Source organism: Furfurilactobacillus rossiae DSM 15814, from assembly GCF_000428925.1.
GTDB classification, from domain to species: Bacteria; Bacillota; Bacilli; order Lactobacillales; family Lactobacillaceae; genus Furfurilactobacillus; species Furfurilactobacillus rossiae.
Genome location: NZ_AUAW01000004.1, coordinates 1 through 57,671, shown reverse-complemented (window position 1 = coordinate 57,671; position 57,671 = coordinate 1). Strand labels below are relative to the sequence as shown.

The following is a 57,671-nucleotide window of genomic DNA, read 5'->3' as shown; positions in this document are numbered from 1 at the left end:
TGTTGTGTTTTTTTAGCCATTTTTAATGCTTCATAAGATTGGTGACATTCCCTTTAAAGTAGAGATGTAAGCGGTTAAAGTTCAAGTCGAGAACGTTTTACTAGCTAAAAATAATTTTTCGTGTTAATACTTACGTACTAAATTGTTTCTTGACTAAATTTATCGTGTATAATACCTGTTATTAGTTCCGAAACTAGCAACATCATGTCGTTTGTACGCATTTTTTATTAATTATGCGTTAGAAAGGTACAGGTACAGATTTCTATGCATCGTCACAACTTTAATCCTCAAGTAACTCATAAAGTTCATTTCAAAATGTTCAAATCAAAGCATGGCTGGTTAGTTGCCGGTGTGACGATGCTATCGTTTGCTACTGCCAACCTTGTCGGCATGAGTCAAGTCAGTGCGGACACCACGTCAACACCAAATAATAACCAGCAAATTACTGAAGTCGTTTCAAACACTGGAAAAAGTACGACTCCCTCTTCAGATATCGCCTCACAAGCAACGTCGGCTACGAGTGAAAATTCACAAAATAGTGCGGCGTCTATTAGTTCACAATCAAACGACTCAAACGTAGTTAATCATTCACTCGCAAACACCAGTACTGAAAACAATCAGTTAAGTAAGACTCAAGAAGTTGATGAAATCACGCTTAATAGTCAGGCTGCTTCTGCAAACACTCAAGCAACTAGCTCAGCGGTGGCTCACAGCACTTCTGCGGATGTCACCACGGCCAAGGCAACAAGCGAATCTGCAGTTAACACGCCCAGTGCTGGAAGTATGCCCTCTTTAACACCAACACAACAGCCATCGTCGGCTGCGAACGCTTCACAAACAACTAGCCGAGCAATGAACTTGGAGTTTGTCAGTGAAGATCCCAAATCCTCGGACGAAACTGCTAACAATGTCACTGTCACTTTTCAAAATGTAGACGGCTCAACGAAACAGGACACCATCACTAAAGGTGGCACCGCTGATGATATGGCGGACCCTATCATGAATGTTCCAAATGATGGTCGTGGCGGTACTGAACAGTTTGACGGCTGGTTCTACAAAACTTCTGATGGCATCAGTGGAACTAAATTCGACTTTTCGCAACCCGTATTTAACAATGCCACGATTGTTCCCAAGTTTACGCGACTATTTAATGTCAAATTCAACTATCCAAGAAATAACGGAACGGATACTGAAGGCACCGATGCAACCGAAACAGCAGCAGAAAACACGACCATTTCAGCGCCGACAAAAGTCCCAGTTGCCAGCAACGGTCAACGTTTTGTCTACTGGTACGATGCAAATACTGATGCAAATAAAACTCATCTGGCAAAAAAAGAAGCACCGGACGCATACGTGTTCGGTGTCGACAAAGTTACCCATGATTTTGAATTAAATGGTTATTTCGCTGATGTTCACACCGTGACTTTTCATACAGACGGTGCCCCCGTTGATCCACAGTTAGTTCCAACCGGATCCTTAGCTAAGCAACCAACTGTCAGCCGTCCCGGCTACAAGTTCATCGGTTGGACAACTAAAAGCACTGGGGTTGACAGTTCAAACTACACTCAACCTGGCAATGCCTTCGACTTTTCAACGATCATCAATAACGATACCGACTTATACGGCGTCTGGGATCCGCAAGAAGTTCATTACAACATTGTGTACTGGATTGAAAAGCTCGACCAAAATGGTCAACCATATGCCACCCCTGATGACAAAACAACGTACGATGTCATTGGCAAAGTGCAAGCTGATGACATGGCACTGACGGACTCAAAGGTCACCTTGACTGACTACGAACGAAACGAACATTTCAATCAATTAAAAGCAAAAAGTGATCCAACGGCCGCCATTAATTTTGCAACTTTTTACCCAGTTAGCTCTGCCAATAAGTTTGCCCATGTTGCCCAAAACGTTCAGATCCTTGGTAACGGTCAAACCAATATCAATGTTTACTATGCCTTGAACTCTTATACGTTTAACTTTGATTTTAAAAGCAATCACTATACTTTAAATAATCAGTCAAACACTCCCATTTATACAGATGATTTATACGTGGTGCAAAACAATAATACAAACACCAAATCATATGTGCTAACAGCAAAATATGGTCAAGACATCTCTGCCGTCTGGCCGATTGTTAACGGGAATGGACAATATTATCCTTATGGCCCAAGATACAGCAATTATAGTTATGATGCTCACTTTGCTGGCTGGACAGGTGGTGCTGCACGTGTTCTGTGGGTCACAAAACGTGTCGCACTAACTCAAGACATGTTAACCAAAGCTACCACTGGCGATGGTTCTGTCATTAATATGACGCCAGAATTTTTAACAGAAGGAAACTATAACCTTTCCGAAACACATTACTATTTACAGTCCATCGTTCAACAACCAACTTCAACAAACATTTTCTACAATAATAAGTACTATGATTTGCTGACAAATTACGAAGATAATTTCATCATGTCTGGAACTCAATTAAGTTCGAAGCAAATCCCGGGAACACCCGTTATCGCACATCAAGCAGCCATCGAGGGAGTTCCTGACGACAATGGCACTGAGATATTTAACTTATACTATGATCGTCAATCCTACACGTTGTCTTTCGATGATCAAACACCTGGCGACAAAATTAGCACACACAGCTTTCTGTTTGGTGCGTCAATCTCCTCTGCCAACTTCCCAACGCCTTCACGTGCTGGCTATGTCTTCGATGGCTGGTATGTTGATGCCAATGGGACACAACCGTTTACCCAAAATGGGCAACCAGAATTTTCAACAATGCCCGCTCGTAATGTCACGTTATTCGCCAAATGGACTGAGTCAACTTATCACATCCACTACTATGCCGATTACAATGACATGATTAACGGTAAAGAGCTAACTAGTTTGGCACAAGTTTACGCCCAAAATGACGAAGCCAAGACGCCAGCGACCTACAACGCAAGCACGATTGATCCTGACCGTGGCCGCTTTTTAAACTGGAACTACATGGTTGGTAGCTCTGCTGTTGCTCTTAAAAATGGTCTTTTAATTACCCGTGATTACAACGTTTTTGGGTCCTATGACGCTGTGCATTTCAATATTGCTTATCAAGTCGGTAGCGATCATAAATCTCCAGTTTCTGACAACAGTAAATATGGTTTAGGGACTACCATCCGTTTGGCAGATGAACCAGCTAATTGGTCCGCAAATTCTGACGAGGTCTTTCTCGGATGGTCATACACGGATCAAGATGGCAAAAAGCACAACTACTTACCTGGCGACTTCGTCAAAATCGACCATAACTTAGTTAATGTAAGTGCCGCCTCTGCCGATCAAACGTTAACCTTCACCGAACGGTACGCAACCAAAGAATCAACCATCAGCGTTACCTTTGTACCTAACGACCCAGACAATCAAAGTATGCCTAACCAAGTTATTTCGGCTGAAAAGAACAGCACCGTTCGTGCCTTAACACAAAGTTCACTCAATGTTTTCAACTTGCCATTACTCGGTTGGAGTACTTCTGAAACAACCACTGCTACGACTATGCCAAGCCTTAATGACATTGCCACTGGAACCAATAACGTCACATTATATGGACATTGGCTCAAAGTTACCCTCAGTGGTTCAAAAGTCTATGACGGTAAAACGACCGATGACAATCAACTTGATACTCAATATACTGTGACCTTAAACGATGTCAGTGGTAATGCAACCACATTGATGAATAGTGGTTCCTTAACATCAGCAGACTTCACCCGCACAGCAGGTAAAGATGTTGGGACTTATGTGTTGTCACTAAATCAGTTAGGCTTGGATGCCCTCAGACAAGCAAACCCAACGTACGACTTTAGCAATGTTAATCTGAGTGAACTTCCAACTGGCAGTTTCACTATTGTGCCAAAAAAGGTGCGCGTTACACCGAAACCGGGTTCAAAGGTTTATGGTCAATCTGACCCTAGTGATATCTTCAACGTGAATACACCCGAAGCACTGAACGGTGATCCTAACATCGGTATCGTAATTGGCGATGACAATATTTATCAGGTCAAACGGACCCTGAGCGCTGACGGCAAAGATGGCGTTGGCACTTACACAATTTCTGTGTCTGCTGCAGAAAATCCTAATCCAAATTACATCTTGGTGCCTGGTGATTCCGCGACATTTACGATCACGCCACGGTCAATTCTGGTCACAGCAAACAACGCCACGAAAGTATTTGGAAATGATGATTCAACATTTTCAGCAACAAGTAGCGCAATTGGCGGCAACCCGGTTTCTGGCCTTGTAAACAATGATCAATTGAATTACACAGTTTCACGTGAAACAGGAGAAAAACCTGGCAACTACAGAATTTCTGTTACCAATGGCCTTAATCCTAATTACACGGTAACAACTGCTGATGGAATGCTGACAATTACGCCAGTCGTGTCAGTATCTTATGTTGACCAGGACGGCAATCAACTGGCGACTGTGCCTGCTAAGACGGTTAATGACCAACAGGTAGGAAATACCATTTCAATTGAACAGCCCACTGTCGTTGGGTACGCACTTGTACCTAGTCAACCAACTAGTTATACGTTAACGGATCAGGGAAACCAGTCGGTAACCGTTAAATACCGTCAAAACACGACTGTCACTGCTAATTATTACGTCAACGGTACAACCACTAAAATTGGTGATTCAATTGTCACGAATGGTGCCGCAGGTTTGAATTATCAAACTTCTGCTGCAAACGTTGATGGCTATACGTTAGTAGCCACACCTGATAATGCCCAAGGCATCTACGCCCCAACGGGAAACACTGTTAATTACTATTACACCGTTAATTACACGGCTTTGCCAGTCGACAGTAAGGGTAATAAAATCGCTAACGGTCTGCTTGGCACCGGCACACCTGGTCAATCAATTCAGTCTAGCGTTAACCTACCGGCAATTCCGGGTTATGCATTACCAGAAACAATGCCCACTGTTCCTGATACCCCTGGAGTCACAGTTAACGTAGTCTACACACCACTGTCAGAATCGGTGAACGTTAACTATTACCTTAAAGGCACGACTAACAAGATTAAAGATTCGACAATTATAAGTGGTGATTTCAATGCTCAATACGTGGCCCCTGCCGCCCAAATTACTGGATACACACTTGATGAAACGCCGGCAAATGCCACTGGAACGTTTGGTACAACAAACAAAGAAGTTGCTTACTTCTACACGGCCGATACTGAATCCGTGGAGTCTCGCTATCTTGTTCAAGGTACAGAGACTGCACTCACAGATCCAACTATAGTAAAAGGTGCCTTCAACACTCAGTACGCGACAGCTTCTAAAGATATCGTCGGTTACAAATTAGTTGGGACGCCAGCAAACGCTACTGGCACATTTGGCATTACTAACGCGCCAGTTATTTATGAGTATGCGCCACTTCCTGAATCAATTAGCGTTAATTACTACCTTAAGGGCACTACGAATAAGGTTGCAGCATCAACGATTGTGAATGGTTTCTTTGATGGCAAGTACTCGGCCGTAGCGGCCAAAGTTGACGGTTATAAATTAGCCATTACGCCTGCAAATGCCAACGGCACGTTTGGTACAAATACTGCTGAAGTTAATTACGAATACGTGCCCCTCCAAGAAACAATTAGTGCTAACTATTACATTTTGGGCACAACCGACAAAATCGCTGCTACAAAGATTATGAGTGGTAATTTTAATAGCCAATACACAACAAGTGCCGCACAAATTGACGGTTACACGCTCAGTGAGATACCAGCAAATGCTACTGGTCTCTTCGCCACGACTAATGATGATGTAAACTACTATTACACCATCGACTATAAAGCAACGCCAACAATCGGATCATCTTCAAGCTCCTATGATGGCGCCTCAATTTCATCCAAGTATGTGCCGACATTGCAGATTCAACCAGTAAGTACGGCATACAACGGCACTGTCCCAAATGTCACATTAGCCGCAGAAGATTACACCTTTACCAATGAATCTGGCCAAAATGTTGACCCAACAGCCGAAAGCAACGTCGGTCAATACGCATGGCAGCTTACTGCCACTGGCATTCAGCATGTACAAAAGCAGCTTGGAACTGCATTTACACAAACTGATTTAACTAACATTTCAGGTCATTATGAAATTACACCAGCTAATCTAATTGTGACCACTACTAACAATACAAAGGTTTTCGGCGAAAAAGACTCACAACTGACTGCTACAATCACTGGAACAATGGGTAGCGACGTGATTACGGTTTCTACCAGTAGAGATGCTGGTGAATCCGTCGGCACTTACAACGTCTCATCGTCAGTAAACGCAGATTCACAAACCTTGCGTAATTACACTATTACCAATACCGACGGAATCTTTACGATTACACCGGCCGTAGCAACTGTATCGATTGTTAAATTTAGCAAAGTTTATGATGGCACTGCCGAATTACCAACAATCCAATTTCAAAGTGAACAAAATCTTCAAATGCCAACAAATTTAAATCGTGACGACTTTGTTATCACAAGTGTTATAAAAGGCAGTTCTGATCTGATTCAGGCTGGGACTTATCAAGTTCAAATTACTGCGTCAGGCCTGAAAAAGATTCAGGATGCCAATAAAGATTACACTATCAGTAGTGTCCATCCAGGTACGTACTTCATTAACAAAAAGAAGCTTTCTCTCAAAGCCACGGATCAACACAAGGTTGTTGGCGATCAAAACTTGGACCTTTCATTCACTACCGCTGGGCTCATTTCATCAGATTCAGTGAAAGCTCATGTTGAAATTGCATCCAACCCAACTCCCATTCGAAACGGTCATTATGAGCTACTGGTTATTGTTGATAATGAAGACGAGTTAACCAACAATTATGATGTGGCAACCGATCCTGGCTCCTTATATGTGTCAGTTAAGCCGGTATCAACTGCAGATATCAAGATTGGCAGCACACAGAAAGTTTATGACGGTCAACCAGCAGTGGTTCCGAATAACCTATTCGCATTAACAATGCCAGCCTTCATGCAACAGGCAGCTTTGACTTCTGATGATTTCGATATCAGCCCAATTACAGGCACTACAGATTTGACTGGAGCAGGCACATATACAATTCAATTGAATAAGATTGGCCTCACTAAATTAAAGGCACAAAATATCGACTATTCATTTGATGGTGTTACATCTGGTCTTTATACAATCCAAAAAGCTAAAGTAAACGCCGCTGAGTTCAAACCAGTCGTTGCCGATAAAACGTATAATGCTCAGCCTGTCCCATCAGTTTATACAATCAATGTTCCAAACCTCATCAAAATGCCAGCTGGCCTAACTGCAACTGATTTTACAATTTTAGCGCCGACTGCAAACAACCAAGACGTTGGTCAATATTCCGTTTCACTATCTGAAAGCGGATTGGCAAAATTCCGGGAAGCTAATTCTAATTTGGATATTATTGGTGGCCCGGCTGTTGCAACATTCAAGGTCACACCGGCTCCGCTAACTGTGACGATGCATCATGCTGAAAAAACGTTTGGTGACCCAGATAGCTATGCCAGCGATGTTGTTGGGTGGTTAGATTCAAACCCTTACGAGCTCGTTTACACGCGTTCTAATATGAACGAAGACAAAGGAACTTACGATGTTAATGTTGCCGTTAAAAACGCTCAAAATTACACGGTAACGACGCTTGGTGCTTCGCTAACCATCAAGTCATACGCTGATCTCAATGTCACTGATATCACGCTGACACAGGGAGATACTTGGAATCCAAGTATGAATTTCGTCAATGCTAAAAACAATCATGGTGTCCCCGTTGACTGGCAAGAATTCATCATGCAAAACGGGATCGTTAAAAACGCAGATAACGTCAACACATTAAAACCTGGCGTTTATACAGTTATTTACATTTTTGGTGATCCTGTCGTGAAAACGGCGACAGTAACCGTTAAGGGACCGGCAACTAATGTCCCCGAATCGGCCAACGAGAGCCAGCTTTCGCAAGCAAGTCAACAGGACAATATTTCCGTGCAGAGTCAGGCTTCCGCAACAAGTCACCAGGAAAACACTTCATCATCGGTTCATGTGTCACAGCTCAGTCAAGCCGTTCAAGAATCGGCAATGGCATCGCGCGTCTCTGAGCAGCAAAACAATAGCAAAACAACACAATCGCTTGTTCAGCAGAAATCTCAGACGCTTAAGTCACGTGCGGCTACAGATGCTGTGACCAGCAATGTGAATAGTCAAAGTATTTCTGTAAAAGATCCATCCGTCTCAGAAAGCTCTGTCACATCGAAACCCACATTCGCTAATAAAGAAAAAACGACCGAACTGCCACACACCGGCGAACATGCCAATACTGTAGCAGCAGAAGTTGGTTTAGGCTTATTAGGAACGTTGCTAGCACTTGCAGGACTTAAACGACGCAAACGTGACGAGGATTCAAATGATTAATTAAAGTTTCCTCAGCCGACTTAAAAAGACATTGCCTTCGCACATGGTATACAACTACCAGTGCACGAGACAGTGTCTTTTTATATGTGTCTTGTTTTAAAAGGGATTATTTCCCGGGTAATACTTTGTTTGGCATTTTCTATCCGACGTCAAATATATGCATCCATCTGTACCGTGAGTCAGAATACTGCGGCAAAGCAAACGTTAAACGGTTATCCTAAATTGATCAGCCTTGGAGAAAAAATCGTAATTTTGCCTAAGCAGTAACGCCCCGTTTGACCAAGGCTGGAATCGTCAACATTACGATAAAACTAAAGATGTATAATCCCGCCAAGCTACCCATGACAATTGGCAAAGTAAAGTGTTCCATAAGTAAGCCAATTGCCACCGAGGAGAACCCCCCGATTGCACGGCCTACATTCACAATCACATTATTGGCCGTTGAGCGAATCGTGACCGGATAAAGTTCACTGATCACGGCACCATAACCACCAAACATGCCGTTTGAAAAGAATCCAATCAGCGCACCGGCTGGCAGAATTGTCGCTGTCGTTTTAGCTAGTGTGAAGATATAAACCGAAATTGCTGCCCCAATGAGGAAAATGCCAAACGCCCATCGAGGTCCAATGTTATCTAGTACATTACCAAAGACAAACATCCCCATGACCATGCCGGCAATGGTTGCTATCATCCACATGGCGGATCCTGATACCGATACATGAGCCTGCTTTTGCATAATTGAGGGCAACCAGTTCATCAACCCAAAATAACCAGCAATTTGAACCACTGACATCAACATGAGTCCAACCGTTTGGTATGCCCTGCGTGGACTATTGAACAACACCAGTAGGTTAACCGACTGTGTGTTGGCACTTCGTTTAGCCTTTAAAAATGCGGGTGTTTCGTGCACATGACGTCGAATAATGACGGTCAAGGTAACTGGAATTAAGCCAAGGAAAAATAATGCGTGCCAGCCCAATGTTGGTAAAATGACGGCTGCAAGAACGGCCGCCAATGCTGCCCCAATTTGACCGCCGATAGCAGCTACCGAAGTCATCCGGCCAATCTTATTGGCGGCAAACCGTTCCGAAATCAGTGCAATACCCACACCGTACTCACCACCAGCGCCAATGCCCGTTAAAAATCGGAATAAATAGATCCAACCAATCGAGTTTGCAAACGCCATAGCCGTGGTCGCAATGGCAAAAATAAAGACCGTGTACGAAAAGATTTTTACCCTTCCGTACCGGTCACCTAATAATCCAAATAGTAAACCACCTGCCAGCATACCCAGGTTAGTCACTGAAGAAATCATTCCTGCCTGACCTGCTGATAGATGTAGTTCTGTGATAATTGAGCTTAATGCAAATGACAAAAACATCACATCCATATTTTCCAACGCAAAACCGGCACTGGTGGATGCAATAGTCCATTTCTGCTGACTGTCTGTATGGATCGCAGAAGCTACTGGTGCTTGATTCATCACAATTACCTCCAAAATGAATGCTCACTGACATTCGTTATTTTTTCTTGTCGCTTATCATGCCACGTCGAAAAATAATTTGCAAGTGGGCGTTTCATATAACCCATATCACCTAAAAATTCCCCCTTGCACGCCGCTGAAAAAAACAGTATCATAGTCTCCAATTAAACAAGCGCCGCTTTAAACCAATCCTGTGAGGTTGGTAAGCTAGCTCAAATTCAATCCGATATTATGGCGAAGTGTATGCCATCCATGGATCGTCTGAACGGTTAGCCGGGCAGATGATCCATTTTTTTGTGCCCAAGTGGTCGAAAGGAAGTTTTCATGAACGCCAGCGCAAATTCGATTATTGTCGCTCTTGATGTAAGTACGACGTCGTCAGTCGATCAATTGCTTGATCAACTATCACAAACGGATGATCGGCCTGCAGTAAAAGTTGGTATGGAACTATTCTACAGTGAAGGAACTGCGATGATTCGCCATATTCAACAATGCGGTTTTGACATCTTCTTAGACTTGAAACTACATGACATTCCAAATACTGTGGAACGGGCTGCTTACCAACTCGGACAACTTGGTATCCAGTACACCACAGTCCATGCGTTAGGTGGTGGAACCATGATTGCTGCAGCCAAACGGGGGCTCCAGCGAGGTGCACAGCAAGCTCACGTGACACCGCCAAAATTATTGGCAGTAACTGAGCTAACATCCATCTCAGAAAAGATGTTAGTTAATGAGCAGCACGTCAGCTTACCAATGACTGATCAGGTTCGCCAACTCGCTCAACTGGCTGACACGTCCGGCGCAGATGGCGTCATCTGTTCCCCACAAGAAGTCACAACGATCAAACCGTTTGTTAACGATGACTTTCTGCTGGTTACTCCCGGCATTCGGCTAACAACAAACCCCGCCGATGATCAGCAACGTATCATGACACCTCGGCAAGCTGCCAAAGCTGGTAGTTCCGCCATTGTTGTTGGCCGCCCGATAACACAATCTTCACAACCCGCAAACGCCTATATGACAATCAAAAAGGAGTGGTTAATCCATGACTAACGTAGATAACACCTCAAACGCAAATAAAACTGACCTAACTGAAACGATCATCACTGAATTACTGGCTATCAAGGCCGTTAAGGTCTCCCCAAACCAGCCATTTCAATATGCTAGCGGGATGATTTCGCCAGTCTACACAGATTTGCGCATGACGATCAGCTATCCCGAATTGCGTCAGCATATCGCAACAGGTCTCACAGCCTTAATCAAACGCCAATATCCAGATGCAACGGTCATCGCTGGGGTCGCTACTGCCGGTATTCCCCATGCTGCATGGGTAGCCGAGGCACTTTCACTGCCATTGATTTACGTACGGTCTCACCCAAAGGATCACGGGACTGGCAAACAAATTGAAGGGGCATTATCATCCAAAGATCACGTTGTACTTATTGATGATCTCATTTCGACCGGTGGCAGTGTGCTTGGCGCGGCAAAAGCGGTCGGCGCTACTGGCGCCCGCGTAGACGGTGTCGTTTCTGTCTTTAGTTACGACCTGCCAGATGCAAAAACTAATTTTAAACAGGCGAAAACATCATTGACGCCACTGTTGGACTATCACCTACTACTTGAGCATCTCACCAACCACCATGAGTTAAGTGAGGTAGACTGCAAATTGGCCAAGGCCTGGCATAATGATCCTTGGCACTGGCAGCCAGTATCCATGTAGCTCAATACTTGTTGACAACACAACTCATTATATTCAGGAGGTTAACATGTCTATTACACTTGCAGGTGTGCGTTTGAAAAATCCAGTCATTGCGGCCAGCGGTACAGTCGGTTACGGTCAGGAACTGGCCCAAAAGACTGATCTCAATGCGCTTGGCGCCCTAGTAATTAAATCGACAACGGCCGAACCCCGAACGGGTAATCCTTGGCCAACGACAACTAACACTACTGCCGGTTGGCTAAACGCCGTTGGGTTAAAAAATCCCGGCATTAAAAATGTCATGGCCGAAAAGCTGCCTTGGCTTGCCACTCATTATCCTGATCTACCAATCGTTGGCAGCGTCGCGGGCGGTAGCATGGACGAGTACGTTGAGGTTGCAAAACAACTAACCACGGCGCCAAACGTTAAATTCATTGAGGTCAACGTTTCCTGCCCTAATGTCGATCATGGCGGCCTCGCATTCGGCACAGATCCGGTAACTGTTCAAACCTTGACCGCCAAAATTGTGGCCGCCGTGGATAAACCAGTGTTTGTTAAACTCACACCGAATGTAACGGATATTGTCCCGATTGCTAAAGCAGCCGAAGCTGGCGGTGCCACAGGTCTCGTCCTCATCAACACTCTACTAGGCATGGAAATTGATCTTGCAACGCAAAAACCGCGTTTAGCACATGGCACTGGTGGCTTATCTGGACAAGCAATTCACCCGCTAGCCGTCTATATGGTGCACCAGGTCCGCCAGGCATCCACACTGCCTATCGTCGGCGTCGGTGGCGTTTCTACCAGTAAAGACGCTGTAGAACTCATGCTAGCTGGTGCAAACGCCGTTCAAGTCGGGGCCGCCACGTTTCATGACCCTGCATCCTGTGCAAACATTGCGGCGAACATTCCGGAAACCCTAGCTGAATACGACTTAACTTGGCCATCAGCAACCTATTGATTTCCTTGACGATACCAGTGTGTGACAACTGTACGCGTAAACATGCCCAATAGAATCAGTACAAGTAACGTTTTAGGAAATATGCCACCAACGACAACGTAACTGACACTAATCCAAAACATCATTTTTGTAGAACGGATCTCTTCTAAATCATGCGTTTTAGGTGTCATATGTGACTCATGTACAACTAATCTAAACAGTAAATACTGTAATAGGTCCACTAACACTAAGACAGTTGCAAAGGTTATGACAACGATACGATTGAAAAGTTCCCGACTTAACCAAGCAGTCACAAAGGGGATTAACGATATAAGTGCCAGATAGTAAAAGTTCATCACAATCACCCTAACTGAAACTTTTTCCAGGGCGCTAAATAATTCCTGATGTAACATCCAGTATTGTGCAACAATGGCAAAACTAATTAAAAAAATAACGATTTGGCGAAAAGCAATACCGATTAAAAGTTTAGTGGGATGCTCTGGCACCACGACGCCCAACACCATAATGGTGAGCACCACCGCAAATACACCATCTGATATCGCAACGAGACGTGATTTTGAATTTTTAAACATCATTTGCTGAACCCCCTTAGGCCTATTACACCACAAAACAGTGCCACCCACTGATCAATTTTCAGGGTGACACTGTTTCTTTGTACCTATAGTTAGAGGTTTAAAATACTAATGTGTTTCATTCTGATTGAGTGACTATGACTAATTTTTACAGTCACAAAAACGCGGTTCATTAGTCCACTCAATGCTAATTAAGACTAAATCCTCTCTTTACACCTGTTTCCGTTTGTCACCACGATGCATGAACACAATGATGGCTGGCAGAATCGTCAGTGCACTAATCAGCGAGAACCCAGTATCGATCACCGTAATTAGTCCAAACGACTTCAGCACAGGGAAACTGGCAAAGATAATCGCGGAGAAGCCACCAATGACTGTCATACCAGACACGAAGATGGCCTGTCCAACGGATGACACAGCACTGATTGTCGCGTCCACAGTCGACTTACCCCGTTTTTGTTCTTCTCGGTACCTCTCCAGAATCAGAATCGTAAATTCAGTCCCAATCCCGAGAACTAGGGAACTTAGAGAAATCGTCAACGGATTGTATGACGTGCCCATCAACCACAATGTGAGCGGAGACAGTCCTAGCACTAACAGAATCGGTAAAATCGGATACATAGCGAATCGTGGATCGCGATAGATTACAAACAGAACGAGGAAGATAATCGCGATTCCGGCAATAATAATCAACCAGTGATTAGCTGTCATATTATGACTTCCCGTCAGCATCATGACCTCAGCTCCGGCCGGCGCAACGTGAATTCCGTGTGGTGCATCAATATCCTTAGTAATTTTGTTCATCAATTTCAGTTGGTCAGCGCTCGACAAATTCTTGTTGATCTTAAATTGCAGCGTCGCATAATGCTGATTATTACTCATCAACACCTGCTTCATAGAACTAGGTAAACTGGCAATACCGCTATTCAAGGTTCCTTGTTTTGTATCGGTTAATTGTTGTCCGCTTAAATTCAAACTAGTTGGCAGGCTCGTAACGTCGGTCACATCATGATATCGTCGTTGTTCTTGCCGGCCAAACTGATCTGTATACTGCATCACCCGCTTGTCACGAACGTCGTCGGCCCTCACCAAATAGGTAATATAAGTGGTTGAGCCAATTTGTTTTTGCAGATATTTCGTGTCCTTAAGCGCAGTCATCTGTTGTGGAATCATCTTGGTCATGTCAGTTTCGGTGTTGATATTATGTTCCACCGCAAAGCCAGCGCCGCCTAGTAATACGCCAATAATCAGCACAATAACACTGTGTTTGGTCACAAATGCCGCGTAACGCGCTAACACCTTTGCCAAACCAGATGGCTGACTCAGTTTGTGAGGTTCGGCAGCTTTTACAGGTTCGGCATGCCGATCAAAGAATGGTAACAAACTAAACATCAAAATTAGTTCCGTCAGATAGGCGCTGACAACGCCAATAGCCAACGTTAGCCCGAATTGTTGCATCATCGGCGCCTTCGACAAGAACATTGTCAGAAAGCTAAACGTCATGACAATCAACGCAATCCCGACAGCTGGTCCCATCTTGCCAATTCCGGTATTCAAGGCGTCTTGACGATTATGTTGTTGTCTAAATGTCTCCTCATAACGATTTTGAAACTGAACACCAAAATCAGTCCCCAAACCGATGATAATAGGTAATGTCGCCATCGTAGCCAATGTCAGCGAGATGCCTGTCCAGCCCATGAAACCAAACGTCCAAATCAAACTAACAGCGACAAACAACAGTGGAAACAATCGACGGCGAACGCGGAAAATCAACGAAAGCACGATCACCATTACAACGACGGCAAGACCAAGCATAATCATCATTGCTCGCGTTACTTGAGTTTGAACCTGACTAGTGATTGCTGGTGAGCCTGCCAAACGCACTTTTACACCATCTTGAAAATGTGTTTGCTTGATGGCACGATTGATATCTCGCGTCATTTTAACGTACGTACTCATGTCTGTTTTATCGGAAGTATTAACCACTACTAACACGTGGCGGCCATCCTTCGGCAATAATTGTTGCATCGCTGAAGGAACCTTGCCGTTGTTCGAAAAAATCAGCGCATTAAGCATTGGTGTCGACATTTTTTCAACACGAGGCACCTGTGCCATTACTTGACCAGTCAATTGTTGGCGCTGCCCTGCTGTCAGCAAAGACATCATGTAGGTTTGAATCTGCTGTTGTTGCTTTAGATTCAACTGACCGGTCATTTGACTGGCTGCGACCGGATTTGCCGCCAACGCTTGCTTTTGAGTAGGTGTCAAAATAGTTAACGTATACTGTTGCACTTGCTGTTGCTGGGCTGGCGTCAAGGACTGAGCGAGCGTTGACTGCAACTGTTGTTTTTGTTTCTTAGATAAACTGTTCATCAGTTTTGTCTGCGTTGATTGGCCAGATCCATTTTGATCCGTGCTCTGTACTGATGAGGCGTTGCCGCTCTTCAACGTTGCGTTTAGTACATTCACAACGTTAGTCGTTCCGCGAACGTTATCAATCTTGTTCAAACGTCCATCTAAACTATGGATTTTCTGCATTGTTTCATGTGAAATAAGTTTATCTTGGTGCCCTGATAACAGAATATATGCAGAATCACCGCCAAAGTTTTTCTGATAGGTCTCTGTATCCTTGTAAACTTGCGATTTCGTGTTCACAAACACATCATTGCCCATATCCATCTGCACCTTAGGCAAACCAAAGCCAAGGAAAACAGTGATGGCTAACATGCCGACAAGCAAGACTACCGTGTGCTTTTGAATGAATTGTCCTAGCTGTTCAAATTTTCTTTCCATACGTCTTGAGGTCCCTTTCTCTCAAAAAAGTGACCTCAGTATAACCAGATAAATTAATTGCGAACAGAAACAAAAAGAACCAAGTATCTCAAAAAAAGACACTTGATTCTTTTTGTTTTAATTACGTTTCTGGAACAATGCAAATTCGGTTTAAACCATCTGTCAGGAAAGTAACAATTTCGTCCTTTGGTGTACTCTGTTCCGTTGTCACCCAACGGATCATTAAATTAACAATGGCACCGGCAATTAAGCTAATCACCAAGTCCGGACGAGGAGAATCCTCAACTTGTTGAATGAGTGGATCGTCAGTTTTTTTCTGTTCCGCCAGCTTTTCTTTGAGCGTTTGCTCTGTAGCCGCAGTCAACACGTAGTACATATTTTCATGCGAATTGGCGGTCGTTAAATTCCGAAATACCCGCTGGTTTTCTTGAGCAAAATCGACAATCTGTTCAACAAATTGTCGACTGGGAATCTGGTTATCGGTATCCATCGTTTCACGAACCATCCGAAACTCATCTTGTAGCAAATCATACTTGTCATGATAATACCGATAAAAAGTGCTGCGGTGGTTATGTGATTGTTCGCAAATATCGTTTACGCTAATTTGCTCAAACGGTTTGTGCACCAACAGAACTTGCATTGCGTCGATTAGCTCTTGGCGCGTCTTTTCCTGACGAAAACTTTCTGGTTTGATAGTCATACGTTTGGACCTCCTTGCATTAGTCAGCTAAAGATTATGTTTCACATGAAACGCCCTTTTTACTAACTTTGCAACCCTCGTGATGAAACTAGGCCCTAAAGTATGTTGCAATCGCGTCGGCAATTCTTTCACTTGCATGCCCATCCCCATAAGGATTTTTGGCGCTAGCCATTGCTTCATATTCGGCTTGATTAGTTAATAAATTAGTCATTGCCGTGTAAACATTTTCTTCGTCTGTGCCTACTAACTTCAGTGTGCCCGCTGTAACTCCTTCTGGCCGTTCCGTTGTTTCGCGCAATACCAAAACAGGCTTGCCTAAGGATGGTGCTTCTTCTTGGACACCGCCAGAATCCGTCATGATAAATAAGGCCTTGGCAGCTAGATTATGAAAATCAGCCACATCTAGTGGTTCAATCAAGTGAATGCGTTCGTCATCGGCAAACACTTCATGTGCAGCTTCTTGAACGTTAGGACTGAGATGAACAGGATAGACCACGTCTAAATCTTGGCGCTCATCTACAACGCGTTTGATTGCTCGGAAGGTTGCGCGCATTGGTTCTCCCTGATTCTCACGCCGGTGCATCGTCAATAATACAAACTTGTGTCCTGCAGGAATTCTGTCCAAAACTTCATGATGATAATTCTGCGTGACTGTTTCGCCAAGCGCATCAATAGCGGTGTTCCCCGTGACAAAAATCTGCCTAGCGGGATGGTTTTCTTTCAATAAGTTGTCGCGACTTGTTGTGGTTGGTGCAAAATAAAGATCACTCAGCACATCAGTCAACTGACGATTCATTTCTTCAGGATACGGAGAATACTTATCCCATGTCCGCAACCCGGCCTCAACGTGTCCAATGGCAACCTGGTGATAGAAGGCGCTCACCGACGCAGCAAACGTAGTTGTGGTATCGCCGTGAACCAAAATCAAGCGCGGTTGCTCCTGCTGAATAATCGTATCCAACTGGCTAATGACGTGAACCGTAATCCCAGTCAAAGTTTGTCCTGCTCGCATAATGTTTAAATCATAATCCGGTTTAATATGAAAAATCGTTAACACCTGATCCAGCATTTCTCGGTGTTGGGCGGTCACGACGACAATTGGCAAAAAACGGTCGTCCTGTTGCAAACGTTGCACTACCGGCGCCATTTTAATTGCTTCTGGCCGAGTTCCAAAAATCAACATTACCTTAATTGGCTGCTGTGCCATATTAAATATCCTCCCAATGACAAACTTTATAGGTTCACCATAACACGTTGGACTTAAAATAAACTTCACGTAATGTTTGATTAGCAGAAAAGTTGAAGGTTGAAGACCTATTTCAAAAATTTCACGATGCAGTCGACCTTTCGTTGTAACGAACTAACGTCAGCGTTTAAGAACCGCTTACCAGAGAGGACAACCACACTACACCTTAGGACGATGCGAACAATCATCACTGACTGAATGTTTGCGCCATGTTAGTCACTTATTTATAAACCGTGTTGACTTTCATGCAATTAAACATATACTGAAATTGTGAAAGAAGTGAGTGGTCGCTCACCAAATTTAAATTATGCATTCTTCTACAATTATTAGCTTACAGAATACGACTATGTTCGCTATTCTTGAGTTCACTTAATAGCTAATGGCCGTTACTATTTCTTAACCAGCGCCTGCCTAATTCGTGAGAGCCATCAACCTATTTAATAGCCACGTTTCATCGTGCTTAATCAATAAACACCAATTGTCAGCATCTATGATAAGATTAACATTACATTAGAAACGAAACCGACTTAAGGGAGGTGAGGCACATTAAACGAGTTCAAACCTACCATGATGTGACTGACGACGTGGTGACGACCAATCACCAAACGAATATTCTGCCTAAAAATTATCGGTGGCATCGTGACCGCTGGTGGGAACGATTATGGTCCCTTGTCTTTCGTGGTGTGGCTAAGACATTTGCTTATGTTTATTGTTACGCTGCCTGGCATTTAACGGTGGTTAACCGGGGTGTCCTGAAACCATTTCGCCATCAAGGCTACTTTATGTATGCAAACCACACCCAACCGGTCAATGATGCGTTTATGCCTTTAATTATCGGTGGTGCTCAACGTTTTCACGCCATTGTCAGCCCCGCAAATTTCACACTTCCAATATTGGGACCTAACCTACCTTATTGTGGTGCCTTGCCAACCGCAACTACGACGAGTCAGACCATTCAGCTCATTAAAGCGGTCAATCAGGTAATGGATCATAATAACTATGTTGTCATTTATCCTGAAGCACACGTTTGGCCCTATTACACAAAGATTCGGCCGTTTCCAGAAACATCATTTAGCTTCCCCGTTAAAACACAGAAACCCGTCTTTTGTATGACGACGACCTATCAAAAACGTAAATTTAGCAAACGACCACGGCTAACTGTTTATATTGACGGTCCGTTTCGACCAACAGCAGGACAGTCAAGAAAAACTCAGCAGCATGAGCTTTGGCAAGATGTGACCCTGACGTTGAAACGGCGAAGTGCCGCCAGCACTTACGAATACATTCACTACAAAAGAGATGATTCATAATGAATATTTTATTCTGTGGCGACCACAGCGTGGAGGATGGCATCCTTATCGCAACATTATCGCTCATCAAACATGTGCGAGAACCCTTGCATATTTATGTGATGACGATGACATTACCATCGTCAAATGAGGCTCAACGTGAGCCTGTTAGTGAGCGATTGCTCACTTGTGTTCGCAACGAGTTACTTCATGCCAACCCACTCAATACCATTGAAGCAATTGATTGCACCACATTATTCAACCAAACACCACCTAGTGCAAACATGACGTCACGGTTCACGCCATATTCCATGCTCCGTTTATATGCCGACCAGATTCCACAACTGCCTAACCGTCTGCTTTACCTCGATGCCGACATTATTTGCCGCCAATCATTTGGGACATTCTATCACCAAGATCTTCACGGCGTTGAGTTTGTAGGCGTGCTTGATCATTACGGAAAATGGTTCTTCCATCATGAACTGAAAGTCTATGATTACGTCAATTCTGGTGTTCTTCTGCTTAACTTGGCCTACATTCGACAAACGCAACTGTTTGCCAAAGCCCGCTACATGTGTGAGACGCAGCAACGCTTCATGCCAGATCAAACTGCATTGAACAAGCTGAGCCGCACCAAACGGATTGCACCAGAACGATTTAACGAACAGCACCGTGTTCAATCCGACACTGTTTTTCAACACTTTACGACGAGTTTCAAGTTCTTCCCGTGGGTGCACACGTTTACGGTGAAACCATGGGAAGTTCAGCGGGTTCACCATGAGTTAGGCCTTCACGATTACGATGATGTCCTCAATAAATACCTTGAACTCAAACAACATCAGTAAGAAAGGAGCGACACACGATGCCTTCAGCAATTATTCCTGTCTTTTACGCCATCAGTGAAGATTTTGCACCCTATGCCGCTGTCTCGATCAAATCATTAACCTCAAATGCTGATTCAAATGATCATTACCAAGTCATTATTTTGCATCAAGGGTTGTCTGATCAAACAAAGGCCAGCCTATCCGCACTTAGTACGCCTAATGTAGCGGTTCGCTTTAAGGCTTTAACACAGTCGTTATCTGCTATTCAAAATCAGCATCAAAATTTTCTCAGAGCCGATTTCTTTACTTTAACCATTTTCTACCGCTTATTTATCGCCGACATGTTTCCGCAGTTTGAAAAAGCTATTTACATTGACAGCGATACGGTCATCCCCGGAAATTTAGCTAATTTATACGAGCTGCCATTGGCTAATAATTTGATTGGGGCCGCCCCAGACCATTCAATTGAACACGTGCCGCCAATGGTCGATTACATCACTAATGCACTTGGTCTACCTGCTAACGAATACATCAACTCCGGTGTATTGCTCCTCAATCTAACAAAATTACGAGAGGAACATTTCAGTCAACGTTTCTTGAAATTTCTGCAAACGTACCAGTTTGACTGCATTGCGCCAGATCAAGATTATCTCAATACAATGTGTCATGGTCGCATCCGGTACTTAGACGAGGTCTGGGACGCCATGCCAAAAGACCCACAGTATGCGCCAGTGAAGAATCCACAATTGATTCATTACAATCTATTTTATAAGCCGTGGTATTTTGACCACATTATGTACGGTCATTATTTCTGGCAATATGCGGATCAGACCTCATACAAAGATATGCTCCATCAACAATTAAACGACTATACAACTGCACAGCGAGACGCCGATCGAGCCAAGCTGACCACCTTAATGACTAAAGCTGGCCAGTTACCTGATACACCCACGACGTTTAAAAAAGTGGCCGCCACCGGTGTGCCCATTCGCGTATGATTGTTGCTGATCATCGCGACCAAGTCATTGATAACATTCGACAGGCCATTGCCGAGGGCCGCTTTAACGATAAGGTAGAGGTGGGTGATCCTATCTTATCAACTGAGGCCAAAACGCAAGCCGTCGATAACTACCTCAAACGTAGTCACACATTTCACTTTAAAATTGCCAACTGGATTGCGCGAACGTTTATGGCCATCGCAACCTGGCTGACTAACCGAACGACCACCGTTTCCGGTTGGGAAAATCTTTCCGGTCTAGCTAAACACCAAGGTGCCATCATCACCACTAATCATTTCAATCCCCTTGAAAACACGGTACCGCGACTACTAGCTCGTCATGAGCACCGGCGCTTATTCATTGTCAGCCAGGACACAAATTTGGCGATGACCGGCGGACTCGGCTATTTAATGAATAACCTAGATATCATTCCCTTGTCCAAACGGTTGGACTATCTCGGTCGCGAACTACCAGCATTGATTCAAAAAACAACTGCCGCTGGTCACTTCGTTTTGATTTATCCCGAACAAGAAATGTGGTTTAATTACCGCAAGCCAAGGCCGCCCAAACGTGGCACGTATTATTACGCCGCCAAAGCAAACGTGCCCATCATTTCCTGCTTTACCGAAATTCGGTCGGAAAAGAAATTAGCAACGCCAGAATTTCATGAAACGAGTTATCATTTACACATTTTGCCGCTCATTTACCCTGATCCTAAACTATCGGCTAACGCAAATGCCACGCGCATGATGAACCAGGATTATGCACAAAAAAAGGCCGCCTATGAGGCAGCCTATCATGAACCATTATCTTATCAGTTTGAACCACAAGACATTGTAGGATGGATTCCGAATCGTGCTCAGCAATAAAGCCATTATTTCACTATCGTTGACGATTGTACGATCCAGACGTAAATGTTAATTAACAATAATACCAAAGAGTGGTCATTACGAAATACTCGCGATGACCACTCTTTTTATAGTTTAAATCGTTACTTCTTCCAAGTATCCGTTAAGACGAATTATCAATTTACTTAACTACTGCGACACCTTAGCGATGCGTCCCTGTTCAATATAGACGGACAAAATCGCAATATCAGCAGGGTTAACACCAGAAATTCGGCTCGCCTGAGCCAGCGTTTCCGGTTGAATTTTAGCGAGTTTTTGACGTCCCTCTGTCGCTAAGCCTTCAATGGCCTCATAGTCAATATTTGCCGGAATAGCCTTTGCTTCCATCCGCTTCAGCTTGGCAATCTTCTCTTCAGCCTTTTGAATATAACCAGCATACTTTAGCTCAATTTCAACCTGTTCTACCACACGGTGATCGAGTGGCTCAGCCGGTCCATCAATAAATTGCATCAAATCAGCATAGGTCACTTCTGGACGCCTCAGGAAATCGGCCGCCAGCACACCATCCTTCAATGGCGCATCATTATGTGCTACCAACCACTCGTTAACTTGTGCATTGGGCTTAACGCGCACAGACTTCAAACGATTTAACTCAGCGGTAATAGCCGCTTTTTTGCTTTCAAACTTAGCGAATTTTTCATCATTAATCAGACCAAGATCGTGACCCATGGCCGTCAAACGCAGATCCGCATTATCGTGCCGCAAAATCAGCCGATATTCAGCACGGCTCGTTAACAAACGGTACGGTTCTTTCGTGCCCTTGGTCACTAAGTCATCAATCATGACGCCAATGTATGCGTCAGACCTCTTTAATGTGAAATCATCCTCGCCTAAAGCACGACGACCTGCATTAATGCCCGCAATCAGACCCTGGCCAGCAGCCTCTTCATAACCAGACGTGCCGTTCATTTGACCAGCAGTATACAGGTTTTTAATCAGCTTTGTTTCTAGTGTGTTACGCAACTGGTAAGGTGACACAACATCATACTCAATTGCATAGCCAGGCCGCATCATTTCTGCATCTTCTAAGCCCTTGATGGAATGTAAAATATGCTGCTGAATTTCTTCTGGCATTGATGTTGACAGCCCTTGTACATACCATTCATCAGTCCGTCGACCTTCAGGTTCTAAGAACAACTGGTGCCGGCTCTTATCAGCGAAACGTACGATCTTGTCTTCGATGGAAGGACAGTAACGCGGTCCGACCCCTTCGATCACACCTGAAAACATTGGTGCTCGATCCAAGTTTTCACGAATAATTTCATGCGTATGTTCATTGGTATAAGTTAACCAGCAACTAAGTTGATTTTTAACGTCAATGTACTGACTGTCTGGCGTATCAAAGCTGAAATGGTTAGGTTCCTTATCACCAGGTTGCTCTTCCGTTTCATCATAATGAATTGTTCCACCATCTACACGTGGCGGTGTCCCAGTCTTAAACCGTTCCAGGTCAAAACCGAGTTTCTCTAAATCTTCTGACAATTCAATGGACGGTTGTGAGTTGTTGGGGCCAGATGAATACATCAGTTCCCCAATGATAATCTTCCCACGTGAAGCAGTACCAGCGGTTAATACCACAGACTTCGCTTCATAGTGTGCCCCAGTTGCTGTCACAACACCGTGACAAACACCATCGTCGACCAATAAGGAAGTAACGACACCCTGACGCAACGTTAAATTAGGTTCCCGTTCCATCGTGTGCTTCATTTCCTCATGATAGGCATGTTTGTCGGCCTGAGCCCGTAAAGCACGGACAGCAGGACCTTTCCCGGTATTTAGCATCCGCATTTGAACGTATGTCTTATCAATGTTGTGGCCCATTTCACCACCGAGAGCATCAATTTCACGGACCACAATTCCTTTAGCCGGACCACCAACAGACGGATTACATGGCATAAAGGCCACCATTTCCAACGAAATGGTCATTAATAGTGTTTTGTTACCCATTCTGGCCGCAGCTAGCGCAGCCTCAGAGCCAGCATGACCAGCGCCGACCACGATTACGTCATACGCTTTTGCCTGGTATGGCTTTCCCTCTGAAATCATTTCATTTTCCTTTCAAGTGCCAACTTATTTATAACTGTAGTTCTGGCAGTATGTTTCACATGAAACATGTTTGGGCAACTATTTGCCCAAACAAAATTGAGAAAATAATTGTGTCAACAGTTCATCCTGCACAGAATCACCGGTTATTTCGCCCAGCAGATCCCATGCACGTGTCATATCGATTTGAACTAAATCAACCGGCATCCCCGCTGCGATACCACTCATAACGTCATCCAAGGCTTGTGATGCCTGGTTTAATAAACCAATATGCCGAGCATTAGTCACCATTACCGTCGTCTGACTGTTTTCAATACCGCCAAAGAACAGATTAGCAATCTTATCCTCTAACTGATCCATCCCAGCATTCGTCAGTACCGATGTCGCAATCACTGCGTCATCGCCAACTAACTTTTGCAAATCGGCCAAGTCGACTTGTTGCGGCAAATCAGTTTTGTTCAAAATGACGATTCGTTTGCTATCCGCCGTTGTTTCAATTAACGTGCGGTCCTCATCCGTTAATGGTTCACTGCCATTAATGACCAACAAAACTAAATCAGCAGCAGCCAACGCCTGTTTGGATCGTTCAACACCGATTTTTTCAACTTTATCCGTCGTGTCATGAATCCCGGCCGTATCAACCAGCTTTAACGGCACACCCTTCACGTTCACATATTCTTCAATGACATCGCGGGTCGTACCGGCGACATCCGTCACGATTGCCTTGTCCTCGTGAAGAAGGTGATTCAAGAGACTTGATTTACCGACATTAGGCCGCCCAACAATGGCTGTTGCCAAACCTTCACGCAGTACTTTACCCTGTTGAGCGGTACTGAGAAGATCTGCAATTCTAGCCTTTACATCCTTGGCCTTTTCCAACAATAACCGTGTCGTCATGGTTTCCACATCATCATACTCAGGGTAATCAATATTCACTTCGACTTGAGCTAAAACATCCAAGATGTCCTGACGTAAATTGCGAATCAAGTGAGCTAAATCACCGTCCAATTGATTTAACGCAACCTTCATTGATTTGTCAGTTTTGGCACGAATTAAATCCATTACGGCTTCAGCCTGTGACAAGTCAATTCGACCATTAAGAAAAGCACGTTTGGTAAACTCACCGGGTTCAGCTAACCGAGCACCATGGCTTAACAGCAACTGTAAAATTCGGTTGGTAGCAACAATCCCACCATGACAGTTAATTTCAATAACATCTTCACGCGTAAACGTCTTTGGCGCTAACATCACAGAAACCATCACTTCGTCAACTTCTTCGTTAGTATCAGGATCAATAATGTGCCCGTAATTAATGGTGTGACTAGCTACTTTACTTAAATCGCGGCCCTTAAAGACCCTTTCAGCAGTTGCTAGTGCCTCTTCACCACTCAACCGCACAATTGAAATTGCACCCTCACCAGGTGGCGTTGAAATAGCAGCGATGGTATCAAACTCGGTAATCGTTTGTGACATATAAACTCCCTTCTCCGCTGATTAATAAATTGCATAAAAAAAGTGCCACCCCACGCGTAAAAAACACGTGGGCAAAGCACCTTGACTACTTTAACCAGTAATATCCATATCAAATGTTTAATTAATGTACCCAATATTAAAAGCGTCGGCTCTTTTTGTCAAGCGTCAGCGTGGGGCAACAACAACACCGCGTCGTGGTTCCCTGCCTTGTGAGAAGGTCGTTACATGCGCATTTTTAGCCAGCTGTGTGTGAATAACCTTCCGCTCATAAGCAGGCATGGGATCAAGCAACTCTGGTTCACCGCCCGCAATTACATCACGCGCAGTATTATCGGCCAACCGTCGTAACGTGCTGGCGCGCCGTTCACGATAGCCAGCCACATCAAGCATTAATTCAAAATGTTGCATGCCCTGCCGCAACATGAATGTGTTGCCCAGTACTTGTAGTGCGTTCAACGTGCGACCATGCCGACCAATCAATAATCCTTCTTGTTCGGTCATAAAGGTTATTGTTGCACCATGATGGTATGTATCGGCCTCGGCGTCAGCGCTAATACCAAGTTGTTCCAGCGCATCAAGTAAGTAATTAGCAACTGCTTCCAAATTATCATCCAAGCGTGCTTGATTAGCTTGTTGGCGAGCCTTCAACTCTGCCGGTGTCAATTGAGTGGACGCTGACACTGATGTGACCGAGTCATTCAAGTTGGCAGCCTGCGATTGAGTGCTCGCACCGCTCATCGCGGCAGTTGTTGAAACAGTCGAAGTGGTCTCCACAGATGCAACAACACTGTCGACAACCTCAGACGAGGTTAATGAACTTTTAGCGCGGGGATGGTCTCCCTCACGGCGTCGAACATCAGCAGTGGCATCAACATTTCGTTCAATATCCTCATCACGCTTAGCAGCCACTCGTTGACCACTTGGATGATCAAACGTCGGACTAGTTTTAGCATTTTTAAGTGGTTTACTTTGCGTTGTCCGTGATGAAGTTGCTCCCGTGGGCGCACCAGCCGATACCTTAGCCGATTGCGGCGTTTTTGTAACGGAAACTGGCTTAATCGTAATATCGACGATAGCCTCTTTTTTTAAGCGTCCAAACCAGCCATGTACCGGTTCAGATACAACTGTAATCGCTACTTTGTCACGATCAATTTGAATTTTTTTGAGTCCGTTTTGAATTGCTTCATCCACGGTCTTCCCCTGATATTGCGTCACAGCTATTCCTCCAAATGAATCACGTATCTATATTTTAGCATGGATTGACTAACTTTTTATTGAACATTCACATTCTGGTTACCGACCATTTGTCGCCAAAATGTTAGCAGCTAAAATCATTTCCCGGGTAATAACGTTACAACCCTATCAATAAGTTTTGCCGCAAGCTCAGACTTAGCCATGATTGGTAATTTTTCGGGCTCCTGATTGGGACGCAGGATAACTACTTGGTTGTTGTCAGCATTGAAGCCAATATCTTTTCGGCTCACATCGTTAGCAACCAGCATATCTAATTTCTTATCAGTCAATTTGTGTTGTGCGTTGGCCAATAGATGTTGGGTCTCTGCAGCAAACCCGACCATGATTTGTTTAGTTTTCTGCGTTGCCAATGTTTTTAAGATATCAGGGTTCTTTGTAAGTTTGATTATCATCGTATCGTTATCGGCTGTCTTTTTAATTTTCTGGGCAGCTTCTTCAACTGGCCGAAAATCGGCAACAGCCGCCGCCATGATAACAGCATCCTGTTGATCCAAACGTTGTTGCATCTGGTTTAACATTTCTTTAGCACCAGCAACATGGACAATTTCAACACCAGCTGGTGCAGTCAAAGCAGTTGTGCTACTAACTAAAGTGACATCAGCCCCTTCATTAGCAGCCGCGGTTGCAATGGCGTACCCCATTTTTCCTGAGGAATCATTACTGATAAAACGAACTGGATCAATGCGTTCACGTGTTCCACCAGCAGTTACAAGTACATGGCGATGGCGCAAACGTCCCGTTTGTTGGGCCCATTTTTGCTTTACAAAATCTACAATCGTTGCCGGTTCAGGCAATCGGCCACGCCCTGCATACCCTTCCGCTAACATCCCTGTATCTGGTTGCATCACCATCGCGCCATCGGCGGTTAGTGTTTCCACATTACGAACGGTCGCTGGTGCTTCCCACATGTGATTATTCATTGCCGGTACAACGATTTTTAATGATGTTGTGGCTAATAGCGTTGTTGAGACAGCATCATCAGCCATCCCCATCGCCATTTTAGCTATAATATTCGCCGTTGCTGGAACAACAACGGCAATATCCGTCCAATCAGCCATCTCGATGTGTGGTACATAGTGACCGGCACCACCATTGTCGTCAAACAAATCCGTCAATACTGGTTGTTTAGTCAGTGCACCAAACGTCAGCGGCGTCACAAACTTTGTTGCGTCTGTTGTCATTGCTACACGAACAATCGCTCCCTGCTTCATCAAACCGCGAACGACTTCAGCCGCCTTGTAAATTGCAATGCCACCGGTGACAAAAACGGCAATGTGCTTATTCTCGAGTCCCATGCTTTTCCTCCCGTTTCTCCACGTAATGATGGTCTTGACGTTGTGCATCATGCCAAGCCCGAATGACGTTAAAACCTGCCAAGAATATCGTAACAAGTAAGCCGCTGATTGGCACAAAGTAGACCAGCACAACGGCCACAATGAGACCACCATACAATGCAGTCGCGTTATACCCATTTAGTTTGCCAACAAACCGAATATGCTCGCCATTAGCTGGATTGGTCCGTTGTAAGTCGCGCGCCATTTTTGTATAAGATAGTGACCATAGCAATTGGACCACCACATATAGCCACTCTGCCAACCGTCTTTCTGGAAATTCCCCGACAAAGGCTGTCACATATGGGAAAAAGCTCAAAAAAAGCAGCCATACAACGTTGTCCCAGTAAACGATAGTCGTTATCCTACCAGAACCGTTAAATAAATCATGATGGTTATACCACACAATCATAATGAACAAGAAACTAATCACATAGGTCGCAAACTTAACACCTTGAGTCAATAAATCATGGACGTGAATACCGGCGGGCACCGCCAACTGTAAAACCAACAATGTCACGATAATAGCGATAATACCATCCGTAAAGGCAATTAATCGCGATTTATTAATATCCTGATGACGATTATTATTTCTCAGTGTTAACACAGCAGATGCCACACCTAACAGAATCTGGCCTATGATGCCGGCAATCGGCCACCATGGTAAAACCAGTAGCACGGCAATAACGATGCCAAAACGCCATAATAAGTTTTCACGAGAATTCCCCAATGCATAAAACTCATGAAGTTGATCTGGATTGGCAACACCTAAGCTATATACTAACAACGAATAAGCGCCCATCCATACCAATGTTACTAAAATGAATAGACATTCAGGCCAAAAAGCTAACGGATATCGACCAACCCAAGCGGTAGCTAGAGGAAATAATGACATCACAAAAATCCATAGAGTATTGGCCAAATACACGGGAAATGTCACTCGGTGCGCAACATTAATAATATTATGATGAAAGTACCATGTCGCCATAATTAATAGAAAACTTGCGGTAAAGGCTGCAAATGAACCAGCTTGCTTTAGGACTGCCGCCTGCGTTGCCTGCTCAGGTGGTTCGATCTCAAGAATCAGAATCGTAACTTCAATCGCAATAATCGCGTCAGAAAATCCAGTGAACCGCTCTTTATTCATCGTTCTGACCATCTCCAAATAGAAACTATTATCAGTTTAAGGTTCTTTATGCATAGACACCACTATAAAGTGCGGCAAACAACAGCCTTAACTAAAAATAGTTGTCATCGGTAAATTAATTCGACGTGTAGCCAATATCCATCGCAAAACTTATAGCCGATAAATAATGAATGTCCGCAATAGTTTCATTTGTAACGTTATTGTAATCATTGACGGCTTGAACTGTTTACACCACCCGTCTATTCTATACATAGCGCACTCGGCGCACTTGCGCTAAAAACCACATTAAAAGCTATACAGATTGGAGTCATTAAAGTGACACAACAAGCTCAACCTTCGCAGGCTGACATCGCCCGAATGACGACCTTGTTAATTCATGGCCACCTCGCCGATATCTATGCATTACAGAAGGTCAACATGGACGTTGGTAATCTTCCCAAACTGGGGCTACGCGACATTCTACTGGTTACTCAGATTGGTTTAGAACCAGGAATCACATCTTCGAAGCTTAGCCACCTTTTCCGCATGTCGAGTCCGCTACTTTCAACGCGGATTACTGCTCTTATGAAACTCAATTTGGTCCAGCAAGTCGAGGATACAAAGGATCGACGGGTGCACAATTTAAAGCTATTAGCTTCAGGAAAAAAAGTTTATCAGTTTTGGTACAAACGAATTGAAGCACTGGCTATCAACATCCTGATGACTCATTCACTTGAAGACATGAATCAAATGGAAGAGCGCATTGAGTACATTCTAAAAAGTGTTCAGTCCAGCCTAATAAATTAGTTATTTTATAATCTTTTTTGCTTACAACAAGCGTAATTTTTACACGGTTCAAAAAAATCTGCACGCTTCATCAAATTGATGAGGCGTGCAGATTTTTCAATCATTTATTGAATTAACGACGTCGTGACCGACGAGCCTTTTTGATTGCTCGCTGCTTGGCTTTCGCTTGATCGCGCTTAGCCGTTTCACGTTCTTCACGCTCACGGTTAATCTTCCAAGGATTCTGAATCAGCAATGTTTGACCAGCCTGGAAGGCGTTTGAAATTACCCAGTATAATGACAGCGCTGTTGGTACGGATACGGCAGTGAAGAAGATGATCACTGGCATCCCCCAAACCATCACGATATTCATTGAGTTACTCTCTGGCTGACTCTTAACACTCAACCAAGAACTAATGAAAGTGAAGACGGCGGCAAGAATTGGCAAAATGAAGTAAGGATCGCGATCCCCAAGCTGCATCCATAAGAATGAACCCGTCTTCAATGCTGATGTCCGATAAATTGCTTGATACAATGCCCAAATAATTGGCATCTGAACAATCAGTGGCAAACATCCTGAAACTGGGTTATAGCCAACTTCAGCATATAATTTCCGTGTTTCTTCCTGAAGCTTTTGTTGCGTAGCCGTATCACGCGACTTGTATTTCTTTTGCAACGCCGACAACTGTGGCTGAATTTCTTGCATCCGCCGCATTGAACGCGTTTGATAAATCATTAATGGCAAAATGATGATCCGGATGATCAGGGTGATCATAATGATCCCCATCCCATAACCACCGAATACATGACTCAGCCAAATGATGAATTGACTTAAATTATACAGAATCGTGTGATCCCAAAATCCTGTACTACTGCTGGTGATTGGCTTTTTACCACACGCTGCCAAGAATAAACTGGCTGCAGCAATCATGGTCAGCGCTAATCGTCGTCGGCTTTTACGGCCGGAGCGTTTTCCGTTTGACTTCACGATTTTTTCCTCATTTACTTCATTCATTTTGATAATGCCTATGTTGCCCACTCATATTGTGCTGTAACGCTACTCTGCATCCAGCAACTTTGCCAAACGTAACGCATGCGTCAGGTTTTCTTTGATTTCGGCCATTGATAGCCCATCAGCTGAAGGTCGCGCGATAACTAAGAAGTCGACGTCCTGACGAAGCATTGGTTTTAACTCCAACAATGACTGACGAATTCGACGCTTAACCCAGTTACGATGGACAGCGTTGCCAATTTTCTTACCAACAGAAATACCAACACGAAAATGTGGCTGCTCTGGTTTATCCATTGTATAGATAACAAACTGACGGTTGGCAATCGAGTTTCTGGTTTCAAAGACCGTTTGAAATTCGCTTTCTTTTTTGATGCGGTATGACTTTCTCAATGGTCCGAATCTCCTCAACTAAAATGATTCAACGCCACAAAACCAACACTAATGGTCATCGTGGACTAAAAAAATAAAAAAGGTCACTGAAAAATATCAGTGGCCTGTTTTTATGCAGATAATACTTTTCTGCCCTTTTGGCGCCGACGTGCTAACACCTGACGGCCGTTACTTGTGCTCATCCGTTTCCGGAAACCATGGACACGTGATCGATGACGCTTCTTTGGTTGGTAAGTTCTTTTCATGTTGGATTGCACCTCCTTTGGATCGTTACGACACAGATACCTTAGTGGTGACGTGACGACACACTTGGATATCCAGCGTTACATATATGGTTGATTAGCTAAAAGCTAGCGCACGAGAAAACTCATGCAGTTCCTAAATATAATATCATAGACAGAGTTACTTGCAAACAACAAATTGTCGATTCCGGTAATTTGTGGGGCAAAAGTTATCCACAGATTGGCAAAACTAATCCACAGGTTCAGTGGATTTTAGATTTTAAAAAACGTTATTTCCACAGGATTTTAACAACAAAATACACAAATCCACAGCCCTTTGAAAAGTTATCCACACCCCCGATTTTTTCTGTGGATAACTTTTCGAAAGCTATTGTTCTCAACGTTATTTAATAACAATCATCGGTGGAAAACTTGTTTCACAGAGACTAAATCCCGATTTTTCAACGCTCCTGTGGATAACCTTCACACAATCCTGTGGAACATTCGTAACTTGTTCTGTGGAACCTGTGGAAAACTCTGTTTGTTCATGCTAAAGTTGTCCTTGCAGATTTTGTTATTTTTATTTTCGTCATAAATTATTACTGTTTATGCATAATTCATTCTAGGAGGCTTCATCGGTGGTCGATAAAAACACACTCTGGGATGGTTTAAAAGAAAGTTTCCGCGCTAATTTGTCACCCGTTACCTTTAATACGTGGGTCGAATCAGCACTGCCACTTTCTTACCAGCCGCCACGCTTCGTTTTACAAGTTCCTTCCCAGCTTCATAAAGACTACTGGGAGCGAACGCTAACCCCCAAACTGGTCGAATTTGCTTTCTCTGATTTTCAAGCTGAATTGGAACCAGAATACGTCATTGAAGGTGAGCAACCTGCTCAGCCAACAGTACAAGAACCTGTTACTGACACTGCCACACCTGAAGTTACCAATCATGCAAACTCGTTGAATGACAAATACACGTTTGATACATTCGTTATTGGTAAGGGGAACCAGATGGCGAATGCGGCTGCCATGGCGGTTTCTGAGGAACCCGGTACCTTGTATAATCCCTTGTTTCTCTATGGTGGTGTTGGCTTAGGTAAAACACATTTAATGCACGCCATCGGTCATGCCATGATTGCCCGTAACCCTAATACCAACGTTATGTACGTCACCAGTGAAGAGTTCACCAATGATATGGTTATGTCAATCCGTGACAAGACTCAGGAACAATTTAGGTTGAAGTATCGGTACGTTGATCTACTCCTTGTGGACGATATCCAATTCTTTGCAGACAAGGAAGGGACTCAGGAAGAGTTCTTCCATACGTTTGAGCAACTTTACAATAATAGTAAACAAATCGTGTTGACGTCTGACCGCTTGCCCAACGAGATTCCTAAGTTACAAGACCGCTTAGTAAGTCGCTTCAAATGGGGCCTATCCGTTGACATTACGGCTCCTGACTTAGAAACACGGATTGCCATTTTACGTAATAAAGCTGAACGGGAACAAATTGAAATCCCTGACGATGCACTCGAAATTATTGCCAGCCAGGTCAATAGTAACGTCCGTGAATTAGAGGGCGCGCTCGCACGTGTACAGGCCTATTCGCGCCTTCAAAAGAAGCCGATTGATGAAGACTTAGTTCACAACGCATTGAAGAGTCTTAATCTTGAAAGCAAACCAACACTTACAATCGAACTCATTCAACAGAAGGTTGCAAGCTACTTTGACGTTAATCTCGTCGATCTTAAGGGTAAAAAGCGGATGAAGGAGATCGTTGTTCCACGACAAATCGCTATGTATCTAGCCCGTGAATTAACGAATTCATCCTTGCCAAAAATCGGTAAAGCCTTTGGTGGCAAAGATCATACAACTGTTTTGCATTCTTGCGATAAAATTGCCGAGAGCATTTCAAACGACGCAAAACTTGCTGAAAACATTCAGCAGCTTAAAATTGAGATACAACGCTAGTAAAAACTGGCGTATCATGGGGGCAGGACGTCGTTAGGACCTGTGGATAAGTGAATCGAAACCATCTGAGTTTTACTTAAGTTATCCACAGGTGGAAAACTTTACCAGCTCTTGGAATTCTTGGTTTTCCACAGTATCCACACTGCCTACTACTACGACTATCTTTATATCTTAAATAAGTAATGGGGCTTTGCCCCAAATTACATAAACCACTTTGGGGGACTAAGAATGAAATTTACGGTCAATCGACAAAGTTTTATTAAAAAGCTCAATGATGTTTCACGTGCTATTTCTACAAAAACGACAATTCCGATATTAACCGGTTTAAAACTAGAAGTTACCAGCAACGAAATCACCTTTACCGGATCTGATACTGATATTTCAATTGAAACCACGCTCCGTGCAGATGATGAAAACGCAGAACTAAATGTTGAAGAAGCCGGTAACATTGTTTTACCAGCACGTTTCTTTGGTGAAATTGTCAAACGTTTACCAGAAGCTACAATGACTGTTGCGGTTAAAGAGGGTTTTCAGGCAAACATTACCTCTGGAGCAGCTGCCTTTACGATCAATGGTTTGGATGCCAATAGTTACCCACACTTACCTGAAATTGAAAGTGATGATGAAGTAACGTTGGCTGGTGATGTTTTTCGTGACATTATCAACACTACGGTTATTGCCGTTTCGAACCAAGAAAGTCGTCCAATTTTAACTGGAGTGCACTTTACTTTGGCCGGTGATCAATTTACGGCTGTTGCGACTGATTCACATCGTTTAAGTCAGCGCAAAGTTACTCTACCGACGCCGGCGACCGAAACTCACGACGTAATCATCCCCGGAAAATCCTTAGTTGAACTATCACGGATGATTGGCGAAGACAGCACTGACGTTAAGATGCGCCTAGCTGAAAACCAAGTGCTCTTCTTACTTGGTGACACATCGTTCTATTCACGTTTGCTAGAAGGTAATTATCCAGATACGTCACGTTTGATTCCTAGTGAATCTGACACGACTATGGAAATCTCTGCACCAACGTTACTATCTGCTATTGAACGTGCATCATTGTTATCACATGAAAGTCGGAACAACGTGGTTAAAATTACGCTGAAGGGTGAAGAAAAATCGGCCACAATTTTCGGCAACTCACCAGATGTTGGTGCTGTTGAAGAAAATCTATCAGCCATCAGCCTAGAAGGTTCAGACTTAGAGATTTCATTTAACCCAGACTACCTGAAGGATGCATTGCGTTCCTTTGGTCAATCACAGATTAAATTAAGCTTCACTTCAGCTTTACGACCATTCACCTTGGTCCCAAGTGAGGATGAACAAAACTTTATTCAGCTAATTACACCTGTGCGGACGTTTTAGTTGATTGCATAAGTAACCCAAAAGGAGCACTCCAAGACCAGTAGTATTTTGGTCTCGGGGGTGCTCTTTTTTGTGTCAATCTTGTGAAAGTCACATTCTGTGGTTGGGATGTTTGCGATAATTTCAAACGACAGAACGTGGGAATTAGAAACACAACGCCAAGATTCGGAATAAAAGTCGTTTTTTAAGGCGATTTTGTCGTATTTTGCGTTTAAAGCGTCTCTTAGCCATTTTGAGGGTTCGTTAGTATCGGGTATTTAAAAAGATATAAAATCGATTATAGGGCGTAAAAACCGGTTAATTAATTGTTTTTCGGTTCTGAAAACGGTATAATAGTTACTGTAAGTAAGGGATGGTGTTGATTGTGAAAAAAGAAGTTTTAATCAAGACAGCCTTCATTACTTTGGGCCAACTATTGAAAGAAGAATCAGTTGTTGATTCAGGCGGCCAGGCTAAGTGGTACTTACGCGAGCATTCAGTATCCGTTAATAACGAACCGGATGATCGTCGTGGTCGTAAACTTTATCCTGGTGATTCAGTAGATGTCCCAGATGTAGGGCTATTTTTTATACGGCAAAATCAGTCAGCAGACACGACGGAAAAGGATGCGTAAATGTACCTGGAAGGTTTACACCTCAAGAATTTTCGTAATTACGCTGACCTTGACGTCAAGTTTAATCAAGGTGTGAATGTGTTACTGGGCGAAAATGCACAGGGGAAGACAAACCTGCTGGAAGCAATTTACGTTTTAGCCTTGACGCGTTCACACAGAACGGCAAACGATCGTGACTTAATTGGCTGGCAGGCTAATGAGGCCCTAGTTGCTGGTCGTGTTCATAAAACGAATACGGTTACGCCATTAGAGCTGACGTTTAGCAAGAAAGGCAAAAAAGCCAAGGTGAACCACCTTGAGCAGGCTCGTTTATCGGCTTATGTGGGCAATCTTAACGTGATTTTGTTTGCCCCAGAGGATTTGGAGCTGGTTAAAGGGTCGCCATCAGTGCGAAGGCATTTCATTGACCAAGAATTTGGGCAAATGAGTCCTAAGTATCTGTATAACGCTGGCCAGTATCGGTCAATTTTGCGGCAGCGAAATAATTACTTGCGACAATTACAACGTAAACAGGCTAAGGATTTGGTTTATCTCGGGGTGTTGAGTGATCAATTAGCTGCGTTTGGCGCTGAAATTGTTGCAGCACGGTTGAATTTTCTTGATCAATTGGCCGTTTGGGCGCAACAAGTGCATAAAGTGATTTCGCAAGAACGCGAAGAACTCGCGTTTGAATACGTTAACCAGATTAAAGCAATGCGCGAACAAAGTGTTGATGCCTTATACAAAGCGTATCAGGAACAGTTTGAGCGACAACAAGCGAAGGAAATCGAGCAAGGGACGACATTAATTGGCCCTCACCGCGACGACCTTCACTTCATGGTTAACGGCAAAAATGTCCAGACGTTTGGCTCACAAGGTCAGCAACGGACGACGGCATTATCTGTGAAACTAGCTGAAATTGATTTGATGAAGGCAATCACAGGTGAATACCCAGTGTTGTTACTAGATGATGTGCTGAGTGAACTGGATGATGCAAGGCAGACACACCTGTTGCGGTCTATTCAAGATAAGGTTCAGACCTTTCTAACCACTACATCGTTAAGCGGTATTGCCCGCAAACTGATCAATGATCCGACGATATTCAATATTGCCAGCGGTCATTTAAGTCAGGATGAATCAGTATCATCAAGCGATGGTAGTGATAGTCAAAACGGTGACGATGGACGGGAAACACAACAGGAGTAAGTAACAAGTTAGTAAGCAGCAGTTTTTGAGCAACGTGGTTAACGGTCCGTTTTTAGATGCTGGACCACGTTTGAGGAGGAATTACTTTGGCTGAACAAGACGACGAGCAAAAGTTAACGCAAGCGGAACGCGAACGTGTGGAACAGGCAGAAGCTGACCAAGCATCTAAGGTTGCTTCCGGCGATGCCAACCAACGTGAAGCTGAAGCTGGTCAGTATAATGCTGATCAAATTCAGGTTTTGGAAGGCCTCGAAGCCGTCCGTAAACGTCCCGGAATGTACATTGGGACGACCAGTTCTCAAGGACTGCACCACCTCGTGTGGGAAATTGTCGATAACGGGATTGATGAAGCATTAGCCGGTTTTGCTAATGAAATTAATGTGGTTGTTGAAAAGGACAATTCCATTACCGTTACGGATAACGGTCGTGGGATTCCGGTCGACATTCAAAAGAAAACGGGTAAACCAGCGCTAGAAACTGTTTATACAATTTTGCATGCCGGCGGTAAGTTTGGCGGTGGCGGTTATAAGGTTTCTGGTGGTCTGCACGGGGTTGGTGCGTCCGTTGTTAACGCCTTGTCCACTGAATTAGACGTTAAGGTTATGCGAAACGGCAAAATCTATTACATGGATTTTGATACCGGCCACGTTAAGACGCCAATGAAGATCATCGGCGATTCAGAACCGCATGCTCATGGAACCATTGTTCACTTTAAGCCGGATCCGGATATTTTCCGTGAAACAACGGTTTATGACATTAAGGTCTTGACGACTCGAATTCGTGAACTGGCCTTTTTGAACAAAGGCTTACGGATTACGATTGCCGATAATCGCCCAGAAACACCGACCAAACAAGATTTCCACTATGAAGGTGGAATTAAGGAATACGTCAAGTTCTTGGATGATGGCAAAGATGTTTTGTTCGAGGATCCTGTTTACGTTGAAGGGACTCAAAACAACATCGTGGTCGAAGTCAGCCTGCAATACACTGACGATTTCCACAGCAATTTACTCACGTTTACAAATAATATTCACACCTATGAAGGTGGGACTCATGAAACTGGGTTTAAGTCAGCGCTGACACGAGTCATCAATGACTATGCGCACAAGAGTGGTCAATTGAAGGATAATGATGATCCATTGTCTGGGGATGATGTTCGTGAAGGTTTGACGGCCGTTGTTTCAATCAAACACCCAGATCCACAGTTTGAGGGTCAAACGAAGACTAAATTGGGTAACTCGGATGCCCGGACGGCCACGGATCACTTGTTCAGTGACACATTCAGTCGGTTCATGATGGAAAATCCGGACACGGCTCGTAAAATCGTGGACAAAGGTATTTTGGCCTCGAAGGCACGGGTCGCTGCTAAACGGGCACGTGAAGTTACACGGAAAAAGTCAGGTCTAGAAATTTCTAATTTGCCTGGTAAGTTAGCGGATAACACCTCTAAGGATCCAGCAATTTCAGAATTATTCATCGTCGAAGGTGATTCGGCCGGTGGTTCAGCCAAACAAGGTCGATCACGGTTAACACAGGCAATCTTGCCAATCCGTGGGAAGATTCTGAACGTTGAAAAAGCTAGCTTGGATCGTGTCTTAGCCAATGAAGAAATTCGGTCATTATTTACCGCATTAGGAACTGGTTTTGGTGAAGATTTTGATATTTCAAAGGCTAATTACCATAAGCTAATCATCATGACCGATGCCGATGTCGATGGTGCCCATATTCGGACACTGTTGTTGACATTGTTCTACCGGTTTATGCGGCCAATGATCGATGCTGGTTACGTGTATATTGCGCAGCCACCGTTGTACCGAGTTGCTCAAGGTAAGATGATGCGCTATATCGACTCAGATGATGAACTAAACACGATTTTAGGTCAGTTGCCACCGTCTCCTAAGCCAATGATCCAACGGTATAAAGGGCTTGGTGAAATGGATGCCGAACAACTTTGGGAAACAACAATGGATCCTGAAAAGCGCCGTTTGTTACGAGTTGATCCACAAGATGCCATTGAAGCAGATCAGATTTTCACCATGTTGATGGGTGATAAAGTTGAGCCACGTCGGAAGTTTATCGAGGATAACGCTAAGTTCGTTGAAAACCTTGATGCTTAATTTGTTTGCATAAATTAGGGCACTAGAGCACCGACGTAAGAACGAAGACAAAGGAGTAGCGAAATGAGCGAAGATTTACCGAGTCGCATCACCGACGTCAATTTGTCGCAAACGATGCGGACATCATTTTTGGATTATGCGATGTCCGTTATTGTCGCCCGGGCGCTGCCAGATGTTCGTGACGGAATGAAGCCGGTTCACCGCCGGATTTTGTACGATATGCATGAACTTGGCAATACACCGGACAAACCCTACAAAAAGTCCGCCAGAATCGTTGGGGACGTTTTGGGTAAGTATCACCCACATGGTGACAGTGCCGTTTACGAATCCATGGTGCGGATGGCACAAGACTTTAGTTACCGGTATATGTTAGTTGACGGTCACGGGAACTTCGGTTCTGTCGATGGTGACGGTGCGGCTGCTATGCGTTACACGGAAGTGCGGATGAGCAAGATTGCACTGGAAATGTTACGCGATATCAATAAAAACACGATTGATTTCCAAGACAACTATGACGGTACAGAACGTGAACCAACGGTATTGCCAGCGCGATTCCCTAACCTGTTAGTTAATGGTGCTTCAGGGATTGCCGTGGGGATGGCTACGAGTATTCCACCGCATAACTTGGCTGAAGTTATCAAGGGTATCCACATTTTAATGGACAACCCAGATGCTACAACGGCTGATCTAATGGAAGCTATTCCGGGACCAGACTTCCCAACTGGTGCGATCGTCATGGGTAAGGCCGGTATTCGGAAGGCTTACGAAACGGGTAAGGGATCCATTACCGTCCGTTCGAAAGTTGACATCGAAACGCAAAAGAACGGCAAGGAACGCATCATCGTGACCGAATTACCATACATGGTTAACAAGGCCCGATTGATTGAGCATATCGCTGAATTAGCACGTGACAAACGTATCGAAGGTATCACGGATATCAACGATGAATCTGATCGTGAAGGTATGCGGATTGTGATTGACGCGCGTCGGGACTTTTCTGCATCCGTTATTTTGAACAACTTGTACAAGATGACGATGTTGCAAACCTCATTCAGTTTCAACATGTTGGCTATCGAAGATGGCACGCCAAAAGTCCTTAGTCTTAAGCAAATTTTGATTGACTACTTGCGCCATCAAGAAAGTGTTATCCGTCGCCGGACCGAATTTGATTTAAAACGTGCTCAGGCACGGGCTCACATTCTTGAAGGTTTGCGGATTGCCTTGGATCACATTGACGCCATTATTTCGATTATTCGTAATTCACAAACGGCTGATGTTGCCAAGGCCCAGTTAATGAATAACTATTCGTTGTCTGATAAACAGGCGCAAGCCATTTTGGACATGCGGCTGGTTCGGTTAACTGGTTTGGAACGTGGCAAAATTGAAGATGAATACACTGGGTTGATGAAAGATATCGCTGATTACAAGGATATCTTGGCCCATGATTCACGGATCAACGAAATCATCTACCAAGAACTACTTGAAATTCAGACTAAGTTTGGTGACAAACGACGGACTGAGTTACAGGTCGGTGACATTTCGAATATTGAAGACGAAGATTTAATCGAAGAAGAAGACGTCATTGTGACGTTGACCCACAATGGTTATATCAAACGTCTACCAACAACTGAGTTCAAAGCTCAACATCGTGGTGGTCGTGGGGTTCAAGGGATGAACGTTCATGATGACGATTTCATCGAACACTTAATTTCTACGTCGACTCATGACCGGTTGATGATGTTTACCAACACTGGGAAAGTTTATGCCATGAAGGGCTACGAAATTCCTGAATATGGCCGAACAGCTAAGGGAATTCCAGTGATTAACTTACTTGGTGTGGATGCCGGTGAGCGTATTCAAGCGGTGATCAACGTTAAGGGTGGTCCGGATGAGAGCAATAATTACTTGTTCTTCACAACGGTTCATGGTGTGGTTAAACGCACGGCTGTTAGTGAATTCAGTAATATTCGGAGCAATGGACTGAAGGCCATCAACTTGCACGATGGTGATGAGTTGATGAATGTTTCCATCACGGATGGTCATCAAAACATGATTATCGGGACTCACCTTGGTTATGCGGTATCATTTGCTGAAGATGCTGTTCGTGACATGGGTCGTTCTGCGGCCGGGGTTCGCGGAATTCGTTTGCGTGACGATGACTTTGTCGTTGGTGCTGACGTGTTGAAACCGGACAGTCATGTTCTTGTTATTAGCGAGAAGGGTTACGGTAAGCAAACCAAAGCCAGTGAGTACCCAATTAAGGGTCGCGGTGGTAAAGGGATTAAGACCGTTAACGTGACAGCTAAGAACGGGCCACTGACTGGATTAACAACGGTTAGCGGAACGGAAGACATCATGCTAGTAACCAATAAGGGTGTCATGATTCGCTTTAGCATCGATTCTGTTTCTGAAACAGGTCGTGCAGCGCTTGGGGTTCATTTGATTCGGATCGATGAAGATGCCTCAGTCGCAACGATGGCCAAAGTAGAACCTGAAATCGACGACGAAGATGAAGATGATTCAGCTAGTGCGACACCAACTGATGGTGATAACACAGTGGCATCATCTTCAAGCGAGGCTGCTGATTCGACGACACCAGTAGCAGGCGATGAACCAGCTGGTGACGCTGATGCACAGGTCAACGAATTGTTGAAACGTGCTGAAGCTGATCAGGATGATACATCTGATGATTCTGATGACGACAATGACTAAAAAATATAATTAGATTTAATTGAAGCATCGCGACGAGCAAAATCGACGCGGTGCTTTTTTTATGACTCAGGGCCTGTCGATTGCTTTTGCGATGCTAATACTAGACAATAAACTCGAGTTATAAATTCTAGCTAAGGACGTGATGCTGCATGAGTGATTCAAAAAAGATTCTCGTTGTGACGACCGAACGAATCCCCGGTCAAGAGTACGAAGTTATTGGTGAAGTCTTTGGGTTAACAACGCAATCCAAAAATGTTGTGCGTAATATTGGTGCTGGTTTGAAAAACATCGTCGGCGGCGAAATTAAAGCTTATACTGAATTGCTCAGTGAGGCACGCGATATCGCAGTGGATCGATTGAGAGAGAATGCTACTGCGATGGGTGCTGATGCTGTGGTCATGATGCGTTACGACTCGGATTCAATTAGTCAAGACATGGAGACCGTTGCTGCGTACGGAACTGCAGTTAAATTTAAATAGTGAGACACAATTTTAAAAAAATTCGACGACAACAAACATTTGTTGTCGTTTTGCGTATGTTATAGGTGTGTGAACGAACAACAGGCGTTGCGGATTAGGAGTTCTGTGGTAAGACAAATAACCGTTTAGTGTTTGTAATGTGGTTGCATATATGTCGATCAGCTACGTCAAACGCAATAAGCTACACCTTGTTATTTAAGCTTTGCCATGCTATACTTTTAGTTCGTGAGCGTTCGCCATCCTGGCGAATGACTCCTTACCCGTTTGAAAAACAGCGGGTCAAAAGTCCATAAGGAGGTAGACAGTCAATGTTAGCAACTAAGTATGAAATTACTTATATTGTTCGCCCAGATCTTGATAGTGAAGCTAAGCAAGCCTTAGTTGAACGTTTCGACAAGATTTTGACAGACAATGGTGCACAAATTGCTGATTCAAAAGACTGGTCAACTCGTCGCTTTGCGTACGAAATTGGAGGCTTCAACGAGGGTACTTACCACGTTGTAAACCTAACCACTGACCAGGCTGAAGCTTTAAACGAATTTGATCGTTTGGCTAAAATCAGCGATGGCATCTTGCGTCACATGATCGTTAAACGTGACGACAAGTAAACAAAACAAAAATTTTAAGAGAGGAGCACTACAACTATGATTAATCGCGCAGTTCTTACCGGACGCTTAACCCGTGACCCTGAAGTTCGTTACACACAATCAGGAGCAGCTGTTGGTTCATTTACGTTGGCGGTGGACCGTCAGTTCACTAACCAACAGGGCCAACGAGAGGCTGATTTCATTAACTGTGTAATCTGGCGTAAGTCAGCGGAAAACTTCGCTAACTTCACGCATAAGGGTTCACTAGTTGGTATCGAGGGCCGGATTCAAACCCGGAACTACGAGAACCAACAGGGCCAGCGCGTTTACGTCACTGAAGTGGTCGTCGAAAACTTTGCCTTACTAGAATCCCGTTCTCAATCTGATCAACGGACTTCTGGTAACACAAATGACAACGGCGGCTACAACAATAATGCTCCTCAATCAGGAAGCGCCAATCCGTTTGGCGGCACTGGCAACAATGGCGGGAACAATGCAGGTAATACTGCACCTTCCAGTCAATCAAGCCAGACCCCTGCTGATCCTTTCGCTGGTAACGGTGAAAGCATTGACATCTCGGATGACGACCTTCCATTCTAGTCTCAGAAGATAGGAGGATCATATCATGGCAGATCAACGTCGTCGTGGTGGTAACCGTCGTCGCCGTAAGGTAGACTTCATCGCCGCAAACCACATCGAATACATCGATTACAAAGACACTGAATTGTTGCAACGGTTCATCTCAGAACGAGGCAAGATTTTACCTCGTCGGGTGACTGGTACGTCCGCTAAGAACCAACGTCGTTTGACGGTGGCAATCAAGCGTTCACGGATCATGGGCTTGCTTCCATTCGTAGCCGAAGACTAATCAATGTTTTATCAAACAGCCCTTTTAGGGGGGCTGTTTTTTTTAGTCTTTAGGTTTGCCAATTTCATTATCCACAGACTGTCGTGTGCTGTGTATTGGTCACATTAGATGTGATAAACTGGTAACAGTGTAACGGTACCGAAGTACTTTACTGGTAACAATACTTTATAGAAAGGAACGAACAACATGAGACAATTACTCGCAAGATTTCGTTTGCCCGTTTTCATGCAAAACACGCGTTTGCGGTGGATTGCATTTTATGGGTTGGCGTTAGGCCTGTTGGGCGTTATTACAGCGTTTATGTTGAATTGGATATTTGGGCTCATTGTGCTGATTGCGGCCGTTGTCGTGTTGGTCGTGATTTTCAATACTCTGCAGGAGATCAGCATCGATACGCAAGAGTTCATTGCCGATTTATCCTATCGCATTAAACGCGGTGAACAGGAAGCACTGATTGAAATGCCAATGGGCGTGCTGATTTTCAATGATCATCAACGCGTCGCTTGGATTAATCCATATTTACAGGCCTATTTTGGCGATACAGAAGTGTTAGGGAAGAGCATTGCTAGCGTGGATCAAACGTTGGCTGATGCGATTGAAGCACACGCAAAAGATGAAACGTACACTACAATTACGTGGGCTGATAAGCAATTTTACTTGCTCGTTCAACCAGAATTAAACGTTGTGTACCTGATGGATGTTAGTCACTACGCGCAGATTGAACGTGACTACCATAATGAACAACTTGTTCTTGGGATTATTTCATTGGATAACTATGATGAAGTGACTCAAAGTATGAGTGATTCAGATATTTCAACACTTCGTAATTATGTGACGAGTACACTGACAGATTGGACTAAAGATTTCAATACGTACCTGCGCCGTTTGAATTCAGACCATTATTTATTAGTTGGCCATTTGAGCGACTTGGAAAATTTGGAAGCTGATAAATTTAAGATTCTCGACACGATTCGTGAAACCACTTCTAAACAGAACTATCCGCTCACATTGTCCATGGGATTAGCTTATGGACAGAAAGATATCAATCGTCTAGCTAGCTTAGCTCAGAGTAATTTGGACTTAGCTCTCGGCCGTGGTGGTGATCAGGTTGTCGTTAAAGCTGAAAATGAGGAAGCTCGTTTTTACGGCGGTAAGACGAACCCAATGGAAAAACGGACGCGTGTGCGTGCCAGAATGATTTCTCAGGCGTTACAAGAATTATTCAGTCAATCAGACCAGATATTTGTTGCCGGTCACCAAACGCCTGATATGGACTCATTAGGGGCAAGCTTGGGGATTAGACGGATTGCACAGATGAATGGTAAGAAATGTTGGATCATTTTGGATGAGGCACAACAATCCCATTCTGATATTCAACGTTTGCTACAGTCCATTGATAATTATTCGGAAGTAAAAGATGCGATCATCACGCCGGCAGATGCTGCTAATCGGGCCACTGATCAAAGTTTATTGATTATGGTGGATCATTCCAAACCATCCATGTCGATGGCTGAGAGCGTGTATGACAAGCTTCAGAATCGAACTGTGATTATTGATCATCATCGTCGGGGTGAAGAATTCCCCGAAAACCCAATTTTGGTTTACATTGAGCCTTATGCAAGTTCAACTTGTGAGTTGATTACAGAGATGTTAGAGTATCAACCACAGGAAGCAAATGCAATGAACAAAATTGAAGCGACAGCAATGCTATCCGGGATTGAAATTGATACTAAAAACTTCACGAACCATACCGGTACGCGAACGTTTGACGCAGCCAGCTATTTGCGATCAGCTGGTGCCGATGCAGAACTGATTGTTCAATTTAATAAGGAAAATCCGGACAGTTACATGCAACGTAATCACCTCATTAGCCGAGTTGAACTGATTAATGAGAGCGTGGCATTGATTGCTGGAGAGGACGGTACCACATATGATTCGGTAACGGCGGCCCAAGCTGCTGATTCGTTGCTAAATATGGCAGGCGTCGAAGCCTCGTTTGTTATCACCCAACGTGCTGACAACCGAGTTGGGATTTCTGCTCGTTCTACTGGTGAAGTTAACGTGCAGGTCATTATGGAACAAATGGGCGGTGGCGGTCATTTACAAAACGCAGCCACACAGATTGAAAATCAAAGTGTTACCGAAGTTCGTCAAGAATTATTGAACATTCTCAATAATCAGGCGGCAGAAGCAACACAGGATGCAAAGGAGTAACAACGATGAAAGTTATTTTTACGCAGGACGTTCGTGGCCGTGGCAAGCGCGGTGAAGTCAAAGAAGTACCAGATGGGTTTGCTCAAAATTTCTTAATTAAGACAGGTAAGGCCAAAGCGGCAACCGCGACTGCCATGAGCCAACTAAAAGGCCAGCAACGTGCGGAAGCTCGCGAGGAAGCAGCCGAATTAGCAACGGCTCAGGAATTGAAACAGAAATTAGAGGCTGATGAAACAGTTGTTGAAATTAAGGCCAAAGCTGGTTCAGACAGTCGTCTATTTGGTTCAATTCCTTCAAAGCAGATTGCTCAGGCATTAAATCAACAATTCAATATTAAGTTAGATAAGCACAAGATCGAATTGCCGGATCCAATTCGGGTGCTCGGTTATACGAATGTACCAGTTAAACTACACAGCCAAGTGACCGCGAAGATTCGTGTACACGTGGTTGAACAATAGTTATTAAGGCATTTTGACCGCACTATTTCCCGGGAAATGGTGCGTTTTGTTATTTTGGTTCAGAATCAAGTGGAGATAGCATGGATAATGTAGATTTGCGGGAACAAACCCCGCCACAAAACATTGAAGCAGAGCAGGCCGTTTTGGGGGCCATTTTCTTAAGTAATGACGCCATGCCTGAAGCGATGGAATATCTCCAAGCTGAGGACTTTTACCGTCGAGCACATCAGATTATTTTTCAAACGATGATTGATTTGAACAATAATGGCAGTGTTGTTGATGCTGTGACAGTTAACGATGCCCTTACTGCTAACGCACAAATTGATGACGTTGGTGGTGTGACTTATATTGCTGAGTTGGCGCAGGCAGTACCAACTGCGGCGAACGTCGTTTATTATGCCAAGATTGTTCAAGAGAAGGCTTTGCTACGTCGTTTGATAAAGACAGCGACAGACATTGTTACCCGTTCGTACAATGAAGAGGATGATGTTTCGACACTGCTTGAAAATGCCGAGACAGAAATCATGAAGGTGGCCGACGATCGCAATAGTGGTGGTTTCAAACCGATTGCGGACGTGTTAAATCAGGCCATGAATACCGTTAACGAGTTGTCGAAGAATGGCGATGAAATTACCGGTTTAGCTACCGGCTTCCATGAATTGGACAAGATGACGACTGGATTCCATGACGATGAATTGATTATTCTTGCTGCTCGTCCCGGTGTTGGTAAAACAGCGTTTGTTCTGAATATCGCCGAAAATGTGGCAACCAAGACGAATAAAACGGTAGCTTTGTTTAGTCTTGAAATGGGAGCTGAATCGTTAGTCAACCGGATGCTTTGTGCTGAGGGTAGTATCGACGCAAACCATTTGAGAACAGGCCAGTTGACTGATGAAGAATGGCAGAACCTCGTTGTGGCCATGGGCGCACTATCTAAGACTAGTGTTTACATTGATGACACGCCAGGTAACCGAATGGCTGAAATCAGTGCAAAGTGTCGTCGTTTGGCCAAAGAACATGACCTAGGGATTGTTATTGTCGATTACCTTCAGTTGATTGAAGGTGGGAACAAAGAAAACCGACAGCAAGAAGTTTCTGATATTTCCCGTCAGTTAAAAAAATTGGCTAAGGAATTACGTGTGCCAGTCATTGCTTTATCACAGCTATCGCGTGGTTTGGAACAACGACAGGATAAACGACCGGTGTTATCTGATATTCGTGAATCTGGTTCAATCGAACAAGATGCCGATATCGTTGCCTTCTTGTATCGTGATGACTACTATGAACGAGACAACGATGATGAGGATAATGACAATGATCCGCGTGATGATGAGGATCAAAACGTTGGGGAAGTTGAAGTCATTATTGAAAAGAACCGTTCTGGTGCCCGGGGAACTGTCAAATTGCTATTTGTTAAGTCGTATAACAAGTTCTCAAACATTGCGTACAACGCGCAAAACTAAAGTGACAACCAATAAAACGGGCGTGCATCGATATGATGTGCACCCGTTTATCAGTACTAATCAATCATTATTTCCGGGGAAATAAATTGGAGGGAAGACCGATGCAACAACAAGTTACTGGGAAAGAAATTAAGCTGCCATGGTTATTGGTTGCCGGGCTGCTCAACAATATGGGACAAAGTTTTATTTGGCCATTAACAACCATCTATATTCATGATGCGCTTCATGAATCATTAACGGTCGTTGGACTTGTATTGTTGTTTAACTCAACTGCAAATATCATTGGTGCTTATTTAGGTGGCTGGCTGTTTGATCGTGTTGATGCTTATAAGCTGACGTTAATTGCGACAGTTTATGAGTTTATTGCTACGGCCTTCTTGATTTTCTGGCATGGGTGGCCGGCATTTCCAATAGGTCTTGTATTTATGGGCTTTGGTAGTGGACTTTTGATCACGCTGATTAATTCTTTGGGAACAACCATTAAAAGTCGTGACGGTCGATATGTGTTCAACATGATTTACTTTATGCAGAACCTTGGGGTTGTCTTTGGGACCATGATGGTTGGCTTTGTTTATGAACACGGTGTTCAATATCTATTCATTATCACTGCGGTAATGTATGTAGCCTACTTCTTTATCGCAATGACGCAGTTTAATGTGGATAGTGTACGTTCTCATGCAACCCATGCCAAACAGACTAAGAGCAAAGTCAAATTGCCTAAGCCGAATTTGGTTATCATCTGGACGTTCTTTGCTACATTGATTGTCATTTGGATCATGTATGAACAATGGACATCAAACATGGCGGTGTACATGACTGATCAAGGGATTCCATTGACAAAATATAGTTTGTTATGGACGATCAATGCCGGGCTTATTCTTGTTTTTCAAATGGGCGTCAATTTTCTTGGCGACCGGATTCGCAATCCATATTATCAAATCATCCCAGGAATTGCTGCAGTAGCAATATCGTTTGTTATTTTGCTCTTTGTTAAACAGTACATTGGGTTTGTCCTTGCCATTGCTGTATTAACGCTGGGCGAAGCGACGGCCTTTCCAGCGATCCCGGCGATTGTCAATCAGTTGACGCCATTAGATGTGAAAGGAAAGTATCAAGGTGCTGTTAATGCATCCGCTGCTGCTGGACGGGCGATTGGTCCACTTCTAGGTGGTGTCCTGATTGATGCAACCTCATACAAATTTTTGTTTGGTTTTGCGGCGGTTGCCATTGCGTTAACATGGATCATGGTGATTGTCATTCGCCGATTGATGTATCATAGAACGACACAGTATTAATGTGTTTGCATAAAAAATAAATACTAATAAGATCGGCAGCAACTCTGATTAGGGTCGCTGCCGATTTTGTTTATAGCGTTATTTCCAGAATTGTCAGTGAATTTGAGGTCAGAACTACGTACAATGAATATAATTATGCTTATATTCGAGGAGATTGTGTAGTTGCGACGACAAGAAAAAATTTCACTGACGATTTTAACCTTTGGCGCGTTTTGGAGCTTACTGTGCTCCACACTGATGAACATTGCATTGCCAATTTTAATGCGGACGTTTCACGTTACAGCCGAACAAGTCCAATGGGTTAGCAATGGTTACATGCTAATTAATGCACTGATGATACCGGTGAGCGCTTATTTAATTAAACGTTTTTCATTCAGACGGCTATTTCTTGGTTTTACCAGTGTCTTTTTATTTGGGACAATCCTTGGTTCAATGGCACCATCTTTTTGGCTAGTCGTGTTTGCGCGAATGATTCAGGCCGTTGGAGCAGGTGTTATGGTGCCGCTAGTAAATGTCATGGCGATTCGTTATGCGCCCAAAGGTAAGCAGGGTTCAGTGATGGGCTTTATCGGATTGGCATTCAATTTTTCGCCCATTATTGGTCCGACGCTGTCAGGTGTCATTCTGACTTACTTCTCCTGGCGGTATTTATTTATCTTACTGATTCCATTTTTGGCAGGTGTGCTGGTTGTGGCTTTTAAGGCGTTACCAGCAGAGTCGCACAGCTTGGCGTTGTCGTTTGATTACCGAGGGTTAATGCTGATCAGTTTAGGCCTATGGTTCTTATTGTGGGCATTATCAAACGTCAGCCAGTTGCTGTCGGGAGAAGGGCTACTGATTAGCTTATCCTTAGTAGCGGCGGTAGTTTTCTGGCTATTATTTGTTTGGCTACAATTGCGAACGAAACAACCGCTGGTAAACCTTAACGTTTTTAAAACACGTCAATTTACGTTTGCACTGGTGATTAATTCACTGATAATCGCGACAATGTATGGCAATACAATCTTATTACCGCTGCTTGTCCAAAATAGCATGCATAAGAGCCCACTTGTGTCTGGACTGGTCATTTTACCTGGGGCATTAATTACCGGCCTTATGTCGTCTACCAGCGGCAAATTTTATGATCGTTTCAAAATCAAACATTTAGTGCTCATTGGGCTCACAATTGACCTCTGTGGAACGCTGTTACAAATGTTGATTGGTGCACAGTCATCGATTTGGATGGTGACGTTAGGACAAGCCGTTCGTCAGTCAGGCTTAGTGTTGATGTTGATTCCGCTACAAACGCATTCGTTAGTTTATCTGAAACGGGCGCAACTTCCCGATGGCGTCGCAATTTTTAATACGTTGCGTCAGGTAGCCGCAACGATGGGAACGGCATTAATTGTGGCTGCTATTACGATTACTGATGCTCGTTTACATGTACCAAACTCGCGAGTTGGAATCCAAGTTGGTTTCGGCATTTGCCTATGTTTATTATTGGTTGCAGTGACCCAAGCCTTTCGTTTGCAAAATGCAAAGGAAATTCCAGATAATGACTAGGCAGAAAAAAATTTAGTTTCACGTGTAACAATATGGTTTTCCGTTTCTTCTAATCAAGAGGTTGATTCATTAATACTTAATAGCACTCGACCGCGTGATGGCGACTGTAATAGTCGTTGTTGCGCGGTTTTAACATCCTGCATTGGAAAGATGCGATCGATGTGGGCGACGAGCTGACCAGTAGCGAGCATATGAATGATTGTTTGATATTGTTTTGGAGGAATTGGGCTGTTGTTGAACTGACTACGGATATCTTGTCTATGCGGCTGATAATTTGGCAATGCTGAGGTAAATAGAACACCATTCGTTTTTAACGTGCGCTCAATCTTGCCTAGTGTTGTGACATCGCCGGATGTGTCGAGGACGTAATCGAATGTTTCATTAGCGAGATCTTCAACCGTTGCATGGATGTCGGCACCCACAAAAGTTTGCCGTGTGTACTCTAAGCTTCTTTGAGAAGAAAGAATTGTGAAGGTTATTCCACGTGAAGTTAAAAGCTGGGCGAGATAATCGCCAACGCCACCAGAGGCACCAATGAGTAAAACGTGGTCTGTTGCTTTCAAACGGACACTGTTTAAAATCATCATTGCGGTATCAGCGCCGCCAAAAATGGTTGCGGCATCAGCGAGAGAAACCTCGTCTGGTAGGGTGAATAAATAAAGTGGAATTGGTGCGTTGACGATTTCTGCGTAACTACCCGTTGGTGTTGCCCCAACGACACGTGTTCCGACAGCCGGGCCAAGTAGATGATTCGCGTTAACAATTCCTGAAAAGCCATAACCCGGTATTTTGGGCAAATGGTCGGCGTGGACATCAGGTAGTAATCCCATTTCACTTTTTACATCCCAGGGTAATACTGGAACAAAATGGACATTTACCAGTGTTCCCATTAGTTGACCACGCGGAGATGGCGTCTCGATAAGCTGTAATGCATCAATGCCGTCGTAACTCGTTTGCATAATTGCCTTCATGATATGGACCTCCATTTATTTTGATGCACGCAGTATAAAACGCATTTCGTTGTGATAAAAATCAGTATTCTGATTTTATTGATCTCCCACTTGCGAGCATCCTTTTCTCATGGAGGTGGTTACATGCCAGTCGTTTTATGGTTATTAGTTTTTCTAGGTTTGGCGAAAATTTTCTCGGTGAGTTTTGTGTTTGTTTTAGGATGGGCTAGCATTGTCTTGGCAATTTTCTTGGTGGTGAAAATTTGTGCGATTTTATTCTTTAAAAGAAGGCTGTATTAGAAATAGGGTAATGACCGACCACACTTAGTTTGAGGGAGGTCAGATCAATGTTTCAAAAAACAGAAATGTGCGCTTTAACGCAGAACGCCCCGCTCCAAATGATTGGAACGGGGACATTCTGCGTTATTTTTGGCAAAAAAGGTTTCGTCAACAAACACTTAACTGCTTTTAGTCGATTGTTTGATTGATCGGCTGATGAAATAACGATTCAAGAACTTGATACTTTTGCGTTGCTGTTTGTGCGTTGTCATTGTCTTTGATCGTGATATATTCTTTTGATAACAGAAAGAAGAAATCGGCTAACATAAACGTGACGTTATGGTCGGTAGCCCATTTGATCCCTGTCTGTATGATATCGATGGACTTGTGCATTTCAGCATGGTGAAACAAAGTTAGCGCGTACTGATAGAATATTAAACTATAGTTTGGATCAAGAGTTAGATTCTCATCGTTCAAGATAATGTTTTCGAGCTGTTTGAATCGATTAAATTCATGATTGATATTGGATTCACTTTCGACAAAATCAATGCAGGACATAATGATCATTTCTAAGCTGGTGAGGTGTGCCTGATGTGGAGAGTAGGTGAAGGATAAGGCTAGGTTCAATTCTCTCAGTGATACTGGCGCATCTTTTGTTAATTGGTAAACGCTGCAGGCATGGTAGTAATAATAAATCTGCAAGTCGTCATCTCGTTGCAAGTGATCCGCAAGTTCGGATTTTTCTAAATAGTCCCGCATTTGTTGATATAAATGCTGATTACATAGTTGTTCAACAGTTTCGTTAAAGTCCTCGTGGTGGCTAATTTTGTAGTAATGGTTCAATAAAGCGTGATCGATGGACATTTTCAATCGGTTACAGATTTGACCAAGTAGAATCGCATTGGGTACATAATTACCACGTTCAATGTTGCTGATGAGTCCCTGCGAACAAATATCACGCGCTAATTGTTTTTGCGTTAGGCCTAAACGACGGCGTTGCATGGCTAAATTTTCACCCAATGTTTGTGCCATGGTAGCAAATGATGTTTCATATTCAGACATGATAATTTCCTCTTAAAACGTCTCTGTCTAAGCAATCCAATTAATTAATGTGTGCAGTTTAACATCCTTTTCATAAAAATGTGTGTGTTGAATAGCATTCAATGTGAGTTAAATTCAAAAGCCTGATTTCTCAACCAACACTGTGAGAAATCAGGCTTTTTAGACTATTTAAAGTTTGGTACACCAAAACGAAGGTAAAGCGCGATGGTTACCACAACGTAGGCTGTCCGCCCAATCAATGGCCACCAACGAATGAGACCCTTGGACCGGTCCGTTTGATAAGCCAATTCAAGTGAGGCGAGACTGCCGACGACAAGAAAGACCCAACTGGCAAGTGTGAGTGCCATTACGATAGTTACGGCGGACCACCACATCGCAATGTGAGTAGACACCTTGGGGTCAGAATATGCTTTGACAGTGGTTACCAGACAAGCAGCGACATAGCCAACGGCCAGTAACTGAGCAAGAAAATAATACACGAGCAGCACTCACTTTCTTCACGGTTTCATTAAAACGTTCGGTTAATTGTACCGCAAAACGTGCACCTCGCCCACTGTGATTAGAACATCGTTGGTACAATCCCGCCGTCCATACGAATAGCGTTACCACTAAAACCACCAACGGCAGGACTAGCGACAAGGGTGACAAGTTTGCCAATTTCTTCTGGGCGAATGAGTCGGCCAAGCGTTGATGTTGGTCGATTCTTGGCCATGTATTCACGTTCTTTTTCTTCAAACGTTTGCTTCGGGTCAGGATACAAATCGTTAATGAAATCGACCACGCCTTCAGTCAGTGTGGACCCTGGCATAACGGTGTTTACCGTAACGTTAGTACCACGAGTGACGTTGGCTAAGCTCTTGGATAGATTCAGTTGCATGGCCTTAGTCATACTATATTGCGGCATTTCAGGGGATGGCATGATAGCTGCTTCACTAGCGATAAAGATAACCCGACCAAAATCGGCTTTCATCAGCCCTGGTAAATAAAATTTGACGAGGTCATTAGCACTTAAAACGTTGGTATTAAAGTAGTTATTCCAGGTTTCGTCGTCGATGTCGAAATAATCCATAGCGCCAAAAATACCTAGGTTGTTGATAAGAATGTCTAGTGTTGGAAACTTTTCTTCCAGTGCTGTGCGACCGTCAGGCGTTGTTAGATCAAACGGGGCAGGTTGCAAAGATGCATCTGGGACAGCTTCGGTAATGTCGCTGATTGCCGTTGAAACACTCTTCTGACTGCGGCCATTGATAATAACCGTGGCTCCCTCCCGAGCTAATTCAGTAGCAATGGCCTTACCAATTCCCTTGGTTGAACCTGTTACGAGAGCGATTTTGTGCGTTAATTGTAAATCCATATGTCATAATCTCCTGTCTTTTTTCAATCATCAGGTTAGTTGGTTCTCAGTTAAAGAACAAGTAGGCACTTTTTGGTAACCAATAAAAATAGAATCATAACAATTAATATATTTGTAAAATACGAACTATATAATTAATGCATAGCAGAATAGTTAATATTTATCGTTGATTTAAGAAATGTGCAATGATAGAATTCCTTTATTAACTTGGAAACGAGTTAGCGGATGCTTTTATAAACACGAACTTTATTTAAATGCTCGAAATTAATTAAAATAGCCAGTCACTCATTTGATGATAGGAGACATTAAGGTGAAACGTGCATTGATTAGCGTATTCAATAAAACAGGAGTTGTGGATTTTGCCCGTGGTTTGGTTGACTTGGGTTTTGAAATTGTTTCAACAGGCGGTACTGCACGCCATTTAAGCTCCGCTGGGGTGCCAGTTATTAGCGTAGAGTCAGTGACACAGTTTCCTGAAATGCTCGATGGAAGGGTTAAAACGCTCCATCCCCGCATTCATGCAGGAATTCTTGCGCAGCGCGATAAAACTGAACACATGCAAACGTTGTCTGAAAACGATATTGAACCGATTGACGTTGTGTGCGTCAATCTATATCCATTTTCTGAAACGATAAATCGACCGGACGTATCACGTACTGAAGCAATTGAGCAAATTGATATCGGTGGTCCGACGGCACTGAGGGCGGCTGCGAAGAACGCTAAAGATGTTTGGGCTGTTGCAGATCCGAGTGATTATTCAGCTGTACTGAGCGGCATTAAGTCTGAAGATGCGACGTTACGCAGTCAGCTGGCGGCAAAAGTTTTTTCCTTTACTGCCGCCTACGATGCAGCTATTGCACATTATCTAAATCCTGAACCCTTCCCAGAAAAATTAACGATGACTTATCAAAAGCGTCAAGCTCTTCGTTATGGTGAAAATGCACATCAACAAGCTGCTTTTTATACAAAGGAATATCCTTCGAAAATAAGTCTTGCATCTGCTAACCAGCTTCATGGTAAAGAACTCTCCTACAACAATATTAAAGACGCTGATGCAGCTTTATCCGCACTTAGTGAATTTGATCGACCAGCAGTGGTGGCAGTCAAACATATGAATCCGTGTGGCATTGGTCTTGGAGATGATATCGAGCAGGCATGGGACAAAGCATACAGTGCAGATAAAATGTCGATTTTTGGTGGCATTGTTGCGCTGAATAGATCGGTCGACCTTGCCACAGCGACAAAGATGCACGCCTTGTTTCTAGAAATTATCATGGCGCCTGCGTTTGATGATGATGCTTATGCAATTTTGGCTAAGAAAAAGAACGTCAGATTGCTAACTATCGGATTAGGAAAAGCACAACCAGGTGAACTTGAGGCGATTTCTGTAACAGGTGGGTTGCTTTTACAAAATAAAGATCTTCAGACTGAAGTAATTACTGATATGACCGTTGTAACAGAAATTCAGCCAACTGAGGCAGAACTAAAAGCTCTTCAGTTTGCACAAACTGTTGTGAAACATGTTAAGAGTAATGCCATTGTTGTAGCTACTACTGATCAGACATTGGGCATTGGTTGCGGCCAAATGAATCGTATTGGTTCAGTGGAACTAGCTATTAGCGCCGCAAAAAAACAGCCTCGATTTAACGAGGCCGTGTTAGCTAGTGATGCCTTTTTCCCGATGGACGACTGTGTTGAATATGCGGCTAAGCATGGTATTCATGCAATCATTCAACCGGGTGGTAGCATCCGTGATCAAGATTCTATTGATAAGGCCAACGAACTTGGCATTGCAATGGTGACGACAGGTGTTCGACATTTTCGACACTAGTTTATGATCTGATAATTATTACGCCAAACATACAGAATGAAATCCGGGGGTATTTGCATGCATTGGTTGGCTGATTTAATGGCGGCAATAGGAGTTGTCTTGAACGGGATTCCTCAAGGTATTATGGCCATGACTCTGGGATTCGCCATTTTTCCAACGTCCTTTTCCTTTGTTTTTGGTGCATTAGTGAATGGCGCAGTTGGGTCAGTTGCGCCTATCTCATTTCAGGCCGAATCATTAGGCTTATTGAGTCGTTTAGGTCAAACACACCGGGAACGGTCGTCAATCATTCTTGGCGGTTCCATCATTATGTTAGTTATTGGTTTGACTGGTACTTTAACGAGTATCGTGCATGTTTTAGGGAATGGTATCATCGCGGGCATGATGGCAGGCGTTGGTTTAATGCTTAGTAAGATCAGCTTGACGATGGTTAAAAACGAACGAATTGCTGGCGGCACTTCCGTCGGTGTTGCTGTGCTGACATATTTATTAACCAAGGACTTGGTTTGGACAATTGTCTTATCCGTCATTGCATCAAGCTTAGTGGCCGTTTATGGCACTCACTATCGGGTGGAACTGCCACAATACGTTGTAGAGCGGCGATTTCACTTCTTGAAACCAATGTTTAATCTGCGCGTGATTCGAGGAGCACTAAGCTTAGCCTGTTTGAATATTGGCGCGAACATTTCATACGGGCTGGTAACAGGTCAGTTAACGAACATTAAGCCAAATCCGGTGAACCTGAATATTCTGACGGGGACTCAGGCCTTTGCGGATATGGGAACGAGTTTACTTGGTGGGGCGCCAGTAGAAAGTATTATTTCGGCGACCGCAAGTGCACCGGAACCAGTTGTTTCTGGAATATTGATGATGTTACTAATGGCACTTTTATTATTTTCCGGTTGGTTACCACGACTGGGTAAATATGTACCAGCTGCTTCAATTGCAGGATTTTTGCTAATTTTGGGAGCCGTGATTATTTTTCCAGAGAACGCTGCATTAGCGTTGAAAGGATCTGGTGCATCGGTTTCTGCGTTGACATTGATTGTCACAGCATTAGTTGATCCAATGTCAGGCTTATTGACAGGGGCTATTTTCAAATTTATTTTGCCAATAATCGGATTGGGGTTATGAGGATGGAAAAAAGTTATGAAGTCATGATAGGAGTTCTGAAAAGAAAGTTGCCGATTATTCCGATTAGTTCAACTGTTGCAATTGCGTCATTTGTTCTGCTCGGGGATACAGAAATGGCTAGTTATGCGGCCGCTGAACTTGTCAAACGAATAACTGAACCGTTTGATGAAATCGTCACAATTGAAAGCAAAGGTATTCCGTTAGCAGAAGAAATAAGTAAAATAACGCATCGTAAAAACTATGTTGTTCTTCGAAAAAGTGCAAAGGGGTACATGGCTCATCCAATAAGTGTTCGGTAGATTGCAAATTTAATCCGAATTTTTGGACAAATTTGTCAGCATAACCTGATACGGTGTTTGCCAGTCGAGTATTTTAAGCGGTCGCTGGTTAATTTGGAGTAACGTCGTCGTTAAATCTTGAGCACTAATGTGCTCAAAACGAGTCCCTTTAGGATAAAAATAACGTAAATTCCGATTAAAGCGTTCATTACTACCACGTTCAGCTGGAGTATAAGCATGGCAGTAATAGGTCTTAATACCATATTGTGATTCAAGTGATACTAGCCCACTAAACTCAGTGCCACGGTCCACAGTAAAGCTGTGCACCGGACCATTAAAAGTGGTTAGGAACTTAGTTAGTGCT

Annotated in this window: 46 protein-coding genes; 28 read left to right on the top strand and 18 right to left on the bottom strand. The window is 43.7% G+C overall.

The annotated features are described in order from the left end of the window. The first annotated feature begins 264 nt into the window (after positions 1–264). Entirely contained in the window at positions 265–8,433 is an 8,169-nt protein-coding gene (locus G400_RS0102880) for an MBG domain-containing protein (RefSeq protein WP_017262450.1), read from the top strand. 256 nt (positions 8,434–8,689) lie between these two features. On the opposite strand, the gene G400_RS0102875 is transcribed toward G400_RS0102880, so the two are convergent. After that, entirely contained in the window at positions 8,690–9,916 is a 1,227-nt protein-coding gene (locus G400_RS0102875) for an MFS transporter (protein WP_017262449.1), read from the bottom strand. 324 nt (positions 9,917–10,240) lie between these two features. On the opposite strand from G400_RS0102875, the gene pyrF reads away from it, so the two are divergent. The 3 genes from pyrF to G400_RS0102860 are packed head-to-tail and all read left to right on the top strand — an operon-like array spanning position 10,241 to position 12,579. Continuing rightward, the gene (pyrF, locus tag G400_RS0102870) at positions 10,241–10,972 is read left to right on the top strand and encodes an orotidine-5'-phosphate decarboxylase (protein WP_017262448.1); all 732 of its coding nucleotides are present in this window, start codon (positions 10,241–10,243) and stop codon (positions 10,970–10,972) included. Then, positions 10,965–11,639 (top strand): orotate phosphoribosyltransferase, encoded by a 675-nt coding sequence (gene pyrE, locus G400_RS0102865; RefSeq protein WP_017262447.1) that lies wholly within the window; start codon positions 10,965–10,967, stop codon positions 11,637–11,639. Before pyrF ends, pyrE begins: the two co-directional genes overlap by 8 nt. A 46-nt stretch (positions 11,640–11,685) precedes the next feature. Then, positions 11,686–12,579, top strand: coding sequence for a dihydroorotate dehydrogenase (locus G400_RS0102860; protein ID WP_017262446.1), 894 nt, complete (start codon positions 11,686–11,688; stop codon positions 12,577–12,579). Here the strand turns inward: G400_RS0102860 and G400_RS0102855 are convergent. From G400_RS0102855 to wecB, 4 genes are all read right to left on the bottom strand, one after another. Further along, positions 12,573–13,154: a TMEM175 family protein gene (locus G400_RS0102855; protein ID WP_017262445.1), complete on the bottom strand. Its 582-nt coding sequence runs from the start codon at positions 13,152–13,154 to the stop codon at positions 12,573–12,575. The genes G400_RS0102860 and G400_RS0102855 overlap by 7 nt on opposite strands. Before the next feature lie 207 nt (positions 13,155–13,361). Continuing rightward, a complete protein-coding gene (locus G400_RS0102850; RefSeq protein ID WP_017262444.1) occupies positions 13,362–15,944 on the bottom strand; it encodes an efflux RND transporter permease subunit in 2,583 nt (860 codons plus the stop codon). Positions 15,945–16,065: 121 nt separating this feature from the next. Beyond that, entirely contained in the window at positions 16,066–16,644 is a 579-nt protein-coding gene (locus G400_RS0102845) for a TetR/AcrR family transcriptional regulator (RefSeq protein ID WP_017262443.1), read from the bottom strand. 88 nt (positions 16,645–16,732) lie between these two features. Beyond that, the gene (gene wecB / locus G400_RS0102840) at positions 16,733–17,851 is read right to left on the bottom strand and encodes a non-hydrolyzing UDP-N-acetylglucosamine 2-epimerase (protein ID WP_017262442.1); all 1,119 of its coding nucleotides are present in this window, start codon (positions 17,849–17,851) and stop codon (positions 16,733–16,735) included. 575 nt (positions 17,852–18,426) lie between these two features. On the opposite strand from wecB, the gene G400_RS0102835 reads away from it, so the two are divergent. Genes G400_RS0102835 through G400_RS0102820 form a run of 4 tightly spaced genes read left to right on the top strand, consistent with a single transcriptional unit; the run spans position 18,427 to position 21,870 of the window. Beyond that, positions 18,427–19,200: a lysophospholipid acyltransferase family protein gene (locus G400_RS0102835; protein ID WP_042655437.1), complete on the top strand. Its 774-nt coding sequence runs from the start codon at positions 18,427–18,429 to the stop codon at positions 19,198–19,200. After that, complete coding sequence (locus G400_RS0102830) at positions 19,200–20,024, top strand: glycosyltransferase (protein ID WP_017262440.1); 825 nt, start codon at positions 19,200–19,202, stop codon at positions 20,022–20,024. Before G400_RS0102835 ends, G400_RS0102830 begins: the two co-directional genes overlap by 1 nt. A gap of 17 nt (positions 20,025–20,041) precedes the next feature. Further along, positions 20,042–21,001 carry a glycosyltransferase family 8 protein gene (locus G400_RS0102825; protein WP_017262439.1) on the top strand — a complete coding sequence of 320 codons (960 nt, stop codon included), beginning with the start codon at positions 20,042–20,044 and terminating at the stop codon, positions 20,999–21,001. Beyond that, on the top strand, positions 20,998–21,870 hold the full coding sequence (locus G400_RS0102820; protein WP_017262438.1) for a 1-acyl-sn-glycerol-3-phosphate acyltransferase: 873 nt from the start codon (positions 20,998–21,000) through the stop codon (positions 21,868–21,870). Before G400_RS0102825 ends, G400_RS0102820 begins: the two co-directional genes overlap by 4 nt. Positions 21,871–22,038: 168 nt before the next feature. Here the strand turns inward: G400_RS0102820 and mnmG are convergent, their stop codons facing one another. The 5 genes from mnmG to G400_RS0102795 all read right to left on the bottom strand — a co-directional run bounded on the left by mnmG (position 22,039) and on the right by G400_RS0102795 (position 29,157). Next, positions 22,039–23,955: a tRNA uridine-5-carboxymethylaminomethyl(34) synthesis enzyme MnmG gene (gene mnmG / locus G400_RS0102815; protein ID WP_017262437.1), complete on the bottom strand. Its 1,917-nt coding sequence runs from the start codon at positions 23,953–23,955 to the stop codon at positions 22,039–22,041. A gap of 78 nt (positions 23,956–24,033) precedes the next feature. Next, complete coding sequence (gene mnmE / locus G400_RS0102810) at positions 24,034–25,425, bottom strand: tRNA uridine-5-carboxymethylaminomethyl(34) synthesis GTPase MnmE (protein WP_017262436.1); 1,392 nt, start codon at positions 25,423–25,425, stop codon at positions 24,034–24,036. A gap of 165 nt (positions 25,426–25,590) precedes the next feature. Further along, positions 25,591–26,640 (bottom strand): RNA-binding cell elongation regulator Jag/EloR, encoded by a 1,050-nt coding sequence (gene jag / locus G400_RS15625; protein ID WP_017262435.1) that lies wholly within the window; start codon positions 26,638–26,640, stop codon positions 25,591–25,593. Positions 26,641–26,756: 116 nt separating this feature from the next. Beyond that, positions 26,757–27,974, bottom strand: a complete 1,218-nt coding sequence (gene coaBC / locus G400_RS0102800; protein WP_017262434.1) for a bifunctional phosphopantothenoylcysteine decarboxylase/phosphopantothenate--cysteine ligase CoaBC — start codon at positions 27,972–27,974, stop codon at positions 26,757–26,759. Further along, complete coding sequence (locus G400_RS0102795) at positions 27,958–29,157, bottom strand: TMEM175 family protein (protein WP_017262433.1); 1,200 nt, start codon at positions 29,155–29,157, stop codon at positions 27,958–27,960. Before G400_RS0102795 ends, coaBC begins: the two co-directional genes overlap by 17 nt. Before the next feature lie 315 nt (positions 29,158–29,472). On the opposite strand from G400_RS0102795, the gene G400_RS0102790 reads away from it, so the two are divergent. Further along, entirely contained in the window at positions 29,473–29,943 is a 471-nt protein-coding gene (locus G400_RS0102790) for a helix-turn-helix domain-containing protein (RefSeq protein ID WP_017262432.1), read from the top strand. 112 nt (positions 29,944–30,055) lie between these two features. Here G400_RS0102790 and yidC read toward each other — a convergent pair whose 3' ends face one another. The 3 genes from yidC to rpmH all read right to left on the bottom strand — a co-directional run bounded on the left by yidC (position 30,056) and on the right by rpmH (position 31,569). After that, positions 30,056–30,853 carry a membrane protein insertase YidC gene (yidC, locus tag G400_RS0102785; RefSeq protein WP_152323525.1) on the bottom strand — a complete coding sequence of 266 codons (798 nt, stop codon included), beginning with the start codon at positions 30,851–30,853 and terminating at the stop codon, positions 30,056–30,058. 126 nt (positions 30,854–30,979) lie between these two features. Further along, positions 30,980–31,324 carry a ribonuclease P protein component gene (gene rnpA / locus G400_RS0102780; protein WP_017262430.1) on the bottom strand — a complete coding sequence of 115 codons (345 nt, stop codon included), beginning with the start codon at positions 31,322–31,324 and terminating at the stop codon, positions 30,980–30,982. A 110-nt stretch (positions 31,325–31,434) separates the two neighbouring features. Further along, entirely contained in the window at positions 31,435–31,569 is a 135-nt protein-coding gene (rpmH, locus tag G400_RS0102775) for a 50S ribosomal protein L34 (RefSeq protein WP_011668979.1), read from the bottom strand. 614 nt (positions 31,570–32,183) lie between these two features. Between rpmH and dnaA the strand changes: the two genes are divergently transcribed. From dnaA to G400_RS0102700, 15 genes are all read left to right on the top strand, one after another. Beyond that, positions 32,184–33,518, top strand: coding sequence for a chromosomal replication initiator protein DnaA (dnaA, locus tag G400_RS0102770; protein ID WP_017262429.1), 1,335 nt, complete (start codon positions 32,184–32,186; stop codon positions 33,516–33,518). Positions 33,519–33,746: 228 nt separating this feature from the next. Next, on the top strand, positions 33,747–34,886 hold the full coding sequence (dnaN, locus tag G400_RS0102765; protein WP_017262428.1) for a DNA polymerase III subunit beta: 1,140 nt from the start codon (positions 33,747–33,749) through the stop codon (positions 34,884–34,886). Between the two features lie 352 nt (positions 34,887–35,238). Further along, a complete protein-coding gene (yaaA, locus tag G400_RS0102760) occupies positions 35,239–35,499 on the top strand; it encodes a S4 domain-containing protein YaaA (protein WP_017262427.1) in 261 nt (86 codons plus the stop codon). Next, a complete protein-coding gene (gene recF / locus G400_RS0102755) occupies positions 35,500–36,684 on the top strand; it encodes a DNA replication/repair protein RecF (RefSeq protein WP_017262426.1) in 1,185 nt (394 codons plus the stop codon). It begins immediately after the preceding gene. 86 nt (positions 36,685–36,770) lie between these two features. Beyond that, complete coding sequence (gyrB, locus tag G400_RS0102750; RefSeq protein WP_017262425.1) at positions 36,771–38,801, top strand: DNA topoisomerase (ATP-hydrolyzing) subunit B; 2,031 nt, start codon at positions 36,771–36,773, stop codon at positions 38,799–38,801. Between the two features lie 63 nt (positions 38,802–38,864). After that, a complete protein-coding gene (gyrA, locus tag G400_RS0102745; RefSeq protein ID WP_017262424.1) occupies positions 38,865–41,513 on the top strand; it encodes a DNA gyrase subunit A in 2,649 nt (882 codons plus the stop codon). Positions 41,514–41,662: 149 nt separating this feature from the next. After that, positions 41,663–41,992 carry a heavy metal-binding domain-containing protein gene (locus G400_RS0102740; RefSeq protein WP_017262423.1) on the top strand — a complete coding sequence of 110 codons (330 nt, stop codon included), beginning with the start codon at positions 41,663–41,665 and terminating at the stop codon, positions 41,990–41,992. Between the two features lie 308 nt (positions 41,993–42,300). Then, the gene (rpsF, locus tag G400_RS0102735) at positions 42,301–42,600 is read left to right on the top strand and encodes a 30S ribosomal protein S6 (RefSeq protein ID WP_017262422.1); all 300 of its coding nucleotides are present in this window, start codon (positions 42,301–42,303) and stop codon (positions 42,598–42,600) included. A gap of 36 nt (positions 42,601–42,636) precedes the next feature. Beyond that, positions 42,637–43,179, top strand: a complete 543-nt coding sequence (gene ssb, locus G400_RS0102730; protein WP_017262421.1) for a single-stranded DNA-binding protein — start codon at positions 42,637–42,639, stop codon at positions 43,177–43,179. A 25-nt stretch (positions 43,180–43,204) separates the two neighbouring features. After that, on the top strand, positions 43,205–43,447 hold the full coding sequence (gene rpsR / locus G400_RS0102725) for a 30S ribosomal protein S18 (RefSeq protein ID WP_017262420.1): 243 nt from the start codon (positions 43,205–43,207) through the stop codon (positions 43,445–43,447). A gap of 186 nt (positions 43,448–43,633) precedes the next feature. Then, entirely contained in the window at positions 43,634–45,661 is a 2,028-nt protein-coding gene (locus tag G400_RS0102720; protein ID WP_017262419.1) for a DHH family phosphoesterase, read from the top strand. Positions 45,662–45,666: 5 nt separating this feature from the next. Continuing rightward, entirely contained in the window at positions 45,667–46,119 is a 453-nt protein-coding gene (gene rplI, locus G400_RS0102715) for a 50S ribosomal protein L9 (protein WP_017262418.1), read from the top strand. Between the two features lie 80 nt (positions 46,120–46,199). After that, positions 46,200–47,582, top strand: coding sequence for a replicative DNA helicase (gene dnaB, locus G400_RS0102710; RefSeq protein WP_017262417.1), 1,383 nt, complete (start codon positions 46,200–46,202; stop codon positions 47,580–47,582). 101 nt (positions 47,583–47,683) lie between these two features. Continuing rightward, positions 47,684–48,877: an MDR family MFS transporter gene (locus G400_RS0102705; RefSeq protein WP_017262416.1), complete on the top strand. Its 1,194-nt coding sequence runs from the start codon at positions 47,684–47,686 to the stop codon at positions 48,875–48,877. A gap of 162 nt (positions 48,878–49,039) precedes the next feature. Next, positions 49,040–50,419 carry a DHA2 family efflux MFS transporter permease subunit gene (locus G400_RS0102700; protein ID WP_017262415.1) on the top strand — a complete coding sequence of 460 codons (1,380 nt, stop codon included), beginning with the start codon at positions 49,040–49,042 and terminating at the stop codon, positions 50,417–50,419. Positions 50,420–50,472: 53 nt separating this feature from the next. Here G400_RS0102700 and G400_RS0102695 read toward each other — a convergent pair whose 3' ends face one another. Continuing rightward, positions 50,473–51,390 carry a quinone oxidoreductase family protein gene (locus G400_RS0102695; protein WP_017262414.1) on the bottom strand — a complete coding sequence of 306 codons (918 nt, stop codon included), beginning with the start codon at positions 51,388–51,390 and terminating at the stop codon, positions 50,473–50,475. A 123-nt stretch (positions 51,391–51,513) separates the two neighbouring features. Here G400_RS0102695 and G400_RS16220 point away from each other — a divergent pair, with 123 nt between their 5' ends. Further along, on the top strand, positions 51,514–51,669 hold the full coding sequence (locus G400_RS16220) for a hypothetical protein (RefSeq protein ID WP_017262413.1): 156 nt from the start codon (positions 51,514–51,516) through the stop codon (positions 51,667–51,669). Between the two features lie 168 nt (positions 51,670–51,837). On the opposite strand, the gene G400_RS0102680 is transcribed toward G400_RS16220, so the two are convergent. From G400_RS0102680 to G400_RS0102670, 3 genes are all read right to left on the bottom strand, one after another. Beyond that, entirely contained in the window at positions 51,838–52,710 is an 873-nt protein-coding gene (locus G400_RS0102680; protein WP_017262411.1) for a helix-turn-helix domain-containing protein, read from the bottom strand. 164 nt (positions 52,711–52,874) lie between these two features. Continuing rightward, positions 52,875–53,189 (bottom strand): hypothetical protein, encoded by a 315-nt coding sequence (locus tag G400_RS0102675; RefSeq protein ID WP_152323480.1) that lies wholly within the window; start codon positions 53,187–53,189, stop codon positions 52,875–52,877. Between the two features lie 80 nt (positions 53,190–53,269). Beyond that, entirely contained in the window at positions 53,270–54,064 is a 795-nt protein-coding gene (locus G400_RS0102670) for an SDR family NAD(P)-dependent oxidoreductase (protein ID WP_017262409.1), read from the bottom strand. A 310-nt stretch (positions 54,065–54,374) separates the two neighbouring features. On the opposite strand from G400_RS0102670, the gene purH reads away from it, so the two are divergent. From purH to G400_RS14305, 3 genes are read left to right on the top strand one after another with little or no spacing between them, the layout of a single operon-like run. Beyond that, positions 54,375–55,895, top strand: coding sequence for a bifunctional phosphoribosylaminoimidazolecarboxamide formyltransferase/IMP cyclohydrolase (gene purH, locus G400_RS0102665; protein WP_017262408.1), 1,521 nt, complete (start codon positions 54,375–54,377; stop codon positions 55,893–55,895). Between the two features lie 57 nt (positions 55,896–55,952). Next, positions 55,953–57,029 carry a guanine permease gene (locus G400_RS0102660; protein WP_017262407.1) on the top strand — a complete coding sequence of 359 codons (1,077 nt, stop codon included), beginning with the start codon at positions 55,953–55,955 and terminating at the stop codon, positions 57,027–57,029. A gap of 2 nt (positions 57,030–57,031) precedes the next feature. Beyond that, a complete protein-coding gene (locus G400_RS14305) occupies positions 57,032–57,328 on the top strand; it encodes a type I phosphoribosyltransferase (RefSeq protein ID WP_017262406.1) in 297 nt (98 codons plus the stop codon). A gap of 9 nt (positions 57,329–57,337) precedes the next feature. On the opposite strand, the gene G400_RS0102650 is transcribed toward G400_RS14305, so the two are convergent. Beyond that, positions 57,338–57,671: IS30 family transposase (locus G400_RS0102650; RefSeq protein WP_035143512.1), on the bottom strand; the 334-nt coding region annotated here is incomplete at its 5' end.

What these genes read in the sequence shown, in the direction of transcription:
- G400_RS0102880 (WP_017262450.1), top strand. Translation starts at nt 265, where the DNA reads ATGCATCGTCACAACTTTAATCCTCAAGTAACTCATAAAGTTCATTTC.
- G400_RS0102875 (WP_017262449.1), bottom strand. Translation starts at nt 9,916, where the DNA reads ATGAATCAAGCACCAGTAGCTTCTGCGATCCATACAGACAGTCAGCAG.
- pyrF (WP_017262448.1), top strand. Translation starts at nt 10,241, where the DNA reads ATGAACGCCAGCGCAAATTCGATTATTGTCGCTCTTGATGTAAGTACG.
- pyrE (WP_017262447.1), top strand. Translation starts at nt 10,965, where the DNA reads ATGACTAACGTAGATAACACCTCAAACGCAAATAAAACTGACCTAACT.
- G400_RS0102860 (WP_017262446.1), top strand. Translation starts at nt 11,686, where the DNA reads ATGTCTATTACACTTGCAGGTGTGCGTTTGAAAAATCCAGTCATTGCG.
- G400_RS0102855 (WP_017262445.1), bottom strand. Translation starts at nt 13,154, where the DNA reads ATGATGTTTAAAAATTCAAAATCACGTCTCGTTGCGATATCAGATGGT.
- G400_RS0102850 (WP_017262444.1), bottom strand. Translation starts at nt 15,944, where the DNA reads ATGGAAAGAAAATTTGAACAGCTAGGACAATTCATTCAAAAGCACACG.
- G400_RS0102845 (WP_017262443.1), bottom strand. Translation starts at nt 16,644, where the DNA reads ATGACTATCAAACCAGAAAGTTTTCGTCAGGAAAAGACGCGCCAAGAG.
- wecB (WP_017262442.1), bottom strand. Translation starts at nt 17,851, where the DNA reads ATGGCACAGCAGCCAATTAAGGTAATGTTGATTTTTGGAACTCGGCCA.
- G400_RS0102830 (WP_017262440.1), top strand. Translation starts at nt 19,200, where the DNA reads ATGAATATTTTATTCTGTGGCGACCACAGCGTGGAGGATGGCATCCTT.
- G400_RS0102825 (WP_017262439.1), top strand. Translation starts at nt 20,042, where the DNA reads ATGCCTTCAGCAATTATTCCTGTCTTTTACGCCATCAGTGAAGATTTT.
- G400_RS0102820 (WP_017262438.1), top strand. Translation starts at nt 20,998, where the DNA reads ATGATTGTTGCTGATCATCGCGACCAAGTCATTGATAACATTCGACAG.
- mnmG (WP_017262437.1), bottom strand. Translation starts at nt 23,955, where the DNA reads ATGATTTCAGAGGGAAAGCCATACCAGGCAAAAGCGTATGACGTAATC.
- mnmE (WP_017262436.1), bottom strand. Translation starts at nt 25,425, where the DNA reads ATGTCACAAACGATTACCGAGTTTGATACCATCGCTGCTATTTCAACG.
- coaBC (WP_017262434.1), bottom strand. Translation starts at nt 27,974, where the DNA reads ATGGGACTCGAGAATAAGCACATTGCCGTTTTTGTCACCGGTGGCATT.
- G400_RS0102795 (WP_017262433.1), bottom strand. Translation starts at nt 29,157, where the DNA reads ATGAATAAAGAGCGGTTCACTGGATTTTCTGACGCGATTATTGCGATT.
- yidC (WP_152323525.1), bottom strand. Translation starts at nt 30,853, where the DNA reads ATGATTGCTGCAGCCAGTTTATTCTTGGCAGCGTGTGGTAAAAAGCCA.
- rpmH (WP_011668979.1), bottom strand. Translation starts at nt 31,569, where the DNA reads ATGAAAAGAACTTACCAACCAAAGAAGCGTCATCGATCACGTGTCCAT.
- dnaN (WP_017262428.1), top strand. Translation starts at nt 33,747, where the DNA reads ATGAAATTTACGGTCAATCGACAAAGTTTTATTAAAAAGCTCAATGAT.
- yaaA (WP_017262427.1), top strand. Translation starts at nt 35,239, where the DNA reads ATGGTGTTGATTGTGAAAAAAGAAGTTTTAATCAAGACAGCCTTCATT.
- recF (WP_017262426.1), top strand. Translation starts at nt 35,500, where the DNA reads ATGTACCTGGAAGGTTTACACCTCAAGAATTTTCGTAATTACGCTGAC.
- gyrA (WP_017262424.1), top strand. Translation starts at nt 38,865, where the DNA reads ATGAGCGAAGATTTACCGAGTCGCATCACCGACGTCAATTTGTCGCAA.
- G400_RS0102740 (WP_017262423.1), top strand. Translation starts at nt 41,663, where the DNA reads ATGAGTGATTCAAAAAAGATTCTCGTTGTGACGACCGAACGAATCCCC.
- rpsF (WP_017262422.1), top strand. Translation starts at nt 42,301, where the DNA reads ATGTTAGCAACTAAGTATGAAATTACTTATATTGTTCGCCCAGATCTT.
- ssb (WP_017262421.1), top strand. Translation starts at nt 42,637, where the DNA reads ATGATTAATCGCGCAGTTCTTACCGGACGCTTAACCCGTGACCCTGAA.
- rpsR (WP_017262420.1), top strand. Translation starts at nt 43,205, where the DNA reads ATGGCAGATCAACGTCGTCGTGGTGGTAACCGTCGTCGCCGTAAGGTA.
- G400_RS0102720 (WP_017262419.1), top strand. Translation starts at nt 43,634, where the DNA reads ATGAGACAATTACTCGCAAGATTTCGTTTGCCCGTTTTCATGCAAAAC.
- rplI (WP_017262418.1), top strand. Translation starts at nt 45,667, where the DNA reads ATGAAAGTTATTTTTACGCAGGACGTTCGTGGCCGTGGCAAGCGCGGT.
- dnaB (WP_017262417.1), top strand. Translation starts at nt 46,200, where the DNA reads ATGGATAATGTAGATTTGCGGGAACAAACCCCGCCACAAAACATTGAA.
- G400_RS0102705 (WP_017262416.1), top strand. Translation starts at nt 47,684, where the DNA reads ATGCAACAACAAGTTACTGGGAAAGAAATTAAGCTGCCATGGTTATTG.
- G400_RS0102695 (WP_017262414.1), bottom strand. Translation starts at nt 51,390, where the DNA reads ATGAAGGCAATTATGCAAACGAGTTACGACGGCATTGATGCATTACAG.
- G400_RS16220 (WP_017262413.1), top strand. Translation starts at nt 51,514, where the DNA reads ATGCCAGTCGTTTTATGGTTATTAGTTTTTCTAGGTTTGGCGAAAATT.
- G400_RS0102680 (WP_017262411.1), bottom strand. Translation starts at nt 52,710, where the DNA reads ATGTCTGAATATGAAACATCATTTGCTACCATGGCACAAACATTGGGT.
- G400_RS0102670 (WP_017262409.1), bottom strand. Translation starts at nt 54,064, where the DNA reads ATGGATTTACAATTAACGCACAAAATCGCTCTCGTAACAGGTTCAACC.
- G400_RS0102660 (WP_017262407.1), top strand. Translation starts at nt 55,953, where the DNA reads ATGCATTGGTTGGCTGATTTAATGGCGGCAATAGGAGTTGTCTTGAAC.
- G400_RS14305 (WP_017262406.1), top strand. Translation starts at nt 57,032, where the DNA reads ATGGAAAAAAGTTATGAAGTCATGATAGGAGTTCTGAAAAGAAAGTTG.